Here is a 55273-nt window from a genome sequence, read left to right as displayed (position 1 = left end):
TTCAGCCGTCGAGCATCGCTACAGCGGGCGTCGGCTTGACCTTGCTCGCGAGGAGCTTGTCGATCTTGCGGCCGTCCATGTCGACGACTTCGAAGCGCCAGCCCTGATCGTGGAAGTGCTCGCCCTCGCTCGGCAGGCGCTTCAGCACGGATAGTGCAAAGCCGGCCGCTGTGGCGAAGTCGCGGTCTTCGGGCAGCTCGATCGACAGGCGGTCGGCCAGTGCGTCGGCGGGGAGCGCGCCCGAGAGCAGCAGCGAGCCGTCCTCGCGCTCGACGATCATCGGTGCATCGCCCTCATCGCCATGCGCGACGAAATTGCCGACGATGGCATCGAGCAGGTCCGCCGGGGTGACGATCCCTTCGAGGTGGCCATACTCGTCATGCACCAGCGCGATGGCGACTTCGGCCTGCTGGATCACGCGCAGCGCATCCATCGTATCGAGCTGGTCGGGCACGATCGCGGGCTTCTTCATCAACCGGCTGAGCATGACCTTGCGGCCGCGCAGGAGCACCGAGAGCACATCGCGGACCTTGACCACGCCGACGACGTTGTCGACCGAGCCGTCCGCCACGAGCAGCAGCGAATGCGGGCTGTCGGCAATCGCGGCGCGCAGGTCCGCCTCGGGCGCACGGCGCTCGATCCAGTGAAGTTCGGTGCGCGGGGTCATCACTTCGCGCACCGGGCGCTCCGCGAGGCGCATGATGCCGGTCATCAGCGCGCGCTCGTCTTCCTCGATCACGCCGGAGCGGGTGGCCTCGGCGAAGATCATGTGGAGTTCCTCCGCCGTCACGTCCTGCTCTTGCTGACGGTGCATGCCAAACAGGCGCAGGATCAGCACGGAGGAGCTGTTCAGCAGCCAGACGAGCGGCGCGGTGGCCTGAGCCATGAGCTGCATGGGGCGCGCGGCAATGATCGCGATGGGTTCGGCCAAGCGCAGACCGAGCTGCTTGGGCACGAGTTCGCCGATCACGAGGCTGAGGTAAGTCGTCGCCGCGATCACCAGCATGAAGCCCGCTGTCTCGGCCCATTCGGCCGGAACACCGAGCGCGGCGAGGCGTTCTCCGGTCGGCCCGCCGAGGCTGGCACCGGAGTACGCACCTGCGATGATGCCGATGAGGGTGATGCCGATCTGCGCGGTCGAAAGCAGCTTGCCGGGGTCTGCGGCCAGTTCGAGCGCCAGTTTCGCGCCCGCGCTGCCACCTTCGGCCGCAACCTTGAGGCGGGCGGGACGTGCCGAGACAATCGCCAGTTCTGTCATGGAAAACAGGGCGTTGAGGACGACCAGCCCAAGGATGATGAGGGCGTCGGGCCAAGGATACGGGGTCACCCCAAGGTCGCTAGCAGATTTGAACGCGCGCGCGAAGTGCTGCTATTCGGGTGGCGTTCAGGATGTTAGGACGAAGATGCGGACCGTAACCGTTTTTGGCGGTGACAGTACAATGCAACGAACCCTCGGACGAGGGACCGTTCACAGGGGAAGTATCATGAAGATCAGGCGCGTTCTTGTTTCCAGCCTCTGCGCTGTCTCGCTCGTCAGCCTTTCGGCCTGCGTGACCGATCCCAACACCGGCCAGCAGAAGGTTTCGCGCACGGCCATCGGCGCCGGCGGCGGCGCGCTGGCGGGTCTGCTGCTCGGCGGCCTGATCGGCGGCGGCACGGGCCGCATCATCGGCGCGGGCATCGGCGGCGTCGCGGGGGCAGCCATCGGCTATTCCTATGACAAGCAGATCAAGCAGCTGCGCGAGCAGACCGCTGGTACTGGCGTCGATGTGAGCCCGGTGGACGGCGGCAAGGCGATCCTCGTCAACCTGCCCAATGGCGTGACCTTCGATACCGACAGCACGGTGATCAAGCCCGGCTTCCGCGACACGCTCGACAAGGTCGCGCAGAGCCTGGTGCAGTATCCGGATTCGCTGATCGACGTTTACGGCCACACCGATTCGACCGGTTCGGACGCGTACAACCAGACGCTTTCGGAAAACCGCGCCCGCGCGGTCGCCGATTACCTTTCCTCGCGCGGGGTTTCGGCGGCGCGCATCCGCAGCCAGGGCCTTGGCGAGAGCCAGCCGATTGCCTCGAACGCGACCGAGGAAGGCCGCTCGGCCAACCGCCGCGTGGAAATCAAGATCGTGCCGGTTTCGCAGGATGACGTCGCCCGCGCGCGCCAGGGGCAGTAGTCGATACGACATGCCAGCCGGGTTGACGAAGCGTTAGCCCGGCTGGCATCGCTCCTTGCGAAGAGGAGCATTTCCATGACTTTCACTCGCCGCACGATCGCCGGTCGCGAGACCAACCCCATCGGCCTTGGCTGCATGTCGCTGAGCTGGGCCTATGGCACGCCGCCGAGCGACGAGGACGGCAAGAGCCTGCTCGCCCGCGCACTCGATCTTGGCTACGACCACCTCGATACCGCGCGGATCTATGGCGATGGCCACAACGAGACGCTGATCGGCGAAGCGCTTTCGGGCCAGCGCAACAAGTTCTTCCTCGCCAGCAAGACCGGCATCATCGTCGACGGCAAGGCGCGGCGGATCGATTGCAAGCCCGAGACGATCAGGGGCGCGCTCGAAACCTCGCTGCGCCTGCTCAAGACTGATCACATCGATCTCTACTACCTCCACCGCCGCGATTTCACCGTGCCCATCGAGGAATCGGTGGGCGCGCTGGCTGATCTGGTGCGCGAGGGCAAGATCGGCGGGATCGGCCTTTCCGAAATGTCCGCCGAGACGGTACGCCGCGCGCATGCCGAGCATCCCATCGCGGCGCTGCAGACCGAGTATTCGCCGATGACGCGCAATCCGGAAATCGCGGTGCTGGAGACCTGCCGCGAGCTGGGGATCACCTTCGTGGCGTTCTCGCCGGTTTGCCGTGGCCTGCTCGTTGACGAGCGGCCCGATCCGGCGGCCATGCCCAAGGGCGATATCCGGCCGAACATGCCGCGCTTCCAGGGCGAGAACTGGGCGCACAACCTGACCCTTGCCGAACAGTTCGCGGCTTTGGCGGCACGCGAGGGCGTGACGGCGGCGCAGCTGGCGCTCGGCTGGGTGCTGGCGCGGGGCCCGCGTGTCGTGGCGATCCCCGGCACTGCGCAGCAGGATCACCTCGCCGAAAACATCGCGCGGTGGGATTGGGAACCTTCGGCGGCGCTGGTGGCCGAGGTGGATGCGCTGATCAACCACCAGACCGTGGCGGGGCACCGCTATGGGCCGGTGATGCAGGCGACGATCGATACGGAAGAGTTCGAGGCGGCTTGAGGCGTCCCGCCTGATTTCATCCCCTCGTCATCCCCGCCCACCCTCGTCATCCCCGCCCACCCTCGTCATCCCCGCGAAGGCGGGGATCCAGGGCCCGGTGGCGCTACGCCGCTCTGGATTCCCGCCTTCGCGGGAATGACGAAGAAAGGGGGCATTTGCCTCCGGCGGGCAAGGGCCATCGCCCTTGCATCCCGATCACCCTTCCATCTCGTCATTGCGAGCGTAGCGAAGCAATCCAGAGCCGCGCAACACCGCCTTGGATTGCTGCCCCCGGCTCAAGGCCGGGGTCGCAATGACGAAGTGTGGATATCAAAGGCATTTCCCGCCTTCCATCCCCGTCACCCCGTGCTTGACACGGGGTTGGGCTGTTCTTCCGGCGCAGCGCCCGAAAAAAAGCCAAGGCCCGGATCAAGTCCGGGCCGACGATTTTGTGTGGTGGCGGGTAGCCAAGTCAGTATGAATAGATTCGAGCGACTGCGTTCGCTCCCCCGCGGAAGTGGGCCACGGCCTATCCTTGGCTTAAAACGGGCACTCAGCAAGCACGTTTTCGCCGCTAAACGGCGAAAGTATCCGCAGCTTCCATCGTCCAGAAAGCGACGGCGTGTACTGCGATACGAGTGCGACCGAGGAGCTACACATTTTTATTGCCTCCCTCGCATTAGTATCAATGCGAACATCGACAGATGAATTCCAGCCGCTTACATCACATCTGCTGACGAGATTTGTAGTCCTCATAGCATTGCAAACGCGATATGCGGCATCGACCGCATCATTTGAACGCTGCTGGTCCTGTGATGGGGACGAAGTACATGCGGAGATTAATGCGAAGAGCGCGGCGGATATCGCTAACTTCTTTCTTGGTTGCAGCATGTTCGGCTTCCTCCCGGATCCCTAGCTTATAGTAGTCGAGCCGCTGGTGGGAGTCACCGCCTGCTGGCTGCTGATTTGGAGACCGGTTGTTTTCCGCCTTCCACCAAAACCGCCCCAAAACTCAGGGATGCAAGGGCGATGGCCCTTGCCCGCCGGAGGCCTCTTTCTACGCCATCCGGCTCGCGCGCTCGGCCAGCCGGTCGACCGCCGCCGCATGGATTGCAGGTGCCGCCGCCAGCAGCCCGAACGCACGCGGATCGCGCTTGTTATAGGCCAAGGGCGCGCCGAAGGCGTCGCTGACGGCAGCGCCGGCCTCGCGCGCAATCAGCGTCGCGGCGGCGATGTCCCATTCGTAGCCCCAGCGCAGGGTGGCGAGGAGGTCGGCTTCGTCGGCGGCGACCATGGCGATGCGCAGGGCGATGGAGTTGGGTTTGTCGACGAGGACGAGATCGTGGTCGATGCGGGGGAGGGCGTCGGCGGGGACGCGCGCGCCGGTGAGTTCGCGGCGGCTGCTGGCGGTGAGGGGGAGGTCGTTGCGGGTGGCGCCCTGGCCGGCGATGGCCTGCCAGTATTCGCCGCGCGCGGGGGCATCGAGCGCGCCGATGAGGGGGCGGCCTTCGGACACGAGCGCGACGGAGACGGCCCAGCCGGGGCGGCCGCGCACGAAATCGCGCGTGCCGTCGATCGGATCGACCAGCCAGCACAGGCCCTTGGCGAGGCGGGCGGGATCATCGACGGTTTCCTCCGAGAGCCATCCGGCGGAGGGCAGCAAGAGCCCGAGTTCCCGCTTGAGGTATGTATCGACCTCGAGATCGGCGGCGGAGACGGGGTTGCCGGGCGACTTGTCCCACACATCGAGCGCGTGGCCGTGGCCGGGCCAGCTGGCGAGGGCCAGGCGTCCGGCCTCGGCCATGATGGCGCGGAAGCGGTCGAAGTCGATCATCGGCCTTTGCGATGCGGGTTTGGCGGCTTCCGCGCAAGGGGGCGGCGGCCGATCCACGCGATCTGTGCATTCGTATTCGGCGGTGTTCGAGGTGCGCAGGCGGGGATTGCATCCGTGCAGGCGCGATTGGGGTGCGCGGGGCCTTTTCAAGCCCTTGGCCGTGTGCTTAAGGCAGCGCGACCTGCCGGTTCACGCCGCTTGCTCTCAATCTCTTGATGCGGGGATCACGCATGAACGTTCATGAATATCAGGCCAAGGAATTGCTCGCCAAGTTCGGCGTCGGCATTCCGGCGGGCATTGCTGCCCTCACGGTCGAAGACGCGGTTGCCGCCGCCAAGCAGCTGCCCGGGCCGCTCTATGTGGTGAAGGCGCAGATCCACGCGGGCGGACGCGGCAAGGGCAAGTTCAAGGAACTGCCGGCGGACGCCAAGGGCGGCGTGCGGCTGGCGAAGTCGGTCGAGGAAGTCGAGGCGTTTGCCAAGGAGATGCTGGGCAACACGCTGGTGACGGTGCAGACCGGCGCGGCGGGCAAGCAGGTCAACCGGCTCTATGTGACCGACGGCGTTGATATCGCCAAGGAATACTACCTCTCGATGGTGGTGGACCGGGGCACGGGCCGCGTCGCCATGATCGTCTCGACCGAAGGCGGCATGGACATTGAGGAGGTGGCGCACAGCACCCCTGAGAAGATCGCCACGATCACGATCGATCCGGCGCAGGGCTTCATGCCGCACCACGGCCGCGCCGTGGGCTATGCGCTGAAGCTTACGGGCGAGCTCAACAAGCAGGCCGCCACGATTGCCAAGCAGCTTTACACCGCGTTCATGGCGCTCGATTGCGACATGCTTGAAATCAACCCGCTGGTGGAGACGAAGGACGGCAATCTGCTGGTGCTCGACACCAAGATGAGCTTCGATTCGAACGCGCTCTATCGCCACCCCGATGTCGTCGCGCTGCGTGACGAGACCGAGGAGGATCCGGCGGAGATCGAGGCGAGCAAGTACGACCTCGCCTACATCAAGCTCGATGGGAACATCGGCTGCATGGTGAACGGTGCGGGCCTTGCCATGGCGACGATGGACATCATCAAGTTGAACGGCGAATTCCCGGCCAACTTCCTCGACGTGGGCGGCGGCGCCACCACCGAGAAGGTGACCGCGGCGTTCAAGATCATCCTGCGCGATCCGGCGGTGAAGGGCATTCTCGTCAACATCTTCGGCGGGATCATGAAGTGCGACATCATCGCCGACGGCATCGTTGCCGCCGCGAAGGAAGTGAACCTGCAGGTTCCGCTCGTCGTGCGCCTTGAAGGCACCAACGTGCAGCAGGGCAAGGACATCCTTGCCAACTCGGGTCTCCCCATCGTCCCCGCCAACGACCTTGGCGATGCCGCGCAGAAGATCGTGGCCGAAGTCCGGAAGGTTTCCTGATCCATGAGCATTCTCGTCAACAAAGCCACCAAGGTCATCACCCAGGGCATGACCGGCAAGACCGGCGCGTTCCACACGCAGGCCGCGCTCGACTACGGCACGCAGATGGTCGCGGGCGTGACCCCCGGCAAGGGCGGCACCAGCCACATCGGCCTGCCGCAGTATGACACCGTCGCCGAAGCCAAGGCCGCGACCGGCGCGACCGCGAGCTGCATCTACGTGCCGCCTCCGGGCGCGGCGGATGCGATTCTGGAAGCCATCGACGCGCAGATGGAACTGATCGTGTGCATCACCGAGGGGATTCCGGTGCTCGACATGGTGCGCGTGAAGCGTGCGCTGCAGGGTTCGAAGTCGCGCCTGATCGGGCCGAACTGCCCAGGCGTGCTGACGCCGGACGAGTGCAAGATCGGCATCATGCCGGGCTCGATCTTCAAGAAGGGCTCGGTGGGCGTCGTCTCGCGTTCGGGCACGCTGACCTATGAGGCGGTGTTCCAGACCTCGAACATCGGGCTTGGCCAGACCACTGCGGTCGGCATCGGCGGTGACCCGGTCAACGGCACCAACTTCATCGACGTGCTCGAGCTGTTCCTGGCGGACGAGGACACCAAGTCGATCATCATGATCGGCGAGATCGGCGGCGACGCGGAAGAGAACGCGGCGCAGTTTCTGATCGACGAAGCCAAGCGCGGGCGCAAGAAGCCGATGGCCGGCTTCATCGCGGGCCGTTCGGCGCCTCCGGGCCGCCGCATGGGCCACGCCGGCGCAATCGTTTCGGGCGGCAAGGGCGATGCCGAAAGCAAGATCGCGGCGATGGAAGCGGCGGGTATCCGCGTTTCGCCCTCGCCCAGCCTGCTGGGCGAGACGCTGGCGGAAGTGCTCAAGGGCTGAGGCTCTCGCGCAGACGACGAAGAACGGGGCCGGGGGGAAACCTCCGGCCTTTTTCTTGTTGGCACGCCCATTCCCGGGCCTTCGACCCGACAGGAAAGGTCAATTCGCGGCGCGGATTTCGGCGTCTATGGCGGCGGCATCCGCGCCCATGTTTGCGCAGATGAAGCGGACGGCGGACTGGTAGCGCGGCAATGCGTCTTCGGGATCGGCGTAACCCGCGATCTCAAGGCCGACGAGGCCGTGCATCTGGCCCCAGACGAGGAAGGCGAGGTCCTGTACTTCGGCGGGTGCGGGCGCCGTGTTGCGGTGGTGGGCAAGGCACGTGCCGACGGCATCGACCAGCGCAGCAAAGGCCGGGTAGGCGTCTTCGACCGGCACGGAGAGCGACACGAACTGGCTGTGGCGACCGGTGGGAGAGAAGCGCTTCTCGCCGCCGAACATCAGCCGGTACATGCCCGTGTGATCAAGCGCGAAGCGGCGGTAGGCGAGCATCTGGCGGACCATCCAGCGCAGCGGTACTTCGCGTTCCTCGACTTCGAGCGCATAAGCATGGAGCCGCGCGAAGCCGATGGCGTAGAGCGCCTGCATGAGGCCGGGCTTGCCGCCGTAGAGCGTGTAGATCGCCATCGTGGAGGAACCGCAGGCCCGCGCGAGTTCGCGCAAGGCGACACCATCCGGCCCGTCGCGCCGCACCAGTGCTTCCGCTTCCTCCAGCAGACGCGCGGCGAGGTCTTCACGCGGGGGTTCGGCGGTGAGGGTCATCCGATTCGACATACTTTAGTAAGTGCCCGCTTGCAGCGAGAAATTCCAGTGGTATAGCTTTCTCATAACATCGTTATTGAGTCGATCCAGCGCGGGGAGAGGGTAATGGTCGGCATCGAAAGTGAAGGCGGCGGCAGCGAACGACATGGTGCGGGGCCGATTACCCCGATTACCGTTCGGCAGGGCGGCTTTGCTTTTGCCGAGGATACGCCGGCGCACTGGATCCCGCATGCGCCCGAATTCGCGCAGATGGTCAACGGCGCGTCGTTTGTGATGCCGCATCTGGAGCCGTTCCTTGTCGCGACGCTGGGGGAGGCGGCGAAGCTGATCGCGGACCCGGCGGTGCGGCGCGAAGCGCGCGACTTCTGCATGCAGGAAACGCAGCATTACCGCACGCACCGCCGGTTCAACGATGTGCTGCTGGGGCAGGGCTACGAAAGTCTGGCCGCGGTCGAGGCCGAGATGGCGGCTGCCTATGCGCGGCTGCTGGAGCGCCCGCTGGCGGTGCGGCTGGCCTATGCGGCGGGATTCGAGGCGATGACGCTGGGGCTCACCGACTGGCTGGTGGGCAACCGGGTCGAGCTGTTCCGCGACGCGGACCCGCGCGTCACCTCGTTCATTCTGTGGCACATGGTCGAGGAGACCGAGCACAAGCTGGTGGCGCACGACGTCTACGAAGCGGTCTCGCCGGGCTATTGGCGGCGCGCGGTGGGCGTGCTGCATGGCTCGCTCGATGTGATCCGCTGGAGCCGGCGGTGCTACCGCGCGCTGCTGTTGGCAGACGGACGGTGGCGGCGCCCGGTGTCGCGGCTCAAGGTCTGGTGGTGGGCTGCGCGGTTCCTGCTGGGGGCAGGTCCGGCAGTGCTGCGCGCATTGGTGCCGGGGCATGATCCGCGTGACATGAAGGATCATCCATGGGTGCGCGAGTGGATCGCCGGACACGCGCGGCAGGAGACGCGCGGCGCGCCAATGCCGCTGATCGATACACAGAGCGCCGCGATGCCGGTGCCGTTCTGAGGGGGTGGGGATGGACCATGGAGAACTGCGCAGCGTGCAGCGCATGCTGATCGTGCAGGGCGGCTATGTTATGCTGCTGGGGTTCGTCGCGGGCTTTGGCTTCGTGTTCTATCTGATCGGCAGCATCGAGCTCTGGCCCATTCCCGGCAAGATCGCCGTGCAATTGCCCGGCAGCGACAAGGCCTGGCGGATGAGCCACATGGAAGGCGTGCTCAACGGGCTGACGTTGTGGCTGCTGGCCGCGCTGCAACCGGCGATGGCGCTGCCGGTGGCAACCGCAAGGCGCATCGCGCGGATGCTGGTGCTGACGGCGTGGTGTTTTCCGATCGCCTCATTGTTCGACGCGCTGTTCAAGGACAGCCGCGGCCTGAAGTTTGCCGCGCCGGTGACGAACCTGATCCCTTTCTTCCTGTTTTACGTGGGCATCATCGCGCTGGTCTGGGCGGTGATCGAGATCGTGGTCCGCGTCCGCAAACAGGTCTGAGCTACCCCTCGACGATTCGGTAGGGCACCAGATCGCGCTGGCTGGGATCGACGGCGATGGCCTTGTCGCTGGGCGGGAAGGCGCGCTGGTCGCAGCTGTCGCGCGGGCAGATGCGGCAGGAGATGCCGATGCGGGTGACGGCGTCTTCGTTCGTCAGGTTGAGGCCGTCGGCATAGACGAACTCGTCGGCCAGCGCAGCTTCGCAGCCGAGGACGACGGCGTAGCGGCGGGGCTGGCGGTAGTAGCTGCCGCTGGGTTTCACGAGGCCCTTGGCGATCGAGACGTAGCGGATGCCGTCGGGCATTTCGGCGAGCTGGACGTGGATGCGGTCCGGAATGGCGACAGCCTCATGGACGATCCATAGGGGGCACGCGCCGCCGAAGCGCCCGAACTGGAGGCGCGTTGCGGAATGGCGCTTGGTGATGTTGCCCGCCATGTCGACCCGCGCGAAGAACACCGGAATGCCGCGCGCCTGCGGGCGCTGGAGCGTGGAGAGGCGGTGGCAGCACTGCTCGAAGCTGACATGGAAGAGCTGGCGCAGGCGGTCGATATCGTGGCGCAAAGTCCGCGCCGCGCTGCGGAAGCGCTCATAGGGCATCAGCAGCGCCCCTGCCGCGTAGTTGCCGAGGCCGACGGTGAGGAGGTGGCGGGCGGCTTCGGTCTGCAAAGGGGCGGAGGCGACGATCTGGGCAATCTGGCCGGACAGCGCCATGGCGGCGACCTGATAGGCGAGCTGGAAGCGGCTCGATTCGTTGGGCTGGGCGGAATCGAGCTGGAGGTGGCGGCGCTTGGCATCGAACCGGCGCAAGGCGGCGCCGCTGGCCCATTCGATGGTCACGCCTTCGCGGCGCAGCCATTGCTGCATGGTGCGGATGCGAGGGGACGCATCGTCTCCGGCAATCCAGTGCGCCAGGGTTTCGGCGTCGCGATCGATGCGGTCGACGTAATTGTTGGCGAGGTGGAACCAGTCGCGCACTTCCTCCCACGGGAGGCGGCCACCCGCGATTTCGGAGCCGCCACGGTCCGCGCCGATGGCTTCGTCGAGCATCTCGAGCCGCTGGCGGCCCTTGGCGAAGAGGCCGTGGAGCGTGATGAAGCTTTCCGCGAACTGGGGGAACTGGCGGGCGAGGCGCTCGACCTGATCGGCGGGAATGCCGCCGGGCAGCTGCGGATCGGCGAGCGCCTCGCGCAGCGATTCCGCGAGGGTATCGGCTTCGGGCGGCGCGAGATCGGCCCAGTCGATGGGAAAGGCGGCGCGCAAGGCATCGGCCAGCGCCGGGGTGAGATGGCGCTCGTCGGTTTCGAGCTGCGAGAGATAGGGCGCGCTGATGCCGAGTGCTGTGGCCATCTCGGCCTGACGCAAGCCACGGCGCTGGCGAAGTGTGCGCAAGGCTTGGCCTGCAAAGATCCGGCGGTTGGACATCTTTACCATCTCTGAGATGCCCCAAGCCCGCTCACCCTGAGCTTGTCGAAGGGTGCTGGCGCGACGGTCGCGCTGTGATGCTTCGACAAGCTCAGCATGAGCGGGGTGGGGAGGGGACAGGAATGAGGATGTGTAGTTTGCAAAGTCTGACTTTGCAACTTTGCTGAATTGCATTGGACAGGCGCACTGCAATGCGGCATCCGCCTCAGCCTTGATCCCTAGCAACCGGGGCTATGCACGAATGTCTGCCAATATCGCCGAAATGGAAAAGCGCCGCGAGGCGGCCCGCATGGGCGGCGGCCAGCGCCGCATCGATGCCCAGCATGCCAAGGGCAAGCTGACCGCGCGCGAGCGGCTGGATATCCTGCTCGACGAGGGCAGCTTCGAAGAAATCGACGCCTACGTCGAACACAACTGCGTCGATTTCGGGATGCCCGAGCAGACCGTGCCGGGCGACGGCGTGGTGACGGGTTCGGGCACCATCAATGGCCGGCTGGTCTACGTGTTCAGCCAGGACTTCACCGTGTTCGGCGGTGCGGTTTCCGAGCGGCATGCGATGAAGATCTGCAAGATCATGGACACCGCGCTGAAGGTCGGCGCGCCGGTGATCGGGCTTAACGACAGCGGCGGCGCGCGCATTCAGGAAGGCGTTGCCAGCCTTGGCGGCTATGCCGAGATCTTCCAGCGCAACGTGCTCGCCTCGGGCGTGGTCCCGCAGCTTTCGCTGATCATGGGCCCCTGTGCGGGCGGCGCGGTCTATTCGCCGGCGATGACCGACTTCATCTTCATGGTGAAGGATAGCTCCTACATGTTCGTCACGGGTCCGGACGTGGTCAAGACGGTGACCAACGAGATCGTGACGCAGGAAGAACTGGGCGGCGCGGTGACGCATTCGACCAAGACTTCGGTGGCGGATCTCGCCTGCGAGAACGATATCGAGGCGCTGCTGATGGCGCGCGAGTTCTTCGACTATCTGCCGCTGACCAACCGCTCCGGCGTGCCCGAGCGGCCGACGGCGGATGCGTGGGACCGGCTGGAACACAGCCTCGACACGATCATTCCGGCCTCGGCCAACCAGCCCTACGACATGCACGAGGTGATCACCAAGACACTCGACGAGGGCGAGTTCTTCGAAATCCAGCCCAAGCACGCCGCGAACATCATCTGCGGCTTCGGGCGGATCGAGGGCAAGACGGTGGGCGTGGTGGCGAACCAGCCGATGGTGCTGGCGGGCGTGCTCGATATCAATTCCTCGAAGAAGGCCGCGCGGTTCGTGCGCTTCTGCGACGCGTTCGAGATCCCGATCATCACATTCGTCGACGTGCCGGGCTTCCTGCCGGGCACCGCGCAGGAACTGGGCGGGATCATCAAGCACGGCGCCAAGCTGCTGTTCGCCTATGCCGAGGCGACCGTGCCCAAGATCACCGTGATCACGCGCAAGGCTTATGGCGGGGCCTATGACGTGATGGCCTCCAAGCACTTGCGCGGCGATCTCAACTACGCCTGGCCGACCGCCGAAATCGCGGTGATGGGCGCGAAGGGCGCGGTGGAAATCATTTTCCGCGGGCTTTCGACCGAAGAGCAGGCGGTGAAGACCAAGGAATACGAAGACCGCTTCGCCAACCCGTTCGTGGCGGCGAGCAAGGGCTTTGTCGACGAGGTGATCCACCCGCACTCGACGCGGCGGCGCATTGCGCTGGGGCTGCGGAAACTGCGGAACAAGAGCCTCGAGAACCCCTGGAAGAAGCATGACAATATTCCGCTCTGAGCGGCGGCCTGAAGGACATTTCGACATGACTGACATCTTCATCGTTTCCGGCGCGCGCACGGCCATCGGCACGTTTGGCGGCAGCTTGGCTTCGTTCCGTCCGGCGGACCTTGGCACCATCGTGATCAAGGAAGCGATTGCCCGCGCGGGTCTGACGCCGGACGCCATCGAGAACGTGGTGATCGGCACCGTCGTGCCGACGCAGCCGAAGGACGCCTATGTCAGCCGCGTCGCGGCGGTGAACGCGGGCATTCCCATCGAAAGTCCGGCGATGAACGTGAACCGGCTCTGCGGTTCGGGCCTGCAGGCGATTGTCTCGGCGGCGCAGGGGATTGCGCTGGGCGAGCAGCAGATCGCGATTGGCGGCGGTGCGGAAGTCATGTCGAACGCGCCGCATATGGTGCTCACCGCGCGCAATGGGCAGAAGATGGGCGATCAGGTGATGATGGACGCCATGCTCGGCGCGCTCCACGATCCGTTCGAGAACATCCACATGGGTGTGACGGCGGAGAACGTGGCCGAGCGTCACCAGATCACGCGCGAGACGCAGGATGCGCTGGCGGTGGAAAGCCACAAGCGCGCGGCGGCGGCGACGGCGGCGGGCTATTTCAAGGAGCAGATCGTTCCGGTCGAGATCAAGACCCGCAAGGGCGTGACCGTGTTCGACACCGACGAGCATTTCCGCGCCGATGCCAGCCTTGAATCGATGGCCAGCCTGCGCCCGGTGTTCAAGAAGGACGGCACCGTCACCGCCGGTAACGCCAGCGGCATCAACGACGGCGCGGGCGCGGTCGTGCTGGCGAGCGGCGAGGCTGTGGCCGAGCATGGCCTGAAGCCCATCGCCAAGATTCTGGCGTGGGGCCACGCGGGCGTGGAGCCCAACGTCATGGGTCTCGGCCCGGTGAAGGCCGTGCCGGTGGCGCTGAAGCGCGCTGGGCTGACGCTCGACCAGATCGACGTGATCGAGAGCAACGAAGCCTTTGCGGCGCAGGCCTGCGGCGTGGCCAAGGAGCTGGGCTTCGATCCCGCGAAGACCAATCCGAACGGTTCGGGCATTTCGCTCGGCCACCCCATCGGCGCGACGGGTGCGATCCTGACGATCAAGGCGGCTTACGAACTGCAGCGCACCGGGGGTCAGTACGGCCTCATCACGATGTGCATCGGCGGCGGTCAGGGCATCGCCATGGTGATCGAGAGGGTCTGACATGAAGCTCGGCCGTTTGAACCACATCGGCGTTGCGACGCCATCCATCGCGGACAGTGTGGTGTTCTGGCGCGATGTGATGGGCGCGACGAAGATCCACGAGCCCTTCGATCTCCCCGAGCAGGGCGTGAAGGTGTGTTTCGTCGATACGCCGGGCGCGGATGGCGCGCTGAACGGCACGCAGATCGAGCTGATCGAGCCGCTGCCGGGCAACACCAGCATCGCCAGCTTCCTCGAGAAGAACCCGGCGGGCGGGCAGCACCACATGTGCTACGAAGTGCCGGACATTCACGCGGCCAAGGCGGAGTTCGAGGCACTGGGCAAGCGCGTGCTGGGCGAGCCCCGCATCGGCGCGCACGGGACGCTGATCTTCTTCGTCCACCCGCGCGACATGGGCGGTGTGCTGACCGAGATCATGGAGACGCCGAAAGAGGCGCATTAACTTCGAAGCCCTCTCCTCTTCAGAGGGGAGGGTTGGGAGGGGGGCTCGCGCAGGCGAGCGCCGGATGCCCCTCTCCAACTTCGGCTAGGCAGCAAGCTGCCAAGCCTGCCTATCCTCTCCCCGAGCGGGGAGAGGGCATTGAGGATAGAGCGATGGCGAATATCGAAGACTGGCAGAAGGCCGCCTCGAAGGAAGTGAAGGGCAAGGACCTCACCTGGCAGACGCCCGAAGGCATTGCCGTGAAGCCGCTCTACACGGCGGAAGACGTGACCGCCGATCCCGGCCTGCCCGGCTTCGCGCCGTTCACGCGCGGGGTGCGCGCCTCGATGTATGCGGGGCGTCCGTGGACGATCCGGCAATATGCGGGCTTCTCCACTGCCGAGGAATCGAACGCGTTCTATCGCCGGAATCTGGCGGCGGGGCAGAAGGGCTTGTCGGTCGCCTTCGACCTTGCGACGCACCGCGGCTATGACAGCGATCATCCGCGCGTGGTGGGCGATGTCGGCAAGGCGGGCGTGGCGATCGACAGCGTCGAGGACATGAAGATCCTGTTCGACGGGATTCCGCTCGATCAGATGTCGGTTTCGATGACCATGAACGGCGCGGTGATCCCCATCCTCGCGTTCTTCATCGTGGCGGGCGAGGAGCAGGGCGTGAGCCGCGCCCAGCTCGACGGGACCATCCAGAACGACATCCTCAAGGAGTTCATGGTCCGCAACACCTATATCTATCCGCCCGAGCCCTCGATGCGGATCATCTCGGACATCTTCGGCTACACCAGCCGCGAGATGCCCAAGTTCAATTCGATCTCGATTTCCGGCTATCACATGCAGGAAGCCGGGGCGACGCAGGTGCAGGAGCTCGCGTTCACCATTGCCGACGGCATGGAATACGTGAAGTATGGCGTGGCTTCGGGCCTCGATATCGATGCCTTTGCGGGCCGCCTCTCGTTCTTCTTCGCCATCGGCATGAACTTCTTCATGGAAGTGGCCAAGCTGCGCGCGGCGCGCGTGCTGTGGCACCGGGTGATGACGCAGCTGGGCGCCAAGGACGAACGCTCCAAGATGCTGCGCACGCACTGCCAGACTTCGGGCGTGAGCTTGCAGGAGCAGGACCCCTACAACAACGTGATCCGCACCACGATCGAGGCGATGGCCGCGATGCTGGGCGGCACGCAGTCGCTCCACACCAATGCGCTCGACGAAGCCATCGCGCTGCCGACCGACTTTTCCGCGCGCATCGCCCGCAACACGCAGATCGTGATCCAGGAAGAAACGGGGATGACCAAGGTGGTCGATCCGCTGGGCGGTTCCTACTACGTCGAGGCCCTGACGCAGGAGCTGGTCGACAAGGCCTGGGAGATCATCGAGCGCGTGGAAAGCGAAGGCGGCATGGCCAAGGCTGTGGCGGCGGGCTGGCCCAAGGCGATGATCGAGGAAGCCGCCGCCGGACGGCAGGCGCGGGTGGACAAGGGCGATGACGTGATCGTCGGCGTCAACAAGTACCGCCTCGCCAGCGAAGACCAGCTCGATACGCTGGAAGTCGACAACATGGCGGTGCGCGAAGGCCAGATCGCGCGGCTGAAGTGGGTGCGCGAAACGCGCGACGAGACCAAGTGCCGTGCCGCTCTGAATGCTCTGACCGAAGGAGCGAAGACCGGCGGCAATCTGCTCGAACTCGCGGTCGAAGCCGCGCGGCACCGCGCGACGCTGGGCGAGATTTCGGATGCGATGGAGATCGTGTTCGGCCGCCACGGCACGCACCCGACCCCGGTTCGCGGCGTCTACAGCGCCTACTACGCGGGGGATTCGCGCTACCAGCAGGTGCTCGACGGCGTGGAGGCGGTGACGCGCCGACTGGGCCGCGCGCCCCGCATGCTTGTCGCCAAGATGGGCCAGGACGGACATGACCGCGGCGCGAACGTGATCGCCTCCGCGTTCGGCGACATGGGCTTCGACGTGACGAGCAGCCCGCTGTTCCAGACGCCCGAGGAAGCCGCCAAGCTGGCGCTGGAGGCCGATGTCGATGCAGTCGGCGCGTCTTCACTGGCGGCGGGCCACAAGACGCTGATCCCCGAACTGATCCGCCACCTGCGCGAAGCGGGCCGCAGCGATATCAAGGTCGTCGCGGGCGGGGTGATCCCGCCGCAGGACTACGACTTCCTGCGCGAGGCGGGGGTGCAGGGCATCTACGGCCCGGGCACCAATGTGGTCGAAGCGGCGGCGGACATGCTGCGCCTGCTTGGGCACAATATGCCGCCCGCGGGCGAAGAACTGGCGGCTGCGGAGTGAGGGGGATGTTTGTCTGCCTCGCCGCTTTCTGCTATTCTACCATGCATATGGTAGAAAGGTAGAACTATGGGCGCGCAGATGAATATAAAGAATGCCGAGGCGGCCGAGCTGGCAAGCAAGCTCGCTGCCATGGAGGGGAAGAGCGTCACGCAAGTCGTGCTGGATGCCCTGCGCGCGCGGGAAAGGGCACTGACGGCCGAGGACCGGTTCGCGCGGGCGATGGCGATCTGCACCGAGACGGCAGCCCGCCTGTCGCCGGAAATGCGGGCGCTCGACATCGACGACTTTCTCTATGACGAATACGGACTGCCAAAGTGATCGTTGATAGTTCCGCCATGGTCGCAATGCTCTGGAAAGAGCCGGAGGCGGCCCCGTTCCTCTCGGCGATCATCGCTGCCGGCGGGGGATTGATCTCGGCCGGCAACTATCTCGAGGCATCGATTGTTATCGACAAACAGCGCGATCCCGCCATCAGCGCAGGGTTGGACAACCTGCTCGCTGAACTGGAAATCGATATTGCCCCGGTGACAGCCACACAGGCCCGCTTGGCCCGCCAAGCCTACCGCGATTTCGGCAGGGGCAGCGGCCATCCCGCCAAGCTCAACTATGGCGATTGCTTCGCTTATGCCCTCGCGGTGGAGCGCGGCGAGCCGCTGCTCTACAAGGGGGATGATTTTGCACATGCCGGGTTGGCGAGAGTGGTGGCATGACTGACACGCCCAAAGGCTATGTCGTCGCCGAAGTCGACGTCCATGATGCGGAAGGGTTCGCCGCCTATCGCGCCGCGGTGCCTGCGGTGATCGCGCAGTTCGGCGGCCGCTACGTGGTGCGTGGCGGCGCGATCACGGGCGTGGAGGGCGGTGCTCCCACGGGCCGCATCGTCATTGTCGAGTTTCCGAGCAAGGCGCAGGCCGAAGCCTTTGTGAATTCTGCCGAATATGCCCCGGTGGCAGCGATCCGCCAGCGGACCAGTTCCTCGCGCCTCTTCGTTGTTGAAGGGGTGGAGGGGTGAGTCGTCGGCGTTTAGCCTCCCTCCTTTCCTTCACCCCGGGCTTGACCCGGGGTTCGGCTGCCTTGTGCGGCGGTGCTGGAAAAGCGGGACCCCGGATCAAGTCCGGGGTGACGAAGGGTGAAGGTGCGGGGGCATGAGCGGGCGTCGTCGTATGTCGTTCATTGTGACCAGCCTGCTGATGTGGGTTCTTCTGGGGGCAACACTTTGGTCGTTGCTCACCACGCTGGAAACGAGTTGCAAGTTGCAGGAACAGCGCTCTGGCTTGTGGGCAGAATGCTTCGCTCCAGCCGGCCAGATTTATCTCGGTCTGTTTGCGCTGATCTTTACTGTCGACCTGATCCGGATTGTTTCGGTGCTGCAGGCAGCGAAGCCTGAGAAGGAATAAGAATGTTCAAGAAAATCCTCATCGCCAACCGTGGTGAAATTGCTTGCCGCGTGATCAAGACCGCGCGGCGGATGGGTATCCAGACCGTTGCGGTCTATTCGGATGCCGATGCGCGCGCGCCGTTTGTGAAGATGGCGGACGAGGCGGTGCATATCGGGCCTTCGCCCGCTGCGCAGAGCTACCTTATCGCGGACAAGATCATCGCGGCCTGCAAGCAGACGGGCGCCGAGGCGGTGCATCCGGGCTATGGCTTCCTTTCCGAGCGGACCTCATTTGCCGAGGCGCTGGCAGCGGAGGGCATCGCGTTCATCGGGCCGCCCGTGAACGCCATTGCCGCGATGGGTGACAAGATCGAATCGAAGAAGCTGGCGAAGGCGGCGGGCGTGAATGTCGTCCCCGGCTTCGTGGGCGAGATCGAAGATACCGAGCACGCGGTGCGCATCTCGGACGAGATCGGCTATCCGGTGATGATGAAGGCCTCGGCCGGTGGCGGCGGCAAGGGCATGCGGCTGGCGTACTCCGAAAAGGACGTGCGCGAGGGCTTCGAGGCGGTGAAGCGCGAGGGGCTGAACTCGTTCGGCGATGACCGCGTGTTTATCGAGAAGTTCATCCTCAATCCGCGCCACATCGAGATCCAGATCCTCGGCGACCAGCACGGCAACATCATCTACCTCAACGAGCGCGAGTGCTCGATCCAGCGGCGGCACCAGAAGGTGGTCGAGGAAGCGCCCTCGCCCTTCGTGACGCCGAAGATGCGAAAAGCGATGGGCGAGCAGTGCGTCGCGCTGAGCCGCGCGGTGGGCTATTACTCGGCGGGCACGGTGGAGCTGATCGTCTCGGGCGCGGACCCGAGCGGGGAGAGCTTCTACTTCCTCGAAATGAACACCCGCCTGCAGGTGGAGCACCCGGTGACCGAAGCGATCACCGGCATCGATCTGGTCGAGCAGATGATCCGCGTGGCGGCGGGCGAAAAGCTCGCCTTCACGCAGGACGATATCGGCATCGACGGCTGGGCCATCGAGAACCGTGTCTATGCCGAAGATCCCTATCGCGGCTTCTTGCCCTCGACCGGGCGGCTGGTGCGCTATGATCCGCCGGTGGAAGGCTGGACCGACGACGGCGCGGCCAACGGGCGGCGCGGCGTCGGCGGCGTGCGCGTGGACGACGGCGTCTATGAAGGCGGCGAAGTCTCGATGTTCTACGATCCGATGATCGCCAAGCTGGTGACGTGGGGCGCGACGCGTGACGAGGCGGCGGACCGGCAGATCGAAGCATTGGATGCCTTCGAGATCGAGGGCCTCGGCCACAACATCGATTTCGTCTCGGCGATCATGCAGCACCCGCGCTTCCGTTCGGGCGAGCTGACTACCGGGTTCATCGCCGAGGAATACCCCGACGGGTTCCACGGCGCGGCGACGTCGGACGAGACCAAGCGTTCGCTGGTGGCGCTGGCGGGCTTTCTGGCCACGGCGCGGGCGGACCGCGCGCGACAGGTCGATGGGCAGCTGGGCGAAACGCTCGATCCGCCGTTCGACTGGGCGGTGCGCATCGGCGAGACCGACTATGCCGTGACGGTGGATGAAGAGGCGATCACCGTCGATGGCGACGAGATCGATCTGGAGCTGGAGTATACGCCGGGCGACCGCGTCGTCATGGCCGAAGTGGGCGGCCAGCCGCTGACGGTGAAGGTCAAGGCCCGCGCCACCGGCTTCACCCTGACGACGCGCGGCGCGAGCCACGATGTGCGCGTGCACCCGGCGCGAATCGCCGGGCTGACCGGGCACATGATCGCCAAGGTCGCGCCCGACATGTCGAAGTACCTCGTCTGCCCGATGCCCGGGCTGCTCGTGGCGCTGCATGTGGGCGTGGGCGACAGCGTCGAGGCCGGGCAGCCGCTCGCCGTGGTCGAGGCGATGAAGATGGAAAACATCCTGCGTGCCGAGAAATCGGGCAAGGTGAAGGCGGTGAACGCGGCGCAAGGGGAAAGCCTTGCGGTGGATGCGATCATCCTTGAAATGGAGTAGAAGCGCCGCTGATGCCCCTGCTCACATTCGTGCATGGGCAGCGGGTGAGGTTGACGTTTACGTAAGCGCGAATTATGCGCGCGCCACAAGTTTGAGAAAGGCCTGACACGATGAAAGCCCTGGTCTGCGTGAAGCGGGTGATCGACTACAACGTGAAGCCGCGCGTGAAGGCGGATGGCACGGGGGTTGACCTTGCTAACGTGAAGATGAGCATGAACCCCTTCGACGAAATCGCGGTCGAAGAAGCCATTCGCCTCAAGGAAAAGGGCGTGGTCACCGAGATCGTCGCGGTTTCGGTCGGGCCGGCCAAGGCGCAGGAAACACTGCGCACCGCGCTCGCCATGGGTGCGGACCGCGCGATCCTCGTTGTCAGCGAAGACGAGGTCGAGCCGCTCGCCGTCGCCAAGATCGTCAAGGCGATTGCCGACGAAGAGCAGCCGGGCCTCATCATCACCGGCAAGCAGGCGATCGACGACGACGCCAACCAGGTCGGCCAGATGGTTGCCGCGCTGCTGGGCCGTCCGCAGGGCACCTTTGCCAACGAAGTCGCGGTCGAGGGCGACAGCATCGTGGTGAAGCGCGAAATCGATGGCGGTCTGGAGACGGTGAAGCTGGCGCTGCCTGCCGTGGTCACCACCGACCTGCGCCTCAACGAACCGCGCTATGCTTCGCTGCCCAACATCATGAAGGCAAAGTCCAAGCCGCTCGCCACCAAGGCCCCGGCGGACTACGGCGTCGATATCGCGCCGCGCCTCAAGACGCTCAAGGTCACCGAACCGCCGGTGCGCAGCGCGGGTATCAAGGTGCCTGACGTCGATACGCTGGTCGCCAAGCTCAAGGAAATGGGAGTCGCCTGATGACGAAGACGCTTGTTTGGGTCGAACACGACAACGCTTCGATCAAAGACGCGACGCTGGCCGTCGTGACTGCTGCTTCGCAGATCGGCGACGTGACCGCGTTGGTTGCGGGCTCTGGCTGTGACGGTGCTGCCGCCGCTGCTGCGCAGATCGCCGGTGTGAGCAAGGTGCTCAAGGCCGATGACGCGGCCTATGCCAATGCGCTGGCCGAGAACGTCGCGCCGCTCGTCGCCGGCCTTATGGCCGATTACGACGTGTTCGTCGCGCCCGCCACGACGACCGGCAAGAACATCGCGCCGCGCGTTGCCGCGCTGCTTGACGTGATGCAGGTTTCCGACATCCTCTCGGTCGAAGGCCCCAGGACCTTCACCCGTCCGATCTACGCCGGCAACGCGATTGCGACGGTTGAAGCGACCGATGCCAAGCTGGTTGTCACCGTGCGCGGCACCGCCTTTGCGAAGGCGGATGCGACCGGCGGTTCGGCGGCGGTGGAAGCCGTGGCTGCGGCAGGCGATGCCGGCACGTCGAGCTTCCTCGGTTCGGAAATCGCCAAGAGCGAACGTCCGGAACTGACCTCGGCCAAGATCATCGTCTCGGGCGGCCGCGCGCTGAAGGATGCGGAAACGTTCCAGAGCGTGATCATCCCGCTGGCCGACAAGCTCGGTGCGGGCGTCGGTGCAAGCCGCGCGGCGGTGGATGCGGGCTATGTGCCCAACGACTACCAGGTCGGCCAGACCGGCAAGATCGTTGCGCCGGAAGTCTACATCGCGGTCGGCATCTCCGGCGCGATCCAGCACCTTGCGGGCATGAAGGATTCCAAGACCATCATCGCCATCAACAAGGACGAGGACGCCCCGATCTTCCAGGTTGCGGACATCGGCCTCGTCGGCGATCTGTTCACGCTGGTGCCGGAACTGACCGGCAAGCTCTGAGCTTCGCTTCAGCACGGAAACACGGGAAGGGCTCCACCACGGTGGAGCCTTTTCTGTTTGGCCGTGACCTGATCTGCCGTTACGTTTCGGGCATGGGGATGATCCGGCGATTTTGCGCAGTCTTGCTCATGGCTCTGGGCTTGCTGCCCGGGTCCGCGTGGGCGGCGGAAACGGTGCTTGAGCCGCTCGACAAATGGGTGCTCAGCTACGCCGAGGATTCCTGCCGGCTGGCGCGGGCCTTTGGCACCAAGGACAACAAGATCGTGCTGGTCATGGACCAGTACATGCCCGCCGGGATTCTCGATCTATCGCTGATCGGAAAGCGGCTTGGCCGCTATGAAAAGAACCGGGTTGAACTGATCACCACGTTTGGCCCGGGCCTGCCTGTGGGCGAGGCGCGCGAGGCGCTTACCGGGACAGTGGGGCCGGACCACACGACGATCCTGATGATCGGTGGGCGCGATCTGCTCAATCGGCATCAGGTCAAAGGAGCTTCGGACGAGCTTTTCGCCACCACCAAAGAGCAGGAAGCCGCCGTCACCGAATTGCACATTGCCATGGGTGCGCGTCGGATCCTGTTGCGTACCGGGTCCATGGCATCGCCACTCGTCGCTATGCGCGCCTGCATGGCCGATCTTGTCAAGACATGGGGGCTCGATCCGGCGCAGCAGGATGCGCTCACCAGGCGGCCAGTCCCCACAACCAGTCTTACGAAGTGGCTGACACCAAACGATTATCCAAAGGAGCCTCTCTCGATTGGTGCCAGCGCCATTGTGCGTTTCCGCATCATGGTAGGTGCGGACGGGCTCCCGACCAAGTGCGCGATTCAGCAGGCGACGCTCTCGCCCGAGTTCACCAAGCTGACCTGCGATCTCCTGATGGCACGCGCGCGGTTCAACCCTGCGCTTGATCGGGATGGCAAGCCGGTCGCCAGCTTCTACACCAATTCGGTGCGCTGGCTGGCCGTATAGACGTCACAGCGCCAGCGTCAGACACTGGCTGAAATCGTCCACCACATAATCGGCAAAGGCCTCGCATGCCTCGAAGCCGTATTTGCGGTAGAGCGCGACGGCGGGCGCGAAGGCTTCGGTGCGGCCGGTTTCGAGGCTCACGCGGATGTAGCCGCGCGTTCTCGCCACGGTGAGGAGGTGCTGGAGCATCGCCTCGCCCACGCCCTTGCCGCGCCATTCCGGGGCGGCGCGCATCGATTTGAGTTCGCCGTGGGTATCACCCAGATGCTTGATCGCGCCCATGGCCGCGAGCGCGCCGTGGATGCGGGCCGTGTAGAAGGTGACGCCGGGCTGGCGCAGCTTGTCGAGCGGAAGGGCGTGGACTTTGCAGGCGGGGCTTTCGGCATGCATGCCGCCGAGGTGGTAGGCCACCAGCGCCTGCACGTCTGCGCCCGAGAGGTCGTCTTCGGTGATTTCCAGGCCTTCGATCATGTGCCCCCCGCTGGTCTTGCCGGGACTATCTGCTATCGCGTTCGCCATGACGGATACAAGTGAAAGCCGCTGGGCCATCGCCATCCATGGCGGGGCCGGATCGATGACGCCCGAGACGATGGATGCCGCAGGTGTCGCCGCCCACGAGGCGGCGCTGGGCGTGGCGCTCGATGCGGGGACCGCAGTGCTCAAGGCGGGAGGCTCTGCGCTGGACGCGGTCTGCGCGGCGGTTTCGGCGCTGGAGGATGATCCGCATTTCAACGCGGGGCGCGGCGCGGTGTTCACCTATCACGGCACCAACGAACTCGATGCGGCAGTGATGGACGGCGCCTCGCGCGGGGCGGGGGCGGTCTGCGGGGTGACGCATACGCGCAATCCGGTGAGCCTCGCGCGCACGGTGATGGAAAAGAGCCCGCACGTGTTCCTGAGCGGCGCGGGCGCTGAGGAGTTCGCGCGCGAACAAGGCGTGGAGCAGGTCGATCCCGACTGGTTCGCCACCGAAGCCCGCTGGCAGCAATTGCAGGAACTGAAGGCGAAGAAGCTCGGCTGGTTCGATGCAGGACTGAAGTACGGGACAGTCGGCGCGGTGGCGGTGGATGCCGGCGGCCACGTCGCGGCGGCGACTTCGACCGGGGGCCTCACCGGCAAGCGCTGGGGGCGGATCGGGGATTCGCCGCTGATCGGCGCGGGGACTTATGCCGATGACCGCGCGGCGGCGGTGAGTTGCACCGGCTCGGGCGAGCAGTTCATCCGCGCGGCGGTGGCGCACGAGATCTGCGCGCGGATGCGGCTCGGCGGAGAGGGTCCGCAAAGTGCGACCGAAGCCGTGCTCGCCGAAGTCGGCGAAATGGGCGGGGTTGGCGGCGTGATCTACGCAACACCTACCGGTGAAACGGGTTTTGCCTTCACCACGCCGGGCATGTTCCGGGCGCGTGCGGACAGCGATGGACTGCGCGAAGTCGGGATGTTCGGCGAAGGCTAGGCCGCGTACTTGTCGGCCTTGCGCTTGCCGAGGCGCAGGCCCTGCTCCAACTGGGCGCGGAGCTGGAGATAGTAGGATTCGAGGAAGACCCGTTCGGCGCCCGTCGGATAGGTGCGCCCGATCTTGCGGCTGATCGCATCGGCGACATCATCGAGCGCGGTGCCCCGGCCATCGCGGAGCACGCGCTCCAGCGTCTGCAGCTCGTACTCGCCGTAGACCGCCAGCTCCTGCGGCGCAAAGGTGAAGGCTTGATCGCTGGCGGCGACCGGCGCGCTGACTGAGAGCGCCTGCCCGAGCTTGCGGCGCTGCGCCTCGACCACCCAGGTGCCCGCGATAACGTCGCCGCAGCGCAGGGCATCGCGGTTGAAGAACGGAAATAGCATGAAAATGGCGCACCAGACCGCGCCTGCCCAGCCGGCAAGGTCGGTGTCGCTCCCCGCCGCGACAGCCCCGCCGATGAACACGATCGGCATGAACAACTCGATATCGCGGATGATATTGCGGGCGATCACGGCTTCGGTGGTGAGCCGCTCGGTGCCGCGCGCCGCGATGCGGATGCCGGTCACGCGCTTGCCGGGTGTCGCGCCGCGCGGGCCGAGCTCGAAAAACAGGAACCAGGCATTGCGGAACAGGAACATCGCGATGATCCACACGATCACCAAGGCCTGCAATGCGCGCGCCTTGGGGCCGTCAGCCTCGACCTCCTGAAGCTTCAGGCCGATGCCGCCCGCGATCCAGATCAGGGTATAGGTGGTGGCGATCATCGCCGCCCCGATCAGGGCGAGATCGATCAGCAGCGCCGCCGCCCGCGCGCCGCGTGTGGCGAGGACCAGGGGCAGCGCCACGCCTTCGGGCGTGATCACCGTGCGATTGCGGCTGCGGGGGTCCCGGCGCGCCATCAGGCCGATTGCCCCCGCCCGCGCCAGACGAAGAAATAGCCGCTCCAGAACACGAGCATGAAGCCGCCGACGATCAGGCGCCCGGCGGTGTTGTCGACCAGCTGGCGGCCGAAGCCTTCGAGCAGGCCTGCCACGATCAGCATGAGCACCACGCCGACCATGACTTGTGCGCTGCGCCGCCCTGCCGCTGCGGCCGCATCGAGCACCGCCGCATCACCGGGAAAGGCCATCGCACGCCCGATATGGAGGCCCGCCGCGCCTGCGAGCATGATCGCGAACAGTTCGGTTGTGCCGTGGATCGATAGCCAGCCGACGAGTTCGAGCGTGAGGCCCTGCCCGTGATAGAGCCAGAGCAGCGCGCCGAGGATCGCAGTGTTCTGGATCAGCAGCATCGCGGAAGGCAGGCCGAAGGCAAAGCCCAGCGCGAAGGCAAGGATCGAGACTTGCGCGTTGTTGGAGAAAAGATAGGCGGCGAAGACCGCAAGGCCGTGCTGGTCCTGCTGGCCGAACAGCGTGCCCATCAATACTGCCCGGCTCGCACCGGGGACTCGTGCATCGCCCATCCCGCCGGGCATCAGCGCGTAATACCAATCGGGATCGCTTGCGACGAGCAGCCAGCCAGCAATCGTCCCCGCCACCATGAGCGCAAACGCGATCAGGATGTCCTGTTTCAGCGCACGCACGCTCTCGCCCCAGCCGCCGCCGAAGAAGCGCATAAGCCAGTCGCCCAGCCCGGCGCGCGGGCCATAGACGATAAACCAGGCGCGGCGCGTGAGGCCTTCGAGCCACTCCAGCGTTTCGGCATCAAGCGAGGTCTCGCGCGCGACGGCGAGGCTGGAAACGGCGGTGCGATAGAGCGCGGGGAGGGCAAGCAGGTCCGCATCCGAAATGCCGCGCAGGCGTCCCTTCTCGATCCGGGTGACGATGGTCTCGAGCCGTTTCCACTCGCCCTCGCGCTCAAGGCGGAAGCGGTCCGAGCGCAGCGCGGCATCTTCGGCGGCAGCGATTTGCGCGCTGGCAGCGGGGCTGAACCAGCCGCCGAGCCGACCAAGCAGCCAGGGTGCGGCTTCGCTCATCCGAGGCTTCCGGCGCGTTTCACAGTGAGGTAGGCATCGAGCAGGCGATTGCCGATGTGCTGGTGCGGCGCCTCGACCACGAGAATGCCGGCGCGGCGCAGGCGCTGGAGCACGAGCGTGCGTTGCTGCTGGAGCGTCGTGGCGGTGACCGCCATCGCCGCATCCTGCGCGCTGCGGATCGGCGCATGCACGAAATCGGCAAGTTCGGCATCGGCCATCACGACGAAGATCACGCGGTGCCGCTCGACGAGGCGGCGCATCGATTCGATCATCAGTTCGGCGCTGGTGGGGTCGGTGAATTCGGAGAACACAACAATCAGCGAACGGCGCCGCAGCCGTGCGGCTAGCGTAGACAGCGCGAGCGTGAAGTTGGGCTGCTCGGCACTGTAATCGAGCGCGGCGGCGGCTTCCTGCAGGCGGGCGAATTCGCGCGGGGCTGTGACGAAGGGGCTCATCACCAGTGGGCGCTGGGCAAAACCGTAGAGCGCGACGCGGTCCTGCGCGCCGAGCGCGATCCATGCGGTGGTCAGCGCAGCGGTCACGGCGCGGTCGATGCGCGGCAGGCCCGCAATCGGCTCGCACATCGTCTGCCCGCAATCGAAGGCGAAGACGATCTGGTTGTTGCGCTCGGTCTCATACTCCTTGGCGTAGAGCCTGGCGTGGCGCGCGGACGATTTCCAGTCGATGCGGCGGCGGTCCATGCCGGGTTCGTACTCGGACAGCGCCTCGAACTCGGTCCCTTCGCCCCGGATGCGGCGGGCGACCATGCCGAACTGGGCATCGCGCAGGAAAATCTGCAACGCCGGGCTGCGCACCGGGGCAATGTTGGGGCGCACGCGGACTTCGGCAGCAAGGTCGCGCCGGACTTGCCGCGTGGCGAGGCCCAGCGGCCCGTCCCAGCGCAGCCAGATGGCGTTGACAAGGCCCGTACCGCGCCGGTTGGGGGTGGTGCTGACCTTGACGCTCCATGCACCGTTGTCCCGTGCGAGCGGGGCGACAAGCCTTCCACCGGGTGCAAGGCGCGGATCGAGCGCGAGCGCTGCAACCGGAGCTGCTCGCGGCGCTTCGATGCGGAAATCGGCGAGGACAGTAAGACTCAGCGCTTCACCCACTTCGGCGTCTTGTGGCACGATGACGCGCAAGTCGGACAGCGCCGGGGCCAGCAGCGCATCGAGCAGGACCATCACCAGCAAGGCCCCGCCCAGCGCCGGAGCAGCGACCCATGCCTGCGGTGCGGCAGCGGCTACCACCAGCGCCAGCGGCGCAGCGAGCGCCAGCAGCACCGCGGTGCGCGTCGACGGGTAGAACACCGGGAGGGGCCAGCGCAGTCGCATCGTTCAGCGCGGCGCCTCGGTGCGCTGGATCAGGTCGGCGACGATGCTTTCCGCCGCGCGGCCTTCGATCTCGGCGGCGGGGCTGAGCAGCATGCGGTGCCGCAGCACGGCGATGGCGAGCGCCTTAACGTCGTCCGGGATCACATAGTCGCGGCCATCGAGCGCGGCGCGGGCGCGGGCGGCTCCTGCCAGCACGACGGCGGCACGCGGGCTGGCCCCGGCGGCGAGATCGGCGCTTTCGCGCGTCGCCCGCACAAGGCGAACGATGTAGTCGACGATGGTCTCGGACATCGTCACCGTGGCAACCGCGGCGACCGCTTCGGCGATGGCATTGCCGCCGGTCACCGCGCTGACGCCGAGCGCCGCCGGACTGGGCGCACCGCGGCCTGAACCATAGCGTGCGACGATCTGAGCTTCCTCCTCGGCGCTGGGGTAATCGACCAGCAGCTTGAACAGGAAGCGATCAAGCTGCGCCTCGGGCAGCGGATAGACGCCCTGGCTTTCGATCGGGTTTTGCGTGGCGACGACCATGAAGCGATCCGAGAGGGCATAGGTCTCGCCATCGAGCGTCACGCGGCGTTCCTGCATGGCTTCGAGCAGCGCCGCCTGCGTCTTGGGCGGGGTGCGGTTGATTTCATCGCCGAGCACCAGTTCGTGGAAGATCGGCCCGCGCGTGAGGGTGAACTGGCTGGTCTGGAAGTTGAACAGGTTGGAGCCGAGGATATCGCCCGGCATCAGGTCCGGCGTGAACTGGATCCGCCCGAAATCGAGGCCGAGCGTGGTTGCGAAGCTCTGCGCGAGGAAGGTCTTGGCGGTGCCCGGCGGACCTTCGAGCAGCACATGGCCGCCCGCGAGCAGCGCGATCAGCAGGTGATCGACCACACTGTCCTGCCCTACCACTGCCTTGGCCACTTCGGCGCGGATGGCACCGGCCATGGCGCGGACATCTTCCAGAGTCATTCGGTCAGGTCCTTTTCAAGGCGTTGGAGCGCGGCGGCGCGCTGCACCACATCGGCAGAGCGGTGCGCGGCGCGGAGGCGGGCGGCGAGTTCGGACCAGCGCGGACCGGTCGCGGTGAGGCGGGCTTGCAGGCGGTCAATAGCGGCGTCGGTCTCTTCCGGCGGACGGCCGCGCGGGAGGCCCAGCGCATGGACCAGCCGTTCCCGCGCGGCATCGGCAAAGGGACCGGCGATCAGGCGCACGCGTCCGGCGCGGCGGATCAGGCCGGCGGTGTTGCGCACCAGCACGGTCTTGCCGAGCGGTATCTCGCGCCCGGCAACGCGTGGCGGTCCGAAGCGGTTGAAGCTGCGCCAGCCGGCGGCGAACAGCGCCATGAAGAAGCACAGCGTGGCAGCAAGGAAGGGCGGCTCGAAGGCGAGCGTAAGCAGGTTGCGGCTGGCGCCCAGACCGTTGAGCGTGAGGTCGAAAGTGACTGCCACAGGGCGACCGCCTGCCGCTGCAAACACGAGGCGGCGGGCCATCAGGCCGGTCTGCTTGTCGGCAAGCCCCCAGTTGTCGAGCAGGTCCGGCTCGAACACGAGGACGACCGGATAGCTCCGGGCGAAGTCGTCGTTGGCGTCCTCCTCGTCCGGATCGGCATCGGCACGGCGCCCCAGCCCTATCCAGTGTTCCAGCGCCGGGTTGCTGCCATCGCCGCTGAGATAACCGGCAAGCGTCCGTCCGCCCTGCGTTTCGACCAGCGCTTGAAGGCCGGGGCCGGTGCCGTACTGGACCGTCTTGTCATCCGGCAGCGGACCGCGCAGGTCGGCAAAGGCACTGGAACCCGTCCAGCCATGCGCCGCGCCAGACACGAAATCGAGGCTGACGTCGTCGTGATAGCCCTTCCAGTCGGGCGGGTTGGTCCCGCTGACCCGGGTCCAGCCGCGCTTCGTCAGCGGGTTGCTGAAATCGGGGAAGGCCACCCACTTGGGAGCGACGATCAGCGTGGGGCCGATCATGCGCCGTGCCGCGACGATCTCGGCAATGTCGCTGCCCTTCGCGTCAGCCGGTGGGGTCAGCACGAGCAGGCCTGGCTGTTTGAGCGCGTCCTTGCTGCGCGCGCGGTGTACCGAGATCCCGTCGGCCTCAAGCATCGCCGCAAGCCCGGCATAGCCGTTGAGCCCGCGCCCCGCAGCGTGGCCACCGCCGTTGTTGGTCGCCCCGCCGCCAGCGCCGATCCAGTAGAGCACGGCAACGAACGCGAGCGCGCCGATCAGTACGATGCCGAGCGTGGTGCCCTTGCCGAACGTCCTGTCGCTCACCGCTTGCCCTCCAGATTCTGGAGCGCGAAGGCGGCATAGGCCTCGCGCGCGCGGTGCCAGTCGTCCGCGGCCAGCGCGCGCAGCGCGTAGAGGCTGCGCTCGACCTCGCGCGCGATCAGCGTGAAAGCCTGCCTTGCGGCGGCGGGTAGGCCGGGGATCAGACTTATTTCGCGGGCGGTGCTGGAAGGGGAAAGCCAATCGGGCTGCGCGGCCGCGATGTGGTGGACACTGCGCTGGAGCAAGAGGTGGACTGCCTCGTCAAACCGCCCCTCTGCGGCAAGCGCATCGGCATCTTCGAGCAGGGCAAGCGCGGCGGCGTGGTCGATCACCGGCGCCGATGGAGCAGGGGCTGCCATCGCGCGGGCGAGACGCCAGCGCTGGAACAGTGTCCAGGCGATCCACGCCGCGCCCGCCACGGCCAGCAGGGCCAGCAGAATCTCGACCGCGCTCCAGCCTGTGCCAAGCCACTTGCCCAGCGGTTCGAACAGGCGCGCCAGAAAGCGGAAGAGGGCCTTCAGCCATTCGGGTGGGTCTGCCTTGGGGGGATTGTAGGGCGGCAGCGGCGTATACTGGATCTCGCGCATCGCGCGCGCCGCTTCCCAGGCCTGTTCGCCTGCACTGGCGCTGTCCGGTCCCGGTGCTCCTGCCACGTGGCAAGTGGTCGCATGCCCTGCCCGCCGGGAGCAAGCGATTATCGCGCCGGTTTGGTGCCCGAGAGGTCAGCCCCGCGCGCGTTCCAGCGGATAGGTGCCGAGGATGCGCAGGTCCTTGGCGAAGAAGGTGAGCTCCTCCAGCGCGCGGTCGACCGCCGGTTCCCCGGGAGCGCCGACGATATCGGCAAAGAAGGCCGTCGCGGCAAAGCTCGCGCCGCGCTGATAGCTCTCCAGCTTGGTCATGTTGACCCCGTTGGTCGCAAAGCCGCCGAGCGCCTTGTAGAGCGCGGCGGGAATGTTGCGCACTTCGAAGATGAAGGTGGTGATCGCGGGGCCGGTGATCGTCCTGAGTTCAAGCGGCTCGCGCGCCAATGTCACGAAGCGCGTCATGTTGTCGTGCGCGTCCTCGACGTTTTCCTCGACGAGGGTGAGGCCATAGAGTTCGGCAGCGATGCGCGGCGCGAGGGCGGCGGCGGCGGGATCACCCAGTTCGGCGACATAGGCGGCAGCGCCAGCGGTATCCGCGTAGGACATCGGCACGATGCCCCGCTCGCGCAGGTAATGGCGTGATTGGCCGAGTGCCTGCGGGTGGCTGTAGGCGCTGGTGAAGGGTCCGGTGCCGAGGCCCATCAGACAGGCATGGATCGCCATGAAGTGCTCGCCGACGATCGACAGGCCGCTTTCGGGCAGCAGGAAGTGGATATCCGCCACGCGGCCGTGCTGCGAGTTTTCGATGGGGATGATTGCCTGCCCCGCGCGGCCATCCTTCACCGCTTCCAGCGCATCCTCGAACGAGAAGCACGGCAGTGGCAGGCAATGCGGCAGCGCTTCGAGCGCGGCGCGGTGCGAATTCGCGCCGGGTGCGCCCTGAAAGGCGACCGCGCGCGCCGGATCGGCGGCAGCGGCCGTGGTCATTTCGGCAACGAGGCGGGCGGCGGGGGCTGGGTAACTGGCCATGGACCGAGGCGCTTAAGCCCCCGGACCAAGACGGGCAAGGCGCTTTCGCAGTGGCAAAGCCAATGCGTCTAAGCGTTTCTAATCGGTCAACCTATTGCAATCACTCTTGCGCGGGCGCGGGGGCGTGACTAGAGCGGCGGCGAAATTTCGCGCGGGCACGCGGGTCCGCGCACACTCCATATGGGGCTCGGAATGGACGATCGTTTCAATACCATTGCCGGTTGGACCTTGTTCGGCGGCATCGTTGCGCTGGGGCTTTCGAGCCTTTCGGGCCACTACTTCCTGGCCGACAAGGAAAACCGTCCGGAAAAGATGGGCTATGCGATCGAGGGCGTCGAGGCTGAAGGCGGCGAAGGCGCCGCGGCGGCTGAACCGATCGGCATGCGCATGGCCAAGGCCGAAGTGGCCAAGGGCGAAGCGATCTTCGCCAAGTGCAAGGCCTGCCACGTGGCCGCGCAGGGCGGTGCGAACGGCATTGGCCCGAACCTGTGGGGCGTGGTCGGTGCAGCCAAGGCCGCGCATCCCGGTTTTGCCTATTCCGATGCGCTCAAGGCCAAGGGCGGCAATTGGGACTTCGCCAGCCTTGATGAATGGCTGACCTCGCCCGCCAAGTTCGCCACCGGAACCAAGATGTCGTTTGCGGGCATCAGCGATCCGATGCAGCGCGCCGATGTGATCCTGTACCTCAACGCCCAGGGCAGCAACCTGCCGCTTCCCGCTGCCGAGGCTGCGGCTGCCGCACCCGCGGCTGATGCCAGCGCACCGGCTGCCGATGCCAGCGCGGAAGCGAGCGAAGCCGCCAAGTAAGCGCGAACGCGCTAAGCATGCATGCCCGGCCGGATGGCAGGGGCTGCAGGTCTGGCGCGGTACTATAACCGGAAAGGGGGGCGAGAGTGATTCGCCCCCCTTTTTTTGCGCGCGCGAGGGGTTCGGGCTGCACCAGGACAGCTGAGAATCATTTCCGTGAGATGCCGCTCGCTAAGTAATTACACCTGTCTTCAAAAGATAAATTCAGAAGGATAGAAATTTCAAGAGTTAAGGTTCTGCAATAAGTAGGTTTCAGTATCTCTGTGACTCTCACCGGCAAGATATCGGAACAAATAATGATCAAATAATTTCCAAATCTTATTTTTTGGACATAAAAGTAAATATAGCTTAATATTTAGGTGAGAATAATCACAACAGGAATTTTGATATATGTCATGAGCTGTTTGTGCGGAAGATGATGAAAGTTTAAAGGTTCGGGCGTCATGGAATCAGTGTCTGCGTATGATGCAGAGCTTTTTCGCTCAATCTGTGAAATAGTTCCGAATTTATCTGTTCGCTATCTTACGTCGCGAGATCATTGTTCAGAATCACGCCTCGAATGGGTAAAAGGCATATTTGAGCAGGTCGAAGTTTATGATCTGATCTCTCAAGATACCTATGCGGTCTCGCTCGCAAGAGGTCGGTATGACGTCTTGATAGTGGGCGTAAACGATGCCGGACGCATCGCGAAATTTGGCAGGTCGAACGGAGTTGCACTTGCGCGCCGGATGACGTTTGCCCTGATGGACCAATCGGATCCAGCACGCCGTGCTCGCGTGTTGGGCGCCGGATTTGATGATGTCTTCGACCTTGTCCGGACCAGTCGAGATGAGGCCATTATCCGGATCGCCGCTGTGTGTCGTCGGTATCGTCTCGCTGCCGCGCAGGAAGATTTATATCGTGCACGATCAGAATTAATAAAAGTTCTAACTAATCACCAAAAGGTTAGTCCTCAGGAAGTTCAAATTCTAATGGTTTTGTACGAGAGGATTGGGAATCCTGTTTCGTATGCAAAGCTGACTTTTGCAGCAAGTAGAGGAAATGATATAATTTCGCGCGATAACCTCAAAGTCCAGATATCTAATCTGCGGAAAAAACTCGAAAGCAGCTTGTCGATCAGATCGATATCAGGATTTGGTTATATGCTTGTTAGAACTAGCATTAATGAACAACAATAATAGGCCATCGCAATGATGAAAATTCTCGGAAGCGTCAGGTGTTTATTATTTGGACACGCACGGATACGGATATCTGGCGCTCAGCAGGCCTCAGGATCGCCCAGAAGAACTGAAAGCATCTGTCGCTATTGCGGCTGTCCGATCCAGCGCGGCCGCAACTGGCGGAAACGCGAGGCATGGATAAGGGTGCGCTACGTCACCTCGAATGATCCAAGCGGAACCTATGCATTGCGCTTGACCCAGGTCGAAAAAGCAATGTTGGCCGAGGGCAGGGCTGATGATGCGCGGCCCGAATCAGTCGACCATGCGGGACACGAGGGCGCGTAGCTCGCGTGCAGTCAGCAAGGGCGAGGTGCGTCGACCGGGTGCTGCCGCGCGGTCCGGGGCAGAGCCCTGTTGGCCCGGAAGGCTGCCGGGCTTGTTGGCAAGCGTATGCTGGGTGTTGAAATTCGGTGTCATGGCAATCCTTGGCGCGGTCATTGCGCCGATTTCGGGAATAGCGACCCTCACGCGGCAGACGCAGTCTGCGCGCTGGTTGTGACGGTCTGATGTCGTAATGGTGGCGCCGGAGCGCGCGGCGTCAGCGCCGCTTGCGCATGGCTCCACCAGCGCCGCCGCCGGCGACTTTCTCGCGGAAGACGATGCGGCCCTTGGACAGGTCGTAAGGCGTCATTTCCACCTTCACGCGGTCCCCCACGATCGAGCGGATGCGGAACTTGCGCATCTTGCCCGCGGTGTAGGCGATGATGCGATGCTCGTTCTCAAGCATCACACCAAAGCGGCCGTCGGGCAGGATCTCGTCGATCTGGCCGTCGAGAGTGATGAGGTCTTCCTTGGCCATGGCTCAGTGCGCCTTGTGGCGGGCGGGAGCTATGGCGGGAAGGCGGATACTGAAGTCGGGCATCGGGCCCCTTTCACAAATGCAGGATACGCGGCTGCAGAAAGTGCAACCGGTGCTGGTGGCGTGAGAGGGGAAAATTCGGCCCGGAACACAGATCCGGTGCGGGAAAATCCGTCGCAGGCGACGTTAGCACAATTGATATGGGTGGAATGTGCCGGGAAGTCAATAACTCCCCGGCATTATTCCTGCCAAGGCGTTCTACAGGCTCGTGATCTTGTACGAACCTTGTCCGCCTGGCACGAGGACATAGGGCAACTTGAGCTTGGCCCGAAGGTTCGAGGCGAGCACCTTGAGATAATTGTACGACATCTCGTCGTTGCCGTTGCTCAGTTCGGTGCGCAGCTTGTAGTGCGACACCGGCTCGCCCAGGCGGGTGGCGAGCAGCGTGAGCAATTGCCGCTCGCGCTTCCCGAGCAGATGCAGGTGCGCAATGCGCTCGAGCGAACTGGCCAGTTCCTGCTCGGCCCGGGCCTGATTCGCTGCGGCGCGGTAGCGTGAAAGGATCGCGGCGCAACGGGCGGCGGCTTCTTCGGGGCTCATCCGCGCGCTGTCGAACACGTCGTCGAAGCCTGCGTTCAGCGCCTTGGCGCGCTTGCTGGCGAGACTGCCATGCATCAGCGCGACCTTCACCTTGCGGGCAAGAATGGGTCGGTTGATGCGCAGGAAGCGCGCCGCGCGCACCGGGTCGTTGCCGCCGATGATCAGGGTTTCGTAGTCCTGCTCGGCAATCGAGAGGAACCGGGTTTCAAGATCGACGAAGGTATGCTGCTCCAGCGTGGGAAATGCGCCGAGCAGCCACGCATCCCGCGCATCGCGGTGCAGATCGTTCATCGAAAGATAGCGGATTTGGCCGGGGATGGCGTGCATAAAGTGCCGATCATCGGAAGGGGAGGCGATAGTGGACAAGAGCGCCTCCAACGGCATGAGCGCGGCAACCGGATTCCCGGTCTGATGCATGGGCCATTCCCCATTCGAGCTATAGGGACTCATATACGTCCATAGTGGATGGATTGTTCCATGGCGCTTTCCGGTCTGTAGGGGTTGGCGGAGCCAATCCGCTGCAGGCAGCGGCTCTCTTGGACGTAAGATAAACATTACAAGGTTGGACTTGCAGCCATATCAGAGGTTAATGCCCAAATATGTCTGTGGCCGCAAAAAATTCTGTTTTTCAGTGCTACCGGACTGCGGAAGTAAAATCTTCGGCGGTTGGCGATGAAGAGTCGCGGTTGCAATCCAATCAAATTGGATATCAAAAAAGCTATAACTTTAATTATAAATCTAGGACGCGAAATCGTCTTCCGCCTTGTGGCGCAGCCGTACGCGCAGGCCGCTATCGTCGATGATCAGCTCGTTGAAGCCAGCGGGAGTCGCGCGCAGGCGCTGCGAGAGGGTGCCGGCGCCGATCATGCGCACCGGGCCATGCTCGGTCGGGTGCTGGATATCGAAGGCATCGTGGACATGGCCGGACAGCACCGCCAGCACGCGGCGCTGGGCCAGTGCCGCGAGCGCGCGGGTGCCACCACGCGTCAGCGCCTTGCCGCGCGTGCCGGTCTCCACCAGCGGGTGATGGCAGGCGACGAGCGCGCGGATTCCGGGCGGAAGCGCATCAATGGCCGCGAGGCATGCGGCAAGGCTGCTCGGTCCGACCCGCCCCTTCGACCAGTTCAGCCGCAACTGCGCGCGCGCCGTGGTCTTGAGCGGCACGATCGCGAAGCCGGGCAAGGCGATGCCGTGGTTCACCGCCCCCTGTAGCCAGCGGTAGCGGCGGTAGGGATCGAGGAAGCGTTCGGCGAGGTTGAAATAAGGCAAGTCATGATTGCCCACCTCGACCGTCACCGGCACGCCGAGTCGCCGGATCCACTCCGCCGCAGCGGCAAACTCGCGGTGCCGCGCGCGCATGGTGAGATCGCCGGTGATGGCGACCGCGTCGGGCCGCTCGCGCGCAACGCAATCCGCCACCCACTCCAGCGCGGCCTTGTCTTCAAGCCCGTAGTGGACATCGCTGATGTGGAACAGGCGGATCATGCGGCGCGCTTTACACCCGTCCGGAGAGGATTAGCCAAGCCGAAATCGCGTTGAGCAGGCTGTAGGCGAGATAGCCCAGCGCCCCCCACGCAATTCCTTCGGAAGCGAGCAGCAGTCCAGCCACGAGCATCAGGAACTCCACGACGAGCGACAGGCGGCTGCTCAGCGCGTGATAGAACCACGGCAACTGATCAAGCAGGGGATGGCCCGACTCCATGATCGCCCGGTGCAGCGCAAAGTTTCCGACGCCGAGCAGGAAGATGATCAGAATCGCCATGCACCATCAAGAATAGGGTTGTGGGCGCCCGCTGTCACGCCGCCCGGCGGCTTGCCTGTCGCTCGTGGAGCCGCATCAGTCGTTGGTCGGGCGGGCTGGCGGTTTGTCGGCAAGATGGGCGGCCCGGTCGAGCCTGCCGCGCAGACCTCACCAGAATCACTTAGCAGAATAGGCATGCGGCGGTGGCGCGGCTCCCCAGATGGACCGGCCAGCCAGCCACCGCTCGACACGAAAATCTGCAACCCGAGCTGAAGGAAACTGCCATGTTCAAGAACGCCCTGATCGCAACTGGCCTCGTCGGCCTGGTGTTTGCTGCCCAGCCTGCTTTGGCTCAGACTGCGGCCAATCCCGACCTCGTCGTGCAGCAGCGGATGGTCCAGTATGCGGACCTCGATCTCTCGACGGCCGATGGCCAGTCGAAACTCGACGCTCGCCTGCGCCACGCCGCTGCGGCGGTCTGCGATGCCAGCTACGGCCCGCACCCGCTCAGCGAAGCGATGGAATCGCGCCGCTGCTATCGCAACGCGGTCCAGTCCGCACAGCGCGCCATGGCCGCTCGGGGCGTGACCAGCGGCGCCGTCAAGGTCGCCGCACGCTGAGCCGAAGGAATACCGAAAGGTGTGACGCAGCCGGCCATCCAGTCCCTGCCGCTGCCGACCTCTAGGGTCGCTGCCCGATCGACACTCCCTGCCCCCGGGACCGATCAGGCGGCGGCCCGCCTTTTCTGGAAGACCTTACTTGGCGGCGCGCAGATGGGCCGCGGTGCTGCCCTTTTCAGCTTCGATATCCGACCACTCGCGCCACATCAGGTCCGCACCCTCGAGCACGCGATCATCGTGCGCGCGGATGGTGATCGGAAGGATCGGCATCCCGTCGCGGCAATCGCACAGCACCGGGTTCGCGGGGACATTCATTTCCCACTTCTCGCCCCACTGGCGCAGCGCCAGCATCGCGGGGAGCAGGTCCATGCCCTTGGGTGTCAGTCGGTACTCGATGCGGCGGCGATCATCGGCGCAGTGCTCGCGCTTGAGGATTCCCGCCTCGACCAACCGCGAAAGGCGGTTTGACAGGATGTTGCGCGCGATGCCAAGGGCGTCGAGGAACTCCTCGAAGTGGCACACGCCGTTGAAGGCGGCCCTCAGGATCATGAACGACCATCGTTCCCCCATCGCTTCCAGAGCGCAGGGTAGGCCGCAAGCGGCGAGATCGGCGAGGGCTTCGCGAAGTTTTCCCATGACGCTTTGTGACATACCTCAATCTGCAGGGCAATGTAAGTTTCTAGTTGCAACTCGAAACCTAATAAAGTAGGTATCGATTCGCAACGGAAATCGCATCCTCTCCACCCGGCGGTCCGGGGCAGTGCCAGACGGCAGCTGACCGGACCGCCAACCCCGCAGTTTCCGGGCACATGTTGTCAGACAAGAACGCAAGGGGAAGTATCATGATCGCCATCCGCAACAGCGCCGTTCGCCAGCTCCTTCCGGCCGTGCTCGCGCTCGTCGGCACCGCCGCGAGCTTCGCGGTCACCGCCACGCCGGTCCGCGCGGCCGATGCCAATTCCTATTATTCGGTGACGCTCGCCGCGCCGGTCGCCAAGCCCGCCAAGCTGATGCTGGGCGATGTGCTGTGGAACTGCGCGGGCGACACCTGCTCGGCCGGGCAGGACACCGCCCGTCCGGTCGTGGTGTGCACCAAGCTCGCCGCCAAGGTCGGCACCATCAGCAAGTTTGCCACGCCGAAGGGTGAGCTCGCGGCCGAAGACATGGCTCGCTGCAACACGCCCAAGGCCTGAGTCAACCCGATCCCACGTCTCTTCAGCGCGCGCCTTCCACCCACACCCTGAAAGCGCGCCCCTGACACGGCTGCGGAACAGTTCCCCTGGACTGCCCGCAGCCGTTTTTTTGTGGCTGACGCGCCTGCGGGCCGCGCCTATGCTGCTGCCGATGCTGCGTTTCCTGTCCGCCGCCGCGCTGATCCTTGCGCTGGTTACGTCCCCGCTCGCGGCCGCACCGCAGGCGCCTGCCGCGCCCGATGCCGCGCTGAAGGCAGACCTGCACTGCGCCGCCGCCTTCGCCATTGCCGCTTCCGAGCAGGCGCGCGGAAGTGCCGCCGCGTTGGCCCTCCCGCCGATGGCCGTGCGCGGCAAGCGCTTCTTTGCCGATGTCGGCGCGCGTGCGGTCGAGCAGGGCGGGATGACGCAGACCGCGGTGCGCGATCTCCTCGTCGCCGAAGTGGCGGACATGCAGCGCCGCGCGGCGGCAGACCCGGACAAGGAGCTGGCTGCCGAAGTGAAGCCCTGCCTTGCCCGACTCTACGCCGCCGTGCCGCCGCTGCAGACGCCGGACCTTGCGCAATGCGCGGCGATCCTGACGCTGGCGTGGGAGGAGGAGCGCGCCAAGGGGCCGGACAGCGCCGCCGCTCGCGATTTGCAGACCCTCGCCCAAGTGCTCACCACACGCGCCCGCGATGCCCGGATTGCGGCGGGCAAGACCGGGGATCAGGCCGATGCGGCGGTCGAGGCCGCCCGCGATGCCATGCGCGCGGAAGCCGCAAGCCGCCCCGATGGCGTTAACAACTACGACATCGCGCATTGCTACGATCTCGCCGCGCCGGACGCGAAATCGCACTACTAAAGCGCTGCGATTGCGGTAGGTTGCGCGGCGCGAAATGGCTTTGGGAGGGCTGGGCGTGGAAGCGGTGCTGATCCTGATCGTGGGGCTCGCGGTCATTTATCTGGCGACGGGGATCCGCGTCGTCCGGCAGGGCCATGTCTATACGATCGAGCGGCTGGGGCGATATGCGCTTGCTGCACAGCCGGGCCTGCATTTCATCGTGCCGTTCATCGACCGCGTCGGGCACAAGGTCAACATGATGGAGCAGGTGCTCGATATTCCGGGCCAGGAGATCATCACGCGCGACAACGCGATGGTCGGCGTCGATGCGGTGGTGTTCTTCCAGGTGCTCGACGCGGGCAAGGCGGCCTACGAGGTCTCCAATCTCTATGTCGCGATCATGCAGCTGACGACGACGAACCTGCGCACGGTGATGGGCTCGATGGACCTCGACGAGACGCTGTCGAAGCGCGACGAGATCAACGCGCGTCTGCTCTCGGTGGTCGATCACGCGACCTCGCCGTGGGGCGTCAAGATCACGCGCGTCGAGATCAAGGATATCCGCCCGCCGGCCGATATCTCAAACGCCATGGCCCGCCAGATGAAGGCCGAGCGCGAGAAGCGCGCGCAGATTCTTGAGGCCGAAGGCTCGCGCGCCTCGGAAATCCTGCGCGCCGAGGGCGAGAAGCAGGCGCAGATCCTCGAAGCCGAAGGCCGCCGCGAGGCCGCGTTCCGCGATGCCGAGGCGCGCGAACGTGCGGCGGAGGCGGAAGCGCGGGCGACGACGGTCGTCTCGGAAGCCATCGCCGCTTCGGGCACGCAGGCGCTCAACTACTTCGTCGCGCAGAAATACGTCGAGGCAGTGAAGGAGTTCGCCACCTCGCCCAACGCCAAGACCATCCTCTTCCCGATCGAGGCGACGCAGCTGGTCGGCGCGCTGGGAGGGATCGGCGATCTGATCAGCGACGCCGTGGGCAAGCCCGGCGGACCGCCGCCGCCGCCCGCTGGCCCCCGCGTCCCGCGTGTGGTGCCGACACCGCCTCCGCCCCCGCCGGCGCAGGGCTGAGGCCATGGCCGAAGTGATGCAGCTTTTCGGGCTCCATTGGGGCTGGATGGCGCTGGGCGTGGCGCTCGCCATCGCCGAGATCGTCGCGCCGGGCTATTTCCTGATCTGGCTCGCCGCCGCCGCATTGCTGACGGGGCTGGTCGCAGCCACCGTAGCAATCGGGCTCGAGGCCGAGATCATGTTGTTCGTCGTACTCTGCGCGCTCGCGCTGGCGGCGGCGCGGCGCTGGGTGCAGCGCCATCCGGTTCAAAGTGCCGATCCGATGCTCAATGATCGCGGTGGCCAGATCGTCGGCCAGAGCGTGGTCGTGACTCATGTGATCGAAGGCGGCAGCGGGCGGGTGCGGCACGGCGACACCGAATGGCTCGCGCGTGGGCCCGATGCGCAGCCGGGCACGCGGATGCGCGTGACGGGCGCCGATGGCACGGTGCTGCTCGTCGAACATCTGCACTGAGGCCCGCTTGCGCGGCGCATGAGGCTTTCCCATATTCGCGGCTGCGGCCGAAACCGATCCAGAGGATATCCCCATGCCCGACAAGATGAACCTGACCGATGCCGAATGGCGCGCGCGGCTCTCGCCCGAGCAATACCAGGTCCTGCGCCAGGGCGGCACCGAGCGGGCGTTCACCGGCAAGTACGAGAGGAACAAGCTGACCGGGCAGTACCACTGCGCCGGCTGCGGCGCGCCGCTGTTCGAAAGCGCGACCAAGTATGACAGCGGCTCCGGCTGGCCGAGCTTCACCGCGCCGGTCGAGCCGGACGCAGTCGACGAGCACCGTGATACCAGCCACGGCATGATCCGCACCGAAGTGCGCTGCGCGCGCTGCGATGGGCACCTCGGCCACGTCTTCCCCGATGGCCCCGGGCCGACCGGCCTGCGCTATTGCATGAACAGCGCCGCGCTCGAGTTCACGCCGGAAGACTGAGGACAAAGCCGGCCTGAGGTTTGTCCCCGATGCATTCGTATCGCGCGGGTTAACCCTGTGTTCGGAATCGCCTATGCATCAGGCGCCGCGAGGAGGCGCGCCCGGCAGGGGAACCGCGCGCGCCGCATGAGGGAGCTGATGCAAAGCTGATGGCCAGACGGGATTTCCCCAACCGCTCCGGTTCGGAGCGTTCGTCCTCGCGGCGGCAACGCGATCCGCAGGAATCGTCGTTCATCGCCCGCTGGCTGCGCCGCCTTGCTGTATGGGCCGGGGCAGTATTCCTGCTCGCTGCCATCTCGCTGGCCGTGGCGGTGTTCGTGACCGAGCGTTCGCTGCCGAGCTATGAGCGGATGAAATCGACGCAGACCGGGCAGACCATCGTGGTCCGCGCAAGCGACGGGTCCGAGATCGTCACCTTGGGGCCGAGCTATGGCCGCTGGGTGCCCTACGAGCGCATTCCGCAGACGCTCAAGGACGCGATGATCTCGGTCGAAGATCGCCGCTTCCGCGATCACTGGGGGGTCGATCCCATCGGCATCGTCCGCTCGGTCATGGTGCGCATCCAGACCGGGCACTGGAAGCAGGGCGGCTCGACGATCACGCAGCAGCTGGCGCGCAACATCTTCCTCAACAACAGCCGCACCTTCGATCGCAAAATCCGCGAGGCGCTGCTGGCGATGGCGATCGAGCAGAAGTTCACCAAGGACCAGGTGCTCGAGCTCTATCTCAACAAGGTCTATTTCGGCGGCGGCGCCTATGGGGTCGATTCCGCCGCGCGCAAGTTCTTCGGCCATTCGGGCGAGCAGCTGAGCCTCGCCGAGGCCGCCATCATCGCGGGGCTTGTCAAGGCGCCCTCGCACTATTCGCCGACCGCCGATGCCGCCGCTGCGGTCGATCGTGCCAAGGTCGTGGTGCAGACGATGCAGGAAGCGGGCAAGATCACCCCCGCCGAAGCTGCGGCGACCGATTTCAAGACGGTCAAGCTGGCCGACGAGCAGGGCCAGAACTCCGCGCGCTACTTCACCGATTGGGTGCTGCCGCAGCTCGACTTGCTGCTGCCGGACAATGACCAGCCGATCGAGGTCTGGACCACGCTCGATCCCAATGCGCAGCGCGCCGCGACCGATGCGATCCAGGCCAACGTGCCCAAGGGAACGCAAGGGGCGCTCGTCAGCCTCGACCGCGACGGGGCGGTGCTGGCGATGGTCGGCGGCACCGACTACGTGACGTCGAACTACAACCGCGCGGTCAATGCGGTGCGCCAGCCGGGGTCGGCGTGGAAGCTGTTCGTCTATCTCGCCGCGCTCGAAGCCGGGTACACGCCGGACGCCAAGGTCAAGGACGAACCCGTCACCATCGACGGCTGGAGCCCGCGCAATTCGGGCGGGACTTACGCCGGCGAGATCGACGTGCGCAGCGCCTTCGCCTATTCGAAGAATACCGTGGCGGCGCAACTGGGGAATGAAGTGACGTTCGCTGCGGTCGCGCAGATGGCGCGTCGTTTCGGCATTACCACGCCGATCAATACGCTGCCTTCGATGGTGCTTGGAACATCCGACGTGCGCGTGATCGACATGGTGCGCGCGTTTGCGGCGGTGCAGGCCAAGGGCACGGCGGTGACGCCCTATGGTATCCGCAAGATCACCTCTACCGAAGGCGAAGTGCTCTACAGCCACCGGCCCGATCCGGCCCAGCAGCTGGTGCCGAACTTCGTCGCGGCCGGGATCACCGACCTCCTGCAATCCGCCGTGAGCATCGGCACCGGCCGCGCCGCCCAGATCGGACGGCCGGTGGCGGGCAAGACCGGCACGACCAGTTCGAACAAGGACGGCTGGTTCCTCGGCTTCTCGAGCGGGATCACCACCGGTGTGTGGATGGGCCGCGATGATGCGCATCCGGTGCCCGGCCTGCAGGGCGGCACCGCACCGGCGCGCGCTTTCGCCGCCTATATGAAGATCGCCACCGCCAAGCGCCCGCCCGAGAAGTTCGACACCGATCTCAAGCTGCCGCTGTGGCAGCTGGAACCCGATGACGAGGTGATGCAGGCCAATCCGGATGGCTATTTCTATGCCGATCCCGATGGCAATATCATCGAACCGGGTGCGCAGAACCGGGCGCCATCCGGGGATTCGGTCGTGCCGGGCGGCGAGCAGGGCGTTGCCGTGCCGGACGGTCCTCCGGCAGCGGGCGACGATTTCCTCAATCGCGCCACCGGCAGGCAGTCTGATCCGGCGCGGCCCCGGCCGAAGCCTGCGGCCACGCCAAAGCCGAACTGATCCCCGTCAGGCGTCGCGGGCGAGCACCTTGCTCCCCGCGATGCCGACGAGGAACATACCCAGCGTCAGTGTGTTGGGCACGAGGTTGAGCCCGAAGCCGGTCGCGACGGACAGCGCGCTGTCGAGCGCATACCACGCCAGCATGCCGATGGTGGCGGCGCGCCACAGCGGTTGGCCTGCGCGCCCCATCGCGATCGCCTGACGCATGACCAGCCCGAACATCACCATCCAGCCGAGAAACACGCCGCCGAGGATGCCGATCATGAACCGGCCGGCAGGCGTGAGGTCCGCCGGCGGTCCCATGCTGGTGAGGGCAAGGCCCATGCGCAGCGGTGCGTCTGTCGCGGGCAGAGCGCCGCCTGCGACAACCAGTGCGAACAGGACCATCGAAACCAGCCAGAACTGAAACCAGGCTTGCCAGAAGGGGCTCATGCAGGTGCTCTCCTCGTTGTTGGGTGGCTTGGTGGCAGAGATGGCTGCGGCCGATCAATTACCTCACAGGTTATTGATGCACCGGCTTCTGCCTGCGACATTCCAGCCATGGACATGCACACCGACGGATTCCCGCGCCTCCTGCGCGAATGGCGGCAGAAGCGGCGCTGGTCTCAGCTGGACCTTGCGCTGACCTCGGGCGTTTCGCAGCGCCACATCAGCTTTCTTGAATCCGCGCGGGCCAATCCCAGCCGCGCGATGATCCTGCAGCTGAGCGAGGCGCTCGAAGTCCCGCTGCGCGAGCGCAACTTGTGGCTGACGGCGGCGGGGTTTGCGCCGCTCTACCGCACGCGCACGCTTGATGATCCGCAGATGGCGCAAGTCATGGGCGCGGTGCAGATGATGCTTTCGGCGCACGAGCCCTATCCCGCGCTGGCGCTCGACCGGGCGTGGAACGTGCTGATCGCCAACCGGCCGTTCGAGGCGCTGACCGCCATGCTCGGCGCCGATATCTGGGAGCGCGTGAGCGGACCCGACAGCGGCGGCGAGCGCAACATGATGCGACTGTTCTTTCACCCGCAGGGCATTCGCCCGCTGATCACGAACTGGCCTGCAGTCGGCCCGCTGCTCTGGCAGCGCGCGACGCGCGAGGCGCATGAGCTGGGCGGGGCGGACATGCAGGCGGTGCTCGACGAGCTCGCGCCGTTCCAGGGGCCCGAGATCCTGTGGTCGGCGCTGGACAGCGCCCTGCTGCCGGTCGCTCCCTTCAAGCTGGCGCTGGGCGATCAGCGCATCGCGCTCTTCGCAGTGATCGCCACGTTCGGCACCGCGCAGGACGTCACCACAGACGAGCTCCGGATCGAGACGCTGTTCCCCGCCGATGCCGAGAGCGAGGCGCTGTTCCGGGCGCTTCCCCTGCCTGCGGAACCGGCGATTTACTTGCCGCAATAACGCCTGAGGTAATTGGCAGCATTCGGGAGCCGGTCCATTCTCCCTCCTGCGGCGCGCAGGACACAGGGAGAGGACCGATGACCCCACTCGAAACCGTCAAGGCCTTCATGAAGGCGATGGAGCCGCTCGATTACGACACAGCGCTGCAATATGCGGCGGATACCTGCGAGTACACGAACCCGCCGCCGATCGGCACCGTCTCCGGCCCCGCCGGGATCCGGGCGGTGTTGGAACCGTTCTTTGCGCCGACGCTGGAGAACCAGTTCGTTATCCTGCGTGAACTCGCTGCCGGTTCTACAGTGATACTCGAACGGCTTGACCGGCACCGGCTGGCAGAAAAATGGGTCGAGCTGCCGGTGACCGGCGTCTTCGAAGTGCAGGACGGCAAGATCACCTACTGGCGCGACTATTTCGATGCGGCGACGATCCTGTCGCAATGGCCGACCGGCTGAGCACAAACGAAAAGGGCTGGCGAACCCGCGTCCGCCAGCCCCTTTCCTGATCTTGCAGAACGATCAGCGGATGCGGATCGGCAGATAGAGCGCCGGCTGGCCGCGACGCTGGATGCGCAGCAGTACCGCCTCGCGGTTCTCGGCCTTGGCCTGCCGCACGATCGCTTCGAGGTCGGCGGCACTGGCCACCGGCTTGTAGTTGGCGGACAGCACGATGTCGCCGCGCTGGAGGCCCTTGGCCGCCGCGTCCGCCGAATCGTCGACAGCGGTGATGACCACGCCCTTGGTGTCCTCGCTCGCGCCTAGCTGGCGGGCGATCTGCGGCGTCAGCGGGATCGCCGCGATGCCGAGCGCCTGCTGGACGACCGGACCGGCGGGCTTGCTCGGCTTTGCCTTGCCGCCGAAGCCGTCGTCGTCGCCGCCCTGCTGGGCATCGGGATCGAAGGTCTGCTGGGCAAGCTCTTCCTCGCTCGGCCGCTTGCCGACGATGGCTTGCACCGTGAGGCGCTGGCCGTTGCGGATAAGATCGATCGGGATGCGCTTGCCGGGCGTGGTGTTGGCGACGATGAACGACAGCGTCTGGTCCGGCGTCACGTCCTTGCCGTCGACGCGCACGACCACGTCGCCCGGCTGCATCCCGGCCTTGGCGGCGCCCTGCCCGGGCTCGACCGACTGGATGAACTCGCCGCGGTTCTTGGCAAGCCCGAGGCTGGCGGCGAGATCGTCGGACAGCTGCTGGATGCGCACGCCGAGGTAGCCGCGCTCGATCGCCTGACCGGTGCGCAGTTTCTCGACGATGGGGGCGGCGATCTCGGCCGGGATCGCGAAGCCGATGCCGACGCTGCCGCCGGTGGGCGAGAAGATCGCATTGTTGATGCCGATGACGTTGCCCTGCATGTCGAACATCGGGCCACCCGAGTTGCCCCGGTTGATCGACGCGTCGGTCTGCAGATAGCGGTCATAGGCCGAGCCCGAGCCGGTGTTGCGATAGACCGCCGAAATGATCCCGCTGGTCACCGTGCCGCCGAGACCGAACGGATTGCCGATGGCAATGATCCAGTCCCCCACGCGGGCGTGGCGCGAATCGCCGAACTTCACGAACGGGAAGGGCTTGGGTCCGGTGATCTTGAGCACCGCGAGGTCTGAGGCAGCGTCGCGGCCGACGAGCTTGGCCGGATAGTCGGTGCCGTCGGTCATGGTGACGGTGATCGATTCGATCTCGCCCTGTCCTTCGGCGGTGATCACATGGTTGTTGGTGACGACATAGCCGTCCGCCGAGACGAGGAAGCCCGAACCCAGCGACTGCGCCTCGCGCGTCTGCGGCTGGCCGCCCTGACCGCCGCCGAACAGGTCTCCGAAAGGCGTTCCGGCAAACGGATTGTTGTTCTGCACCTTCACACGCTGGCGGGTCGAGATGTTGACCACTGCCGGCTGGAGCTGCTGGGTAAGGTCGGCAAAGCTGGCCGGGGCGCCGCCGCGCGGGACGACCGACTGCATCTGGGTAGGCTCGTTCTGCGCCACCTGGGCTCCCGCCGGGAAGCCCGTCGTCAGGGTCAGCGCGCTGCCGGCGAGGAGCAGCGCCGTAGTCACTCCATAAGCGTATCGCACGTGGCAATTCCTCTTCATTTCAGCGGCGGTGCGCGGGAGCCCGCGCATCAGGTCCCCGTCCCGATTCCGCGTGCCCAGCTTTCACATGGCGGCGCCTGAACCGGGATTGAATAACATATTCGGCCAGCGTCCGGTGCGGTTACTTCCCGCCCTTGAACTGGCGCAGATAAGCGTTGTCGGGCGACAGCACGATCGAGGTGCTGTTGTCCTTCTGCGAGAAGGTATAGTCGTAGCTCTTCATCGCGCGGTAGAAGTCGTAGAACTCCGGGTCCTTGCCGAAGCTCTCCGCATAGACCTTGGCGGCAGTTGCTTCCGCCGTCGCCTGGATGATCTGCGCGTTCTTCTGGCCCTCGGCGCGGATTGTCGCGGCTTCCTGCTGGCGCGCGGTGGCCATGCGGGTAAACGCGGAATCGAGCGGTGCACCGTCGGGCAGGTCCGCCCGCTTGATCCGCACGTCGATCACTTGCGCGCCATATTCGCGCGCTTCCTTGTCGAGCCCCTTGCGGATGTTGACCATCGCCTGCCCGCGGTCCGCCGTCAGCAGCGAGCCGAAGGTGCGCTTGCCCAGTTCCTGACGCAGCACCGAGTTGAGGATCGGCTGGAGCTGTTCGGCCACCTTGTCCACGGTCCCGGCGGTCTCGTACATCTTGACCGGATCGATCACGCGGAAGCGCGCGTAGGCATCGACTTCGAGGCGGCGCTGGTCTGCCGAAGTCACCTGCTGGCGGTCCATCTGCACATCGAGCACGCGCTTGTCGATGCGGACAACCTGCTCGATGAAGGGGATGCGCAGCACGATGCCCGCGCCCGTCTGGCCGAAATCGGCATTGGGGCGGAAGCGGTTGACGACGCGGTTGGGCTCGCCCAGCCGGACGATCACCGCCTGCTCCTGCTCGCCGACCACGGTGACGCAGCTCACCAGCACGACGAGGGCGACGACGACCGCAATCAGCGCGGCCTTCTGTTCCTGCCACAGGCGGATCAGGGTCTGTTCCATCTCAGCGGCGCTCCCCACCATTGGCCCCGTTCACGGTCGTATCGGCCGGCGGGGGTGTCTGCCTGATCCCCGGCAGCGGCAGGTAGGACATGACCCCCGGCGTTTCGACGATCACCTTGTCGGTCTTGCTCAGCACGCGCTCCATCGTGTCGTAATACATGCGCCGCCGCGTCACTTCGGGGGCGAGCTTGTACTGCTCGTAGACCTTGTCGAACGCGGTCGCCTCACCCTGCGCGCGCTGGGTGATCTGCTGCGCATAGGCTTCGGCGCGGTTGATATCGCTCTGCGCGTCCTGCTGGGCGGCGAGCACTTCCTTGAAGGCATCGACGACCTTGGCCGGCGGGTCGGTCTTCTTGATCTCGACACCCTGGATCTTCACGCCCGAGCGATAGGCGTCGAGCACGCGCTGCATCCGCTCGCGCACATTGGCCTCGATCGCGGCGCGGCCCGAACCCATCGCGTCGTTCAGCGTCACTTCGGCAATCGACTGGCGCATCGCGGCCTCTGCCACTTCCTTCACGGTCTCCGCCGGCTGCGCGAGCTGGAAGGTGTAGAGCTTGAGGTCCTTGATGTTCCAGCGGACGAGATAGGTAAGGTCGACGAGGTTTTGGTCGCCCGTGAGCATCAGTCGCTCACCATCGCCTTCCGGGATGGAATCGCGGCGGATCGAGGTGACGTCTTCCACCGTCACGGCCTGGATCGGCCAGGGCAATGTCAGCGAGACGCCCGAATCGATGGTGTGGCTATAGGCACCGAATGTGGTGACGATACCCTTTTCCTGCGGCGACACGCGGTGGACCATCGTCGTACCAAGCCAGAGCAGCACGACAAGGCCGATCGCAACCGGCACCCACGAGCCGCCACCGGGGCGCTGGGGCAAGCGGAAGCCGGGGCCATTGCCGCCGCCCCCGCCACCGGCGCGGCGCTTGAACAGGTCTTCAAGGGTCTGCCCGCGGCGCCCGTCGCCCGAGGAGGGCGGCAACCACGGATTGCGCGGGCCATTGCCGCGCGGAGGCGGTGGCGGACTGTCGGGCGCGGAATCGCCGCCGTCGCCCGCCGGTTCGCCTGAAGGCTCTCCGCTCCCCGTATCACCAGCGCCCCAGGGGCTCTTCTTGCCGGCCATGGCCAGACCGATCCGCGACATTCGTCCACCGAAAGAAATCATGCGAAGGACTATAGGTACGCTCTGCGGTTAAAAACAGTGTCTCACTGGGAAAATTCGCCGGTTGAAGTGTGCGTCCGTTCCACGGAAGCACTGCGGGCCGGTGCCGCCTTCCACGAGAGTGGAAAAGACTCTAGGGGACGACCGACAGGGCAAGAACGGGACAGCGGCATTGAGCCTCGATCAGACAGCGTTGGAACAGGCCGTCCGCATGGCCGCAGGCGCGCGCATGCAGACGGTGAAGGCGGATGGCGAGACGGCCTCGATCATCCTCGAAGTGAGCGGGCTGGACCGCGCTGGCCGCGATGCGCTTGAGGCCAAGGTGAAGGAAGCGGCGCGCGCTGCCGGCGCCGCCGAAGTGCGCGTGGGGATGACGGCCGAGAAAGTCACGCGGCGGATTGTCGCGGTGGGATCGGGCAAGGGCGGCGTCGGCAAGTCGACGCTGTCCGCCAACCTCGCCGTCGCGATGGCGAAGCTGGGCCGCAAGGTCGGGCTGGTCGATGCCGATATCTACGGCCCCTCGCAGCCGCGCCTGCTGGCGACCGAAGGCCGCAAGCCCGAGGCGGAGAACCAGAAGATCCACCCGGTGCAAAGCCCGTGGGGCGTGCCGATGCTCTCGATGGGCCACCTCGTGCAGCCCGGGCAGGCGATCGCGTGGCGCGGGCCGATGGCGGGCAATGCGCTCGGCCAGCTGATCGATGCGCATTGGGGCGATGCCGAGATCCTCGTCGTCGACTTGCCGCCGGGCACCGGCGACGTGCAGCTCACCATGCTCCAGAAGCACAAGCCGGCGGGCGCGGTGATCGTCTCGACCCCGCAGGACCTTGCGCTGATGGATGCCGCGCGCGCGATCCGCCTGTTCGAGCAGGGCGACGTGCCGCTGATCGGCATGGTCGAGAACATGTCGGGCTACGTCTGCCCGCATTGCGGCGAAAGCAGCGATCCGTTCGGCCAGGGCGGCGCGGAAGCCGCAGCCAAGACGATGGGCCTGCCCTTCCTCGGCCGCGTGCCGCTCAATCTCGCGATCCGCCAGTCGAGCGATGCGGGTGAGCCGCCTGCCGCCGGGAACGGCCCCGAAGCGGCGATCTTTGCGGGCATTGCCCAGCGCGTGCTCGACTGGCTGGACGCGCAGAAGGGATGAGGCTGACCCGGCGCGGGCTGCTGATCGGCGCGGGGGGCGCAGGCGCGCTGCTCGTCGCTTTCGCGCTCTCGCCGCGCCGCTATGCCAGCGCGCTCGTCGCCGGACCGGACGAACATGTTTTCGACAGCTTCATCCGCCTCGCCAAGGATGGCGCGATCAGTGTCGCCGTCCCGGTCTGCGAGATGGGGCAGGGCATCTCGACGCTGCTGGCACAGGTCGTCGCGGTCGAACTCGGCGCGGACTGGAAGCGCGTCGGGGTGGAGCCGACGCCGCCGAGCCCGATCTACGGCGATCCGGTGCTCGCCGCGCGCTGGGCGCCGCTGTGGCAGTCGCGCTGGCAGCCGCGCTTCCTGCCCGCGCTGGCCGATACGCCCGACGACTGGCTCGCCCGCACCCATGCCGAGCGCGAGCCGATGATGATCACCGCCGAAGGGACCGCGCTCGCCGCGTTCGAGGCGCCCTTGCGTGCGGCAGCGGCGGGCCTGCGGGCGATGTTGATGCAGGCGGCAGCGGCGCAGTGGAATGTCGGCTGGGAAACGCTCGATACCGCCGGGCATTACGTGGTGAACGGCAAGCAGCGCCTCGCATTCGCCGCGCTCATCCCGGAGGCAGTGACGTACGATCCGCCGGAGCCACCCGCCCTGCGCGCCGAACCGCCGAGGGAGCGCCCCGGCCAGTTTCCCGAGGGCGCAAGGCCGCGCTACCCTCGGCTCGACTTGCCCGTCAAGGCCGATGGCAGCTTCGTCTATGCGGGCGATGTGCGCGTGCCGGGCATGGTCCACGCCGCGATTGTCCACGGGCCGCAGGGTGATACGGCGCTGTCGAGCTTCGACCGCAAGGCGGCGGAGGCGGTTCCCGGCGTCGTCGGCGTCGTGCAATCAAAGCGCTGGGTCGCGGCGGCGGCGAAGACCTGGCATGCCGCACACAAGGCGGTGCTGGCGATGGAGCCGCGCTTCCATGCGGCGGGGCGGATCGCGGATTCGTCCGCGCTCGATGCGCGGATCGACACCGCGCTGCGCAAGGGCGCGGCAACCCGCTTGATGGCGGAAGGCGATCCTGACCCGCTGCTCGCCAAGCCCAGCCTAACCGCGCGTTATGATATCGAGCCCGCGCTCCATGCCCCGCTGGAAACCGCGACCGCGACCGCGCGGCTCAGCGGGGGCAAGCTCGAGTTGTGGCTTGCGACACAGGCACCCGAACTGGTGCGGCGGCAGGCGGCCAGGGCGGCGGGCGTCTCGCGGCGCAACGTGGTGGTCTATCCGATGCACGCTGGCGGCAGCTTCGATGCGCGTCTCGATGCGCGGATCGCGGTCGAGGCGGTGGAGATCGCCAAGGCGCTGGGCCGCCCGGTGCAACTGATGTGGAGCCGCTGGGAGGAGGCGCTGGCAGGCTACCCTCGCACGCCGGTCTCCGCACTGCTCTCCGCCTCTATCGGCCCGGACAAGCGCCAGCTGCTCGGCTGGCGCACGCGCATGGCGCTGCCTGCCACGGCTATCGAGGCCGGCGCGCGGCTGCTGGATGGTGCGGACGCCATGGACGCGCAGGCGGCCGCCAAGGATCGCGCCGATCCGCTCGCCTGCGAAGGGGCAATGCCGCTCTATGCGATCCCCGAACGCGCGGTGGACCACGTGCCCGTCTATCTGCCGCTGCCCACGGCGCGCTATCGCGGCAATGCGCACGGCTACGGCGCGTTCTTCACCGAGAGCTTCATCGACGAGTGCGCGCATTTCGGCGGGGCCGAGCCGCTTTCGTACCGCATCGGCATGCTTACCGGGCAGCCGCGCCTTGCCGCCTGCCTTGTCGGGGCGGCGCGCATGGCGATGTGGGGCGGCGGGGCGGATGCGTCCGGGCAGGGCATCGCCTGCCACCGCATGGACCTTGCCGGACCCGAAGGCCTGCGCAGCGGCTTCATCGCCGTGGTGGCGACGGCGCAGCAGGAGGAAGGCGCGATCCGGGTCGACCAGCTCACCGCGCTGCTCGATATCGGCCGCATCGTGAATGTCGATGTGGCCCGCCAGCAGGTCGAAGGCGGGATGCTCTTCGCGCTCGCGCAGGCCATCGGCGGCAGCACGGCCTATGTGGCGGGATTGCCGACGGCGGGCCGCCTTTCACAATTGGGCCTGCCGCTGCTTGCCGATTGCCCCAAGGTTGATATTGCGTTTGCCGAGTCGGACGAGCAACCGTTCGATTCCGGCGAGCTGGCGACCACAGCTGTCGCGCCTGCCATTGCCAACGCGCTGTTTTCTGCCACAGGACTGCGCTTTCGCCGTCTCCCCCTGCTTTCTGAAGGCCTCTGATCAGCGCCATGGACCAACCTGCCGACCATCCCCGGATTCTGACCGGCAAGATCGGAGTGCTGCTGGTCAACCTCGGCACGCCCGACGCGCCCGACGAAGGCGCGGTGCGCCGCTATCTCGCCGAGTTCCTCTCCGACCGCCGCGTTGTCGAGATCCCTCAGATTTTCTGGCAGCCGATCCTGCGCGGGCTTGTCCTGCGCACGCGGCCCCGCAAATCCGCCCACGCCTATAGCCAGGTCTGGACCGACGAGGGATCGCCGCTTGCCTTCCACACCGCCGCACAGGCGCGCGCGCTGCAGGCCCGGCTGGGCGAGGCCGCGATCGTCCGCCACGCGATGCGCTATCAGAAGCCGGCGATGGCGGCAGAGCTCGACAAGCTCCTCGCCGACGGCTGTGAGCGCATTCTCGTGGCGCCGCTTTATCCGCAGTACTCGGGTGCGACGACCGCAAGTGCGCTTGATGCCGTGGCAGACTGGATCAAGGATCGCCGCCGCCTTCCGGCACTGCGCACCCTGCCGCCCTATTTCGACGATCCGTTGATGATCACCGCGTTGCACCAGAGTCTCTCCGCCCAGATCGCAGCGCTCGATTTTGCGCCGGAACTGCTGGTGCTGAGCTTCCACGGCATGCCCGAGCGGACATTGCGGCTCGGCGACCCCTATCACTGCCATTGCCAGAAGACCGCGCGCCTGCTGGGCGAGGCGTTTGCCACGTCGCACCCGGAGCTGAAGCTCGCCACCAGCTTCCAGTCGCGCTTCGGCCGCGCCAAGTGGCTGGAGCCCGCGACGGACGATGTGATCAAGGTGCAGGCCACCAACGGCATTCGCCGCATGGTCGTCGCCGCACCCGGATTCTCGTCCGATTGCCTCGAAACCATCGAGGAACTGGGCATCCGGGGCCGCGAGGACTTCGAGGCGGCGGGCGGCACGCATTTCGCGGCGCTCACCTGTCTCAATGCGACTGACACGGGCATGGATATGCTCGAAGCCCTGGTGCGGCGGGAACTTGCCGGCTGGATTTGACTTAACTGACAAGTGTGTCATTAACCGCCCGGTTAATCGCACTCGCAGGAGCAGAGCCGTGGCAAGCCTCGCAGCACCGCAATCGCGGTCCATTCGTCCGCATGACGCGCAGTCCGAACGCGGCAATCCGCACTGGATCCGCCTGAAGGACGAACGCGAACTCGATTCGATCCCCGGCGAGGACGGCTGGCCGCTGGTCGGCACGACCTTCATGCTCCTCGCCGACCCCATCGGCTTTGCCAGGCGCATGCGGGCGAAGCACGGCGACGTCTATCGCACGCGCGGCTTCGGGCGGCGGCAGGTCGTGCTGATCGGGCCCGATGCGAACGAACTCGTGCTGTTCGACCGCGACAAGATCTTCAGCTCCGAACAGGGGTGGGGCCCGGTGCTCAACCTGCTGTTCCCGCGCGGGCTCATGCTGATGGACTTCGCCGCGCACCGGGCGGACCGCAAGGCCCTCTCCATCGCGTTCAAGCCTGAGCCGATGCGGCATTACTGCGACTTGCTCAACGCCGATATCGCGGCGGGTGTGGAGGCTTGGGGCGAAGGGGAGCGCAAGTTCTACCCCGCGATCAAGGCGCTCACCTTGCAGACGGCAGCGACGAGCTTCCTCGGCCTGCCGTTCGGGCCGGAAGCGGACAAGCTCAACAAAGCCTTTGTCGACATGGTGCAGGCGGCCGTCGCGCCGATCCGGCGGCCGCTGCCGTTCACCGCGATGGGCCGGGGATATGCCGGGCGCAAGCTGATGGTGGAGTACTTCACCGGGCTGCTGCGCGAGCGGCGCGCCAATCCGGGGCAGGACATGTTCAGCCAGTTCGCCCTCGCGCGGCGCGATGATGGAGCCAAGGACGAGCAGGGCGAACTGCTGCCCGAGGATGTCGTCGTCGATCACATGATCTTCCTGATGATGGCCGCGCACGACACGATCACGAGTTCGTTCACCACACTGATCTGGCACCTCGCGAAGAATCAGGACTGGCAGGACAAGCTGCGCGCCGAAGCCCGCGCGGCGGCGGGGGGCGACGGCGTGCCGCTGGCGTTCGATGCGCTGGGCAAGCTGGAACTGACCGAGATGGCGATGAAGGAAGCGCTCCGGATCATGCCGCCGGTGCCTTCCACGCCGCGCCGGGCGCTGAAGGACTTCACCTTCCGGGGCTTTCGCATTCCCGCCGGCACCGATGTCGATGTCAGCGCCTCGGCGGTCCACGCCGATCCGGCGCTCTGGCCCGAGCCCGAGCGGTTCGATCCCATGCGCTTCACGCCCGAGGCCGTGGCAGCGCGGCACAAGTATGCGTGGATCCCGTACGGCGGCGGGGCGCATATGTGCCTTGGCCTGCACTTCGCGACGATGCAGACCAAGCTGCTCGTGCACCACATCCTCACCCGCTACCGGGTGGACGTGGCGCCGGGCTATGCGCCGACGTGGCAGCCCTGGCCGATCCCCAAGCCGCGCGACGGGCTGCCGGTGAAGTTCACGCGGATTTGAAGGCGGCACCAGCCCGCTCCCCCGCCCGGCCACCCATTCAGGGTACTCTCGTGGGTGGCCGGGCGGG

At 65.9% G+C, this 55273-nt stretch carries 55 protein-coding genes; 34 read left to right on the top strand and 21 right to left on the bottom strand.

What is annotated here, in order from left to right:
- Position 1: 1 nt before the first annotated feature.
- Positions 2-1327, bottom strand: coding sequence for a hemolysin family protein (locus IP83_RS13685; RefSeq protein WP_054122783.1), 1326 nt, complete (start codon positions 1325-1327; stop codon positions 2-4).
- A 157-nt stretch (positions 1328-1484) separates the two neighbouring features.
- Here IP83_RS13685 and IP83_RS13680 point away from each other — a divergent pair, with 157 nt between their 5' ends.
- Complete coding sequence (locus IP83_RS13680; protein ID WP_054122782.1) at positions 1485-2177, top strand: OmpA family protein; 693 nt, start codon at positions 1485-1487, stop codon at positions 2175-2177.
- A gap of 75 nt (positions 2178-2252) precedes the next feature.
- Entirely contained in the window at positions 2253-3254 is a 1002-nt protein-coding gene (locus IP83_RS13675; RefSeq protein WP_054122781.1) for an aldo/keto reductase, read from the top strand.
- 1036 nt (positions 3255-4290) lie between these two features.
- Here IP83_RS13675 and IP83_RS13670 read toward each other — a convergent pair.
- Positions 4291-5067, bottom strand: a complete 777-nt coding sequence (locus IP83_RS13670; protein ID WP_054122780.1) for a 3'(2'),5'-bisphosphate nucleotidase CysQ — start codon at positions 5065-5067, stop codon at positions 4291-4293.
- A gap of 230 nt (positions 5068-5297) precedes the next feature.
- Here IP83_RS13670 and sucC point away from each other — a divergent pair, with 230 nt between their 5' ends.
- Together sucC and sucD are read left to right on the top strand one after the other, a co-directional pair.
- Positions 5298-6497, top strand: coding sequence for an ADP-forming succinate--CoA ligase subunit beta (sucC, locus tag IP83_RS13665; RefSeq protein ID WP_054122779.1), 1200 nt, complete (start codon positions 5298-5300; stop codon positions 6495-6497).
- Between the two features lie 3 nt (positions 6498-6500).
- The gene (gene sucD, locus IP83_RS13660) at positions 6501-7385 is read left to right on the top strand and encodes a succinate--CoA ligase subunit alpha (protein ID WP_054122778.1); all 885 of its coding nucleotides are present in this window, start codon (positions 6501-6503) and stop codon (positions 7383-7385) included.
- A 99-nt stretch (positions 7386-7484) separates the two neighbouring features.
- On the opposite strand, the gene IP83_RS13655 is transcribed toward sucD, so the two are convergent.
- The gene (locus IP83_RS13655; RefSeq protein ID WP_197274373.1) at positions 7485-8147 is read right to left on the bottom strand and encodes a TetR/AcrR family transcriptional regulator; all 663 of its coding nucleotides are present in this window, start codon (positions 8145-8147) and stop codon (positions 7485-7487) included.
- A 105-nt stretch (positions 8148-8252) separates the two neighbouring features.
- Between IP83_RS13655 and IP83_RS13650 the strand changes: the two genes are divergently transcribed.
- Both IP83_RS13650 and IP83_RS13645 read left to right on the top strand, forming a co-directional pair.
- Positions 8253-9164: a metal-dependent hydrolase gene (locus IP83_RS13650; RefSeq protein ID WP_054122776.1), complete on the top strand. Its 912-nt coding sequence runs from the start codon at positions 8253-8255 to the stop codon at positions 9162-9164.
- A 10-nt stretch (positions 9165-9174) separates the two neighbouring features.
- Positions 9175-9648, top strand: a complete 474-nt coding sequence (locus tag IP83_RS13645) for a hypothetical protein (protein WP_054122775.1) — start codon at positions 9175-9177, stop codon at positions 9646-9648.
- 1 nt (position 9649) lies between these two features.
- Here IP83_RS13645 and IP83_RS13640 read toward each other — a convergent pair whose 3' ends face one another.
- The gene (locus IP83_RS13640; RefSeq protein ID WP_369817030.1) at positions 9650-11080 is read right to left on the bottom strand and encodes a short-chain fatty acyl-CoA regulator family protein; all 1431 of its coding nucleotides are present in this window, start codon (positions 11078-11080) and stop codon (positions 9650-9652) included.
- A 232-nt stretch (positions 11081-11312) separates the two neighbouring features.
- On the opposite strand from IP83_RS13640, the gene IP83_RS13635 reads away from it, so the two are divergent.
- The 12 genes from IP83_RS13635 (at position 11313) to IP83_RS13580 (ending at position 22957) form a co-directional block, all read left to right on the top strand.
- Entirely contained in the window at positions 11313-12839 is a 1527-nt protein-coding gene (locus IP83_RS13635; RefSeq protein WP_054122774.1) for an acyl-CoA carboxylase subunit beta, read from the top strand.
- A gap of 25 nt (positions 12840-12864) precedes the next feature.
- Entirely contained in the window at positions 12865-14043 is a 1179-nt protein-coding gene (locus tag IP83_RS13630; protein WP_054122773.1) for an acetyl-CoA C-acyltransferase family protein, read from the top strand.
- A 1-nt stretch (position 14044) separates the two neighbouring features.
- Complete coding sequence (gene mce / locus IP83_RS13625) at positions 14045-14485, top strand: methylmalonyl-CoA epimerase (RefSeq protein ID WP_054122772.1); 441 nt, start codon at positions 14045-14047, stop codon at positions 14483-14485.
- Positions 14486-14637: 152 nt separating this feature from the next.
- Positions 14638-16776 (top strand): methylmalonyl-CoA mutase, encoded by a 2139-nt coding sequence (scpA, locus tag IP83_RS13620; RefSeq protein WP_054122771.1) that lies wholly within the window; start codon positions 14638-14640, stop codon positions 16774-16776.
- Between the two features lie 66 nt (positions 16777-16842).
- Positions 16843-17094, top strand: coding sequence for a type II toxin-antitoxin system VapB family antitoxin (locus tag IP83_RS13615; protein ID WP_054122770.1), 252 nt, complete (start codon positions 16843-16845; stop codon positions 17092-17094).
- Between the two features lie 17 nt (positions 17095-17111).
- On the top strand, positions 17112-17486 hold the full coding sequence (locus tag IP83_RS13610; RefSeq protein ID WP_231625050.1) for a type II toxin-antitoxin system VapC family toxin: 375 nt from the start codon (positions 17112-17114) through the stop codon (positions 17484-17486).
- A complete protein-coding gene (locus IP83_RS13605; RefSeq protein WP_054122768.1) occupies positions 17483-17788 on the top strand; it encodes a DUF1330 domain-containing protein in 306 nt (101 codons plus the stop codon). Before IP83_RS13610 ends, IP83_RS13605 begins: the two co-directional genes overlap by 4 nt.
- A 133-nt stretch (positions 17789-17921) precedes the next feature.
- A complete protein-coding gene (locus IP83_RS13600) occupies positions 17922-18173 on the top strand; it encodes a hypothetical protein (RefSeq protein ID WP_156309724.1) in 252 nt (83 codons plus the stop codon).
- Between the two features lie 2 nt (positions 18174-18175).
- Positions 18176-20197, top strand: a complete 2022-nt coding sequence (locus IP83_RS13595) for an acetyl/propionyl/methylcrotonyl-CoA carboxylase subunit alpha (protein ID WP_054122766.1) — start codon at positions 18176-18178, stop codon at positions 20195-20197.
- A gap of 110 nt (positions 20198-20307) precedes the next feature.
- Entirely contained in the window at positions 20308-21054 is a 747-nt protein-coding gene (locus IP83_RS13590) for an electron transfer flavoprotein subunit beta/FixA family protein (protein ID WP_054122765.1), read from the top strand.
- Positions 21054-21986 carry an electron transfer flavoprotein subunit alpha/FixB family protein gene (locus IP83_RS13585; RefSeq protein ID WP_054122764.1) on the top strand — a complete coding sequence of 311 codons (933 nt, stop codon included), beginning with the start codon at positions 21054-21056 and terminating at the stop codon, positions 21984-21986. The genes IP83_RS13590 and IP83_RS13585 overlap by 1 nt, the downstream gene beginning before the upstream one ends.
- Positions 21987-22126: 140 nt before the next feature.
- Positions 22127-22957, top strand: a complete 831-nt coding sequence (locus IP83_RS13580) for an energy transducer TonB (protein WP_197274372.1) — start codon at positions 22127-22129, stop codon at positions 22955-22957.
- Positions 22958-22960: 3 nt separating this feature from the next.
- Here IP83_RS13580 and IP83_RS13575 read toward each other — a convergent pair whose 3' ends face one another.
- Positions 22961-23476 (bottom strand): GNAT family N-acetyltransferase, encoded by a 516-nt coding sequence (locus IP83_RS13575; protein WP_369817029.1) that lies wholly within the window; start codon positions 23474-23476, stop codon positions 22961-22963.
- Between IP83_RS13575 and IP83_RS13570 the strand changes: the two genes are divergently transcribed.
- Positions 23475-24410: an isoaspartyl peptidase/L-asparaginase family protein gene (locus IP83_RS13570; RefSeq protein WP_054122761.1), complete on the top strand. Its 936-nt coding sequence runs from the start codon at positions 23475-23477 to the stop codon at positions 24408-24410. The two genes, IP83_RS13575 and IP83_RS13570, sit on opposite strands and share 2 nt — an antisense overlap.
- On the opposite strand, the gene IP83_RS13565 is transcribed toward IP83_RS13570, so the two are convergent.
- The 7 genes from IP83_RS13565 to IP83_RS13535 form a co-directional block, all read right to left on the bottom strand.
- A complete protein-coding gene (locus IP83_RS13565; protein WP_054122760.1) occupies positions 24407-25309 on the bottom strand; it encodes an RDD family protein in 903 nt (300 codons plus the stop codon). The two genes, IP83_RS13570 and IP83_RS13565, sit on opposite strands and share 4 nt — an antisense overlap.
- Positions 25309-26385 carry a stage II sporulation protein M gene (locus IP83_RS13560; RefSeq protein ID WP_054122759.1) on the bottom strand — a complete coding sequence of 359 codons (1077 nt, stop codon included), beginning with the start codon at positions 26383-26385 and terminating at the stop codon, positions 25309-25311. The genes IP83_RS13565 and IP83_RS13560 overlap by 1 nt, the downstream gene beginning before the upstream one ends.
- The gene (locus IP83_RS13555) at positions 26382-27719 is read right to left on the bottom strand and encodes a DUF58 domain-containing protein (protein ID WP_054122758.1); all 1338 of its coding nucleotides are present in this window, start codon (positions 27717-27719) and stop codon (positions 26382-26384) included. The genes IP83_RS13560 and IP83_RS13555 overlap by 4 nt, the downstream gene beginning before the upstream one ends.
- Positions 27720-27722: 3 nt before the next feature.
- Positions 27723-28679, bottom strand: a complete 957-nt coding sequence (locus IP83_RS13550; RefSeq protein ID WP_054122757.1) for a MoxR family ATPase — start codon at positions 28677-28679, stop codon at positions 27723-27725.
- Positions 28676-29980, bottom strand: a complete 1305-nt coding sequence (locus IP83_RS13545; protein WP_054122756.1) for a hypothetical protein — start codon at positions 29978-29980, stop codon at positions 28676-28678. Before IP83_RS13545 ends, IP83_RS13550 begins: the two co-directional genes overlap by 4 nt.
- A complete protein-coding gene (locus IP83_RS13540; protein ID WP_231625049.1) occupies positions 29977-30630 on the bottom strand; it encodes a hypothetical protein in 654 nt (217 codons plus the stop codon). Before IP83_RS13540 ends, IP83_RS13545 begins: the two co-directional genes overlap by 4 nt.
- Positions 30631-30699: 69 nt before the next feature.
- Positions 30700-31590 (bottom strand): prephenate dehydratase, encoded by an 891-nt coding sequence (locus IP83_RS13535; protein ID WP_054122755.1) that lies wholly within the window; start codon positions 31588-31590, stop codon positions 30700-30702.
- A gap of 192 nt (positions 31591-31782) precedes the next feature.
- Between IP83_RS13535 and IP83_RS13530 the strand changes: the two genes are divergently transcribed.
- Together IP83_RS13530 and IP83_RS19630 are read left to right on the top strand one after the other, a co-directional pair.
- Entirely contained in the window at positions 31783-32397 is a 615-nt protein-coding gene (locus IP83_RS13530) for a cytochrome c family protein (RefSeq protein ID WP_054122789.1), read from the top strand.
- Positions 32398-32840: 443 nt separating this feature from the next.
- Complete coding sequence (locus tag IP83_RS19630) at positions 32841-33575, top strand: winged helix-turn-helix domain-containing protein (protein WP_082364696.1); 735 nt, start codon at positions 32841-32843, stop codon at positions 33573-33575.
- A gap of 580 nt (positions 33576-34155) precedes the next feature.
- Here the strand turns inward: IP83_RS19630 and infA are convergent.
- From infA to IP83_RS13510, 4 genes are all read right to left on the bottom strand, one after another.
- A complete protein-coding gene (infA, locus tag IP83_RS13525) occupies positions 34156-34416 on the bottom strand; it encodes a translation initiation factor IF-1 (protein WP_054122754.1) in 261 nt (86 codons plus the stop codon).
- A 258-nt stretch (positions 34417-34674) separates the two neighbouring features.
- A complete protein-coding gene (locus IP83_RS13520) occupies positions 34675-35307 on the bottom strand; it encodes a winged helix-turn-helix domain-containing protein (protein WP_197274371.1) in 633 nt (210 codons plus the stop codon).
- Between the two features lie 447 nt (positions 35308-35754).
- Positions 35755-36501: a metallophosphoesterase gene (locus IP83_RS13515; protein ID WP_082364694.1), complete on the bottom strand. Its 747-nt coding sequence runs from the start codon at positions 36499-36501 to the stop codon at positions 35755-35757.
- A 10-nt stretch (positions 36502-36511) separates the two neighbouring features.
- Positions 36512-36778 (bottom strand): hypothetical protein, encoded by a 267-nt coding sequence (locus tag IP83_RS13510; RefSeq protein ID WP_054122752.1) that lies wholly within the window; start codon positions 36776-36778, stop codon positions 36512-36514.
- A gap of 263 nt (positions 36779-37041) precedes the next feature.
- Between IP83_RS13510 and IP83_RS13505 the strand changes: the two genes are divergently transcribed.
- Entirely contained in the window at positions 37042-37377 is a 336-nt protein-coding gene (locus IP83_RS13505) for a UrcA family protein (protein ID WP_054122751.1), read from the top strand.
- A 135-nt stretch (positions 37378-37512) separates the two neighbouring features.
- Here IP83_RS13505 and IP83_RS13500 read toward each other — a convergent pair whose 3' ends face one another.
- Positions 37513-38013 (bottom strand): helix-turn-helix domain-containing protein, encoded by a 501-nt coding sequence (locus IP83_RS13500; protein ID WP_054122750.1) that lies wholly within the window; start codon positions 38011-38013, stop codon positions 37513-37515.
- Positions 38014-38219: 206 nt separating this feature from the next.
- On the opposite strand from IP83_RS13500, the gene IP83_RS13495 reads away from it, so the two are divergent.
- From IP83_RS13495 to IP83_RS13470, 6 genes are all read left to right on the top strand, one after another.
- Entirely contained in the window at positions 38220-38570 is a 351-nt protein-coding gene (locus IP83_RS13495) for a hypothetical protein (RefSeq protein WP_054122749.1), read from the top strand.
- A gap of 151 nt (positions 38571-38721) precedes the next feature.
- A complete protein-coding gene (locus tag IP83_RS13490) occupies positions 38722-39411 on the top strand; it encodes a hypothetical protein (protein ID WP_231625048.1) in 690 nt (229 codons plus the stop codon).
- Positions 39412-39445: 34 nt separating this feature from the next.
- Positions 39446-40456, top strand: a complete 1011-nt coding sequence (locus IP83_RS13485) for an SPFH domain-containing protein (RefSeq protein ID WP_054122747.1) — start codon at positions 39446-39448, stop codon at positions 40454-40456.
- 4 nt (positions 40457-40460) lie between these two features.
- On the top strand, positions 40461-40910 hold the full coding sequence (locus IP83_RS13480; protein ID WP_054122746.1) for an NfeD family protein: 450 nt from the start codon (positions 40461-40463) through the stop codon (positions 40908-40910).
- Positions 40911-40983: 73 nt separating this feature from the next.
- Positions 40984-41382 carry a peptide-methionine (R)-S-oxide reductase MsrB gene (gene msrB / locus IP83_RS13475; RefSeq protein ID WP_054122745.1) on the top strand — a complete coding sequence of 133 codons (399 nt, stop codon included), beginning with the start codon at positions 40984-40986 and terminating at the stop codon, positions 41380-41382.
- A gap of 149 nt (positions 41383-41531) precedes the next feature.
- On the top strand, positions 41532-43658 hold the full coding sequence (locus tag IP83_RS13470; protein ID WP_054122744.1) for a transglycosylase domain-containing protein: 2127 nt from the start codon (positions 41532-41534) through the stop codon (positions 43656-43658).
- A 6-nt stretch (positions 43659-43664) separates the two neighbouring features.
- Here IP83_RS13470 and IP83_RS13465 read toward each other — a convergent pair whose 3' ends face one another.
- The gene (locus tag IP83_RS13465) at positions 43665-44090 is read right to left on the bottom strand and encodes a hypothetical protein (RefSeq protein ID WP_054122743.1); all 426 of its coding nucleotides are present in this window, start codon (positions 44088-44090) and stop codon (positions 43665-43667) included.
- A 108-nt stretch (positions 44091-44198) separates the two neighbouring features.
- Here IP83_RS13465 and IP83_RS13460 point away from each other — a divergent pair, with 108 nt between their 5' ends.
- Both IP83_RS13460 and IP83_RS13455 read left to right on the top strand, forming a co-directional pair.
- Positions 44199-45041, top strand: coding sequence for a helix-turn-helix domain-containing protein (locus IP83_RS13460; protein WP_054122742.1), 843 nt, complete (start codon positions 44199-44201; stop codon positions 45039-45041).
- Positions 45042-45118: 77 nt separating this feature from the next.
- Positions 45119-45493 (top strand): limonene-1,2-epoxide hydrolase family protein, encoded by a 375-nt coding sequence (locus IP83_RS13455; RefSeq protein ID WP_054122741.1) that lies wholly within the window; start codon positions 45119-45121, stop codon positions 45491-45493.
- A 63-nt stretch (positions 45494-45556) separates the two neighbouring features.
- On the opposite strand, the gene IP83_RS13450 is transcribed toward IP83_RS13455, so the two are convergent.
- The 3 genes from IP83_RS13450 to hflK all read right to left on the bottom strand — a co-directional run bounded on the left by IP83_RS13450 (position 45557) and on the right by hflK (position 49242).
- Complete coding sequence (locus IP83_RS13450) at positions 45557-47119, bottom strand: Do family serine endopeptidase (RefSeq protein ID WP_171955399.1); 1563 nt, start codon at positions 47117-47119, stop codon at positions 45557-45559.
- A 121-nt stretch (positions 47120-47240) separates the two neighbouring features.
- The gene (gene hflC, locus IP83_RS13445; RefSeq protein ID WP_054122740.1) at positions 47241-48098 is read right to left on the bottom strand and encodes a protease modulator HflC; all 858 of its coding nucleotides are present in this window, start codon (positions 48096-48098) and stop codon (positions 47241-47243) included.
- A gap of 1 nt (position 48099) precedes the next feature.
- Positions 48100-49242: an FtsH protease activity modulator HflK gene (gene hflK / locus IP83_RS13440; protein ID WP_231625047.1), complete on the bottom strand. Its 1143-nt coding sequence runs from the start codon at positions 49240-49242 to the stop codon at positions 48100-48102.
- A 388-nt stretch (positions 49243-49630) separates the two neighbouring features.
- On the opposite strand from hflK, the gene IP83_RS13435 reads away from it, so the two are divergent.
- The 4 genes from IP83_RS13435 to IP83_RS13420 are packed head-to-tail and all read left to right on the top strand — an operon-like array spanning position 49631 to position 55206.
- Entirely contained in the window at positions 49631-50401 is a 771-nt protein-coding gene (locus IP83_RS13435; protein ID WP_231625051.1) for an Mrp/NBP35 family ATP-binding protein, read from the top strand.
- The gene (locus IP83_RS13430; RefSeq protein ID WP_054122738.1) at positions 50398-52698 is read left to right on the top strand and encodes a xanthine dehydrogenase family protein molybdopterin-binding subunit; all 2301 of its coding nucleotides are present in this window, start codon (positions 50398-50400) and stop codon (positions 52696-52698) included. The genes IP83_RS13435 and IP83_RS13430 overlap by 4 nt, the downstream gene beginning before the upstream one ends.
- An 8-nt stretch (positions 52699-52706) precedes the next feature.
- Positions 52707-53720: a ferrochelatase gene (gene hemH, locus IP83_RS13425; protein WP_054122737.1), complete on the top strand. Its 1014-nt coding sequence runs from the start codon at positions 52707-52709 to the stop codon at positions 53718-53720.
- A gap of 58 nt (positions 53721-53778) precedes the next feature.
- Entirely contained in the window at positions 53779-55206 is a 1428-nt protein-coding gene (locus IP83_RS13420; protein WP_054122736.1) for a cytochrome P450, read from the top strand.
- The last annotated feature ends 67 nt before the right edge of the window (positions 55207-55273 follow it).

The organism is Novosphingobium sp. AAP93 (assembly GCF_001296055.1).
Taxonomy (GTDB): Bacteria; Pseudomonadota; Alphaproteobacteria; order Sphingomonadales; family Sphingomonadaceae; genus Novosphingobium.
Note: the sequence above shows the minus strand (reverse complement) of the source record. Positions and strands in the feature narration are given on the sequence as shown.

What these genes read in the sequence shown, in the direction of transcription:
- sucD (WP_054122778.1), top strand. Translation starts at nt 6,501, where the DNA reads ATGAGCATTCTCGTCAACAAAGCCACCAAGGTCATCACCCAGGGCATG.
- IP83_RS13515 (WP_082364694.1), bottom strand. Translation starts at nt 36,501, where the DNA reads ATGATCCGCCTGTTCCACATCAGCGATGTCCACTACGGGCTTGAAGAC.
- IP83_RS13480 (WP_054122746.1), top strand. Translation starts at nt 40,461, where the DNA reads ATGGCCGAAGTGATGCAGCTTTTCGGGCTCCATTGGGGCTGGATGGCG.
- scpA (WP_054122771.1), top strand. Translation starts at nt 14,638, where the DNA reads ATGGCGAATATCGAAGACTGGCAGAAGGCCGCCTCGAAGGAAGTGAAG.
- IP83_RS13460 (WP_054122742.1), top strand. Translation starts at nt 44,199, where the DNA reads ATGGACATGCACACCGACGGATTCCCGCGCCTCCTGCGCGAATGGCGG.
- IP83_RS13605 (WP_054122768.1), top strand. Translation starts at nt 17,483, where the DNA reads ATGACTGACACGCCCAAAGGCTATGTCGTCGCCGAAGTCGACGTCCAT.
- IP83_RS13635 (WP_054122774.1), top strand. Translation starts at nt 11,313, where the DNA reads ATGTCTGCCAATATCGCCGAAATGGAAAAGCGCCGCGAGGCGGCCCGC.
- IP83_RS13610 (WP_231625050.1), top strand. Translation starts at nt 17,112, where the DNA reads ATGGTCGCAATGCTCTGGAAAGAGCCGGAGGCGGCCCCGTTCCTCTCG.
- IP83_RS13600 (WP_156309724.1), top strand. Translation starts at nt 17,922, where the DNA reads ATGAGCGGGCGTCGTCGTATGTCGTTCATTGTGACCAGCCTGCTGATG.
- IP83_RS13655 (WP_197274373.1), bottom strand. Translation starts at nt 8,147, where the DNA reads ATGACCCTCACCGCCGAACCCCCGCGTGAAGACCTCGCCGCGCGTCTG.
- hflC (WP_054122740.1), bottom strand. Translation starts at nt 48,098, where the DNA reads ATGGAACAGACCCTGATCCGCCTGTGGCAGGAACAGAAGGCCGCGCTG.
- IP83_RS13595 (WP_054122766.1), top strand. Translation starts at nt 18,176, where the DNA reads ATGTTCAAGAAAATCCTCATCGCCAACCGTGGTGAAATTGCTTGCCGC.
- IP83_RS13645 (WP_054122775.1), top strand. Translation starts at nt 9,175, where the DNA reads ATGGACCATGGAGAACTGCGCAGCGTGCAGCGCATGCTGATCGTGCAG.
- IP83_RS13565 (WP_054122760.1), bottom strand. Translation starts at nt 25,309, where the DNA reads ATGGCGCGCCGGGACCCCCGCAGCCGCAATCGCACGGTGATCACGCCC.
- IP83_RS13650 (WP_054122776.1), top strand. Translation starts at nt 8,253, where the DNA reads ATGGTCGGCATCGAAAGTGAAGGCGGCGGCAGCGAACGACATGGTGCG.
- IP83_RS13550 (WP_054122757.1), bottom strand. Translation starts at nt 28,679, where the DNA reads ATGACTCTGGAAGATGTCCGCGCCATGGCCGGTGCCATCCGCGCCGAA.
- IP83_RS13465 (WP_054122743.1), bottom strand. Translation starts at nt 44,090, where the DNA reads ATGAGCCCCTTCTGGCAAGCCTGGTTTCAGTTCTGGCTGGTTTCGATG.
- IP83_RS13570 (WP_054122761.1), top strand. Translation starts at nt 23,475, where the DNA reads ATGACGGATACAAGTGAAAGCCGCTGGGCCATCGCCATCCATGGCGGG.
- IP83_RS13575 (WP_369817029.1), bottom strand. Translation starts at nt 23,476, where the DNA reads ATGGCGAACGCGATAGCAGATAGTCCCGGCAAGACCAGCGGGGGGCAC.
- IP83_RS13470 (WP_054122744.1), top strand. Translation starts at nt 41,532, where the DNA reads ATGGCCAGACGGGATTTCCCCAACCGCTCCGGTTCGGAGCGTTCGTCC.
- IP83_RS13670 (WP_054122780.1), bottom strand. Translation starts at nt 5,067, where the DNA reads ATGATCGACTTCGACCGCTTCCGCGCCATCATGGCCGAGGCCGGACGC.
- IP83_RS13435 (WP_231625051.1), top strand. Translation starts at nt 49,631, where the DNA reads ATGACGGCCGAGAAAGTCACGCGGCGGATTGTCGCGGTGGGATCGGGC.
- hflK (WP_231625047.1), bottom strand. Translation starts at nt 49,242, where the DNA reads ATGTCGCGGATCGGTCTGGCCATGGCCGGCAAGAAGAGCCCCTGGGGC.
- IP83_RS13675 (WP_054122781.1), top strand. Translation starts at nt 2,253, where the DNA reads ATGACTTTCACTCGCCGCACGATCGCCGGTCGCGAGACCAACCCCATC.
- infA (WP_054122754.1), bottom strand. Translation starts at nt 34,416, where the DNA reads ATGGCCAAGGAAGACCTCATCACTCTCGACGGCCAGATCGACGAGATC.
- IP83_RS19630 (WP_082364696.1), top strand. Translation starts at nt 32,841, where the DNA reads ATGGAATCAGTGTCTGCGTATGATGCAGAGCTTTTTCGCTCAATCTGT.
- IP83_RS13530 (WP_054122789.1), top strand. Translation starts at nt 31,783, where the DNA reads ATGGACGATCGTTTCAATACCATTGCCGGTTGGACCTTGTTCGGCGGC.
- IP83_RS13590 (WP_054122765.1), top strand. Translation starts at nt 20,308, where the DNA reads ATGAAAGCCCTGGTCTGCGTGAAGCGGGTGATCGACTACAACGTGAAG.
- IP83_RS13535 (WP_054122755.1), bottom strand. Translation starts at nt 31,590, where the DNA reads ATGGCCAGTTACCCAGCCCCCGCCGCCCGCCTCGTTGCCGAAATGACC.
- msrB (WP_054122745.1), top strand. Translation starts at nt 40,984, where the DNA reads ATGCCCGACAAGATGAACCTGACCGATGCCGAATGGCGCGCGCGGCTC.
- IP83_RS13510 (WP_054122752.1), bottom strand. Translation starts at nt 36,778, where the DNA reads ATGGCGATTCTGATCATCTTCCTGCTCGGCGTCGGAAACTTTGCGCTG.
- IP83_RS13450 (WP_171955399.1), bottom strand. Translation starts at nt 47,119, where the DNA reads ATGAAGAGGAATTGCCACGTGCGATACGCTTATGGAGTGACTACGGCG.
- IP83_RS13640 (WP_369817030.1), bottom strand. Translation starts at nt 11,080, where the DNA reads ATGGTAAAGATGTCCAACCGCCGGATCTTTGCAGGCCAAGCCTTGCGC.
- IP83_RS13495 (WP_054122749.1), top strand. Translation starts at nt 38,220, where the DNA reads ATGATCGCCATCCGCAACAGCGCCGTTCGCCAGCTCCTTCCGGCCGTG.
- IP83_RS13500 (WP_054122750.1), bottom strand. Translation starts at nt 38,013, where the DNA reads ATGGGAAAACTTCGCGAAGCCCTCGCCGATCTCGCCGCTTGCGGCCTA.
- IP83_RS13630 (WP_054122773.1), top strand. Translation starts at nt 12,865, where the DNA reads ATGACTGACATCTTCATCGTTTCCGGCGCGCGCACGGCCATCGGCACG.
- IP83_RS13485 (WP_054122747.1), top strand. Translation starts at nt 39,446, where the DNA reads ATGGCTTTGGGAGGGCTGGGCGTGGAAGCGGTGCTGATCCTGATCGTG.
- hemH (WP_054122737.1), top strand. Translation starts at nt 52,707, where the DNA reads ATGGACCAACCTGCCGACCATCCCCGGATTCTGACCGGCAAGATCGGA.
- IP83_RS13490 (WP_231625048.1), top strand. Translation starts at nt 38,722, where the DNA reads ATGCTGCGTTTCCTGTCCGCCGCCGCGCTGATCCTTGCGCTGGTTACG.
- IP83_RS13615 (WP_054122770.1), top strand. Translation starts at nt 16,843, where the DNA reads ATGGGCGCGCAGATGAATATAAAGAATGCCGAGGCGGCCGAGCTGGCA.
- IP83_RS13520 (WP_197274371.1), bottom strand. Translation starts at nt 35,307, where the DNA reads ATGAACGATCTGCACCGCGATGCGCGGGATGCGTGGCTGCTCGGCGCA.
- IP83_RS13455 (WP_054122741.1), top strand. Translation starts at nt 45,119, where the DNA reads ATGACCCCACTCGAAACCGTCAAGGCCTTCATGAAGGCGATGGAGCCG.
- mce (WP_054122772.1), top strand. Translation starts at nt 14,045, where the DNA reads ATGAAGCTCGGCCGTTTGAACCACATCGGCGTTGCGACGCCATCCATC.
- IP83_RS13505 (WP_054122751.1), top strand. Translation starts at nt 37,042, where the DNA reads ATGTTCAAGAACGCCCTGATCGCAACTGGCCTCGTCGGCCTGGTGTTT.
- IP83_RS13555 (WP_054122758.1), bottom strand. Translation starts at nt 27,719, where the DNA reads ATGCGACTGCGCTGGCCCCTCCCGGTGTTCTACCCGTCGACGCGCACC.
- IP83_RS13680 (WP_054122782.1), top strand. Translation starts at nt 1,485, where the DNA reads ATGAAGATCAGGCGCGTTCTTGTTTCCAGCCTCTGCGCTGTCTCGCTC.
- sucC (WP_054122779.1), top strand. Translation starts at nt 5,298, where the DNA reads ATGAACGTTCATGAATATCAGGCCAAGGAATTGCTCGCCAAGTTCGGC.
- IP83_RS13430 (WP_054122738.1), top strand. Translation starts at nt 50,398, where the DNA reads ATGAGGCTGACCCGGCGCGGGCTGCTGATCGGCGCGGGGGGCGCAGGC.
- IP83_RS13585 (WP_054122764.1), top strand. Translation starts at nt 21,054, where the DNA reads ATGACGAAGACGCTTGTTTGGGTCGAACACGACAACGCTTCGATCAAA.
- IP83_RS13560 (WP_054122759.1), bottom strand. Translation starts at nt 26,385, where the DNA reads ATGAGCGAAGCCGCACCCTGGCTGCTTGGTCGGCTCGGCGGCTGGTTC.